Below are 57,671 nucleotides of genomic sequence, written 5' to 3'. Positions count from 1 at the left end.
GCCAAAGCAAAAATGATTGAAATCAATCGAACATAAATGAAGCCTGTATCTGGAATCATTTTGATCGTAGGAAAGAAATTTATGGATGGGAAACAATGGTAATAGAACTGCGGATATGTATTTTCGTTAAGATTCATCAAACGTCCCTCCAATCATAGGATACACTCCTTTTATTCTACTTTATATAAGTCATTTTATAGAGGAACTATAAAATAGACAAATTCGAAATTCATTAAAAATTCATATCAGTTATCGTTTATTTGATGAAAAAATATTACTAGCCATTTATGTGGACAAAACAAGTCTGTGGATATATAATATCGACAAAAGGAGGAGATTGTTTGAAATTATCATCGTCTTATGTCCAAGCAATAGGAATTTTAGTCATGTTGGCAGAATTGCCGGAAAATGAATCATTAAAGGCCAGTGAAATCAGCAAGCGAATGAATGTCTCCCACACGTATCTTCAAAAGATTGCATCAAAACTCAAGCATGCGGATTTAATCGAGTCCTATGCATCCAAGCAAGGTGGCTATAAGCTAAACAAACCAATGGAGGAAATTAATTTTCTCGATATTTTTTTAGCGGTGGAGGGTAAGAATCAGTTCTTATCACAGGTAAATTTGGAGCCAATCCATGCGATGTTTATGGATAAAGAACTCATTAAAGAAAAATCTGATGTAGTTAAGAAAATACATTCGAATGCACAGGAGATATATTTTGAACAATTACGTTCACATCGGTTAACGGAAATTTTGCCAAAAACAGCTGATGGTGATTTTTTGACGATTGATTGGAAAAAAATAGTAAATGAAGAATAGGAGAGATTAACATGTCATTTAAAGATGAAATCAATAACTTGAAAGAAAGCTTTCAACAAACAAAGGAACAAGGAGCTAAATTAGGAGAGAAATATAGCGAAGAAGGAAAAAAAGTCGGCGAGGAGTATGCAGAGAAAGGGAAAGCCGTAGGCAAACAATTTAAAGATCTTTCCTCTTCGATCAAAGATCGATTTAAGTAAGAATTTTTAAATAGAAGAAGTAGAACTTTTTTAGGCGAGAAACATAGGGGATGACTACTGCCAAAAAAATTTATATGCAGATTGAGAGGATTGCTTATGTGTACTAGTTTGACATTAACCACCAAATCAAAGGAACATTTTTTAGCAAGAACCATGGATTTTGGTTTTCAGCTTGAAGGAAGGCCTGTATACATTCCGAGAAATTATACTTGGAAGCAGCAAGTAGATGCAGATCAAAAAACGATTTTTGGATTTGTAGGTACTGGAAGAAATTTAGGAGAATATTTTTTAGCGGATGGTGTGAATGAACAAGGCCTCGCAGTTGCTGAACTCTATTTTTTGAACGAGGCGAAGTATTCTTCTGAAATAAAAAAGAACAAAATAAATTTGGCTCCTCACGAATTTATTATGTGGTTGCTAGGAAGTATCACGGATATTTCTGAACTAAGAGAAAAAATTGCTTCGATAAATTTAGTAGATGAAGCGGTTCCTGTACTAGGCTTTGTTCCACCCCTTCATTTTATCGTTACAGATAAGACAGGTGAAACGGTGGTCATCGAATCAGATAGCGGTGAATTGGTAATAAAAGAAAATCCAGTTGGTGTCATGACCAACAGTCCGGAATTCGGTTGGCACTTAAAAAATTTAAACAATTATCTAAGTCTTCAGCCAAACAATTTTCCAACGAAAAAAATTGATGCCTTCGAAGTGGCCCCCTTTGGGCAAGGTTCTGGAACATATGGGTTGCCTGGTGGGTATACTTCACCTGAACGATTTGTTCGAACAGCTTATCTCCGTTCGTTGACAGATTCAGGAAGTACCTTAGACGAGGCGCTAAATGCAATCACCAAGATTTTAGATAATGTAACCATTCCAAAAGGTGTAAACATTAAAAATGATGGTTCAGTGGATTACACACAATATCGCTCCATTTTCGATGTTACTGAGGGAACCTATTACTTTAATCCTTACGAAAATCAAGAAGTTTTTAAGCTTACTCTGAATGAGGAACTGTTAAGCAAAAAAGAACCAGTGGAATTTGAGTATAGCAAAGCATTTAAAACAACTAATCTAAACTAAAAAACAATCTATTTGGAAATACCTCTTCCAAATAGATTGTTTTTTTGATATCAAGCTTTAGTTTAAAAATTTATTTGCTAACTAATTTTCTTTAAGAAGTAAATAGAAAAACCAATGAGTGAAGTACCTAATACAATCCAGATAGCACTACTCTTTGTATCATTTGTTTGCGGGTAACGTTTCTTTGTTTCTGCTTTTGTGATTACTTGTTTCTTAGTAGATTCTGTTGTTGCAATTGCTGGTACGTTAGAGCTAGTCGACTCAGAAGACGCAGGTTGTGAGCTGCTAGGTTCGGTACTGCTAGGTGTAGTCTTTTTGTACGTATTGGTTAAGATAAAGTGATTATTTTCTTGGCTGGTAGACAACTCGAAATCACCTGGGATATTCACCTCATTGATACTATAGCTGATTGTGTCACCGGCATTATTGTACAATGGAAGGTCATTATTCACTCCGAGTGCAGGGATAGTTGTAATTGTTGCTTTAAAGTTCTTTTCCTTTTTCAGAGCCATGGTATCTGAAGTAGTCCAAGCAGTAGAGGTCACTAAAGGTGTACGACTCACTTGATAATCGATTTTTTCTGGAATCAAGGATTCTGGTGTGTTTTTCCACTTCTTTTCTAATTCCAGTGATACTTTTGGTGCTTTAATAGATGGAATTGGAAAATCTAAAAGGGTCCCATCGCTATTTGGATCTAAAGTAGTCCGCTGATTACATAAATACCAAAAGTCGCCTTTAAAGTCATTAGCTTCTGTATTCAATCGAATTTGATAAGTCAACGTGACACGATCATCTTCTCCTAAAGATAATTTGGAGAGAGTGATGACTTGATTTTGTTCCGACACACTCGGAAGATTTGTTTGTTGTTCCAATGCATTCCAAGTACCGCTGGCATCTCTTCTCCATGTAGTCAAAGTATAGTTTTCTGGTATGAAGTTTCCGCTTCCTTGTAGTAGGATATCTTTTCCCATAGGGTCAGTGACCGTTCCATTAGGGACTGTTTTTGCTACAGAAAGAATGATATCTTTCAAAGCTTCGCCTAAATCAACAAGATTTTCATCAATAGAGCGGTAATGACTTTCCTTATCCGCGATATTTTTGGCGATATACCCGCCTCTATCTGTAGGAGCTGTACCAATTGAGTAGGAGATGATGCCTGTTCTTTTTAATGATACGACTGTTCCCAATGTTGCATCCGTAACAACTGCTCTATCAACAAGCGTGCCATTGGTATCTGAAATGTTATCACTTGTATTGAACTTCTCCGAGCTTGTTTGGAAAGCTGTATAATAAGAGTTAGTATGCCATCCATTATAGTCAGTGATTTCTCCATTATTCACATATGACGCCGCATTATCAACTGGCAGATAGCTGCGATTGGCACTTCCGTCTCCGATGTGGATCAACATTTTTTCAGCATCAGCTCGACTATGGTTTACAAAAAGGTCTTGGGCAGCATATAACCCTTTTTGAATGAAGGTTCCCGTATGACTTTCCGCCGTATTGGTTAAAAAGTTCTCTAGTTCGGACATATCATTTGTAAATCCATTCGTACTGTACACGTTTCGATTATAAGCAACGATGCCGATTTTTACTACACCATTGGACAAAGAACTGCCTAATTCATTGCCGAATTCTTGAAGCCCTTTTAAGGCATTAGCCAACTTTTCTCCTTTCATCGAAGAAGAGTAGTCAATAACTAAAACAATATCTAATGGTGAATGGGAGACTTGATTTCCTTTAATGTCCAATGTTACATCAAAAAGACCTTGTTTTTGCGGATTAGCCTTAACGGTTTTCTTCACATAAGCTTGATCATCATAGTTGACAAAGCCTTCATTATCAATAGGAATATCTTGCGTCCCTTGATATCCATAATTGTAGGTATCGCCATTTGCAACTCCGTTAGTTATATAATTTCCTGTTTGCGTAGACTCATAATGAAATTTGTTTTCATCAGCCATTACTTTATTGGAATTAGCAATGAAAAAAACGAATAGTACTGAAAGTATTCCACCGATAAAAATAAAATATTTATTTTTCATAATATCCTCCAATGATATTTATAATAGCTAAAGTATAGCACCGTTTAAGTTATAAATCATGTGATATACTCCACGATTGAGAATTTATAATAATGAATTCATTCTAAAAATAATATTATTAAAATTCGAAAAAACATTTATTCTGCTGTTGTTAGATTTTTTAAATTCTTATTATTGTTAATAAGTAGTTTCTGGAAGCTATTGTAAACGCTATTATCCTGATAAAAATTCCTTATACTTAATGAAAGGAATTCTTAAAAAAAAATTATGTGAATAAAACAAAGTCCTTTTATTGAATTACAAAAATAGTTTCTCGTTTGAATAGTGTTATCACGAATTCAAAAAAGACCGCCCAGTAAAACTTTTTTGCTGGGCGGTCTCTATTTATAGTTATTAACTATAAAACAGTTTAAAATCAATATCCTGTTCATGATTTCCAAATTTTTTGCCATAGATTGTACAACCACCGACATTTTTCGCATCGGATTTGACCTCGATCCTTAACGTCCATAGCTGTGTGTCATTTGAGTTGAAATCAGTAATTTTTGTAGGCGATAGAGGTTCGCCCTCCATATAGGTTCCATGATCCATGATTCGAATAGTTTTTAATAGTCCATATTGGTTCAAGTTGTCAGGATACCATGCCGGATTATTTTTTCCACGAATATCTGAGAAATCACCAGGAGAAGTCCAGGTTCCTAAGTCTTTTCCATTCAATGAAAAAGAAATGTCAGAAGGCCAATTATTATTCGAAAAAGGAAACTCTGAAGCAATTTCCATAGAAATTTCCAGCATTTCAAGTTTTTGCTCTTTCTCTAATAGATTCGGAATTTGATATTCGATGTAGCCTTGGGTGAACCAAAGTATTTGTGCGTTCATTCGCGAAGGATCCATAAAATATTTTGGATGATCATTAATTCCGATGAAATCGTCAGACGTCGCCAATCCGCAAGGCGGAACAATGGAGAAGTTGGTGTATTGACCAATCGGAATAGAAGTATCCAAGGTATTGTAGGCGGTATAAATTTTTTTAGGAAAATTCACGGTAATCGAGTCAACCTTTAAGCTGGAAACTTTTGAACGACCAAGTCGATCTGTGGTAATTAGCCCAGCTGTTTCTAATTTTTTTACATGCATGGTAACAATTGCACTACTGAGTCCTAGTTCTGAGGCGAGTTCTTTCACGCTCATTTTCTTTTTGGAAAGCAGTTGGATGATTGTTAGCCGTACAGAGCTAGCCAATGCTTCGTATACTGGGAGAGAGTCTTGAGAAATATCTAGCTGCATAAAAATCTCCTTTGAATTAATGATTACCTTAATTATACTCTTGACAAGAGAAAAATCAACGGTTTAATGTTAATTAAAATGTTAATCTGTTATGTTTTTATGGTTAAAGATTAATAAATTTATGTTTGACACAGCGGTAATATTGATTTATGATGAAAAAGTAAAAGAAAAGCGCTTTCTATTTACTTTTTGGATTAATGTAAATGTTAAGGGAGATTATTATGGTAAACAATCAAAAAAAGCATTTTTGGAGTTTTGCTGGAAGTCACTTTGCGTATTTCTTCTCTTGGGCAGTTGTCTATGGCTACTTAACCTTATGGTTGGAGCAGGTTGCCGGATTAGGCGGGACAGCAGCAGGCTTACTGTTTTCGGTAATGGCAGGTATTTCGTTGATTTTTCAACCAATTTTTGGAATCGCTTCCGATCGATTGAAGTTCAAGAAGACGTTGTTAGCAGCTATCTCTGCTAGCGCTATATTTATAGGACCTTTCTTTCAGTGGCTTATGCTGCCGTTATTGGGAATTAATTTATATTTGGCGGTTTTAGTTGCGGGACTATATTTAAGTTTTGTTTTAAATGGCGGTGTCGGAGTCATTGAACAGTACATCGAGCGTGCGAGCTGGGTCAACAATTTTGAGTATGGTCATTCACGTATGGGTGGTTCGCTAGCAGGAATCGTCGCTACTTTAGTTGCAGGGAGATTATTCGTTTGGAATCCTACAGCGATTTTCTGGGCCTGCTCCATCGCGGGAACAATTTTGACTATTTTAGTTCTCTTCTTTGATAAGGTAGATGTTGATGAAGGTGATCTTGAACTTTCAACTGACGAAGAAGAGTCAAAGCTAGATCGAAAAACAATTTTCTCGATTTTTAAACTGAAAAATTTCTGGGCGCTGGCACTTTTTTATATTGGTGCTGCGGCTATCTATGATGTATTTGATCAGCAGTTCATTGTTTACTTCAAGAGCTTTTTTGAGAATGGAAATGATGGCACCATTATCTACAGTTACATGGCTTCAGCGCAAGTAGGTTTGGAATTATTGTTGATGATTCCGATGCCTTACATCATTAATAAGATTGGTGCGAAGCGAGGATTGATCATTTTCGGATTTATTACCTTTATACGTATATTTGGCAGCGCTCTCTCTCCAAGCTATCCATTCTTGATCTTTTTCCGAGTACTAGCCGGATTAGAAATGCCATTGCTGCTTGTATCCATCATGAAGTATATCTCACATACGTTTGATCGGAAATTATACGCGACAATCTATATGCTGGGCTCAAACTTTGCCAAGCAGGTTTCTGTTTTTATTTTTTCTACGATTTCTGGTAGCTTGTATGATGGTATCGGATTTCATAAAACCTATTTGTTGTTAGCAGGGTTAGTCCTGATTATCACGATTATTAGTATCTTCACCTTAGAAAACGACCAAAAAAATGAACACACACTTACTTCTGCCGAAGATGCAGTTGAAGTGAGGTAATGGAGGAAAATCATATGCAAAAACACTACAACAATCCAATTGTTTTAGAACGAGCAGATCCATGGGTATACAAACATCAGGATGGCTGGTATTACTTTATGGGCTCTGTACCTGGTTACCAAACACTGGAATTACGAAGAGCCAAATCACTGAATGAATTAGGAGAGGCAGAAGCAGTAACAATTTGGCATGCACATAAAACAGGAAATATGAGCCAATTAATTTGGGCGCCAGAAATTCATTTTATTCAAGGGAAATGGTACATCTATTTTGCTGCCAGCGATCATGCTGAAATTCGTGATCAGTACCATCACCATCGGATGTTCGTATTAGAAAATGAACACGCGGATCCGTTCGAGGGAGAATGGGTGGAAAAAGGGCAAGTTGTGACACAATTTGAGAGTTTCAGTTTAGATGCGACTACTTTTGAACATCAAGGGAAGCTTTATTATGTATGGGCACAGCTAGATCCTCGAATTCCTGGAAACTCGAATCTATACATTTCTGAAATGGAAAATCCATGGACGCTAAAAGGAAAACAAACGTTGTTGACGATTCCTGAATATGACTGGGAAAAAATTGGTTTTTGGGTCAATGAGGGTCCTGCGGTTATTCAACGCAACGGTAAAATCTTTATTACCTATTCTGGTAGTGCAACAGATGAAAACTATGCGATGGGATTGCTTTGGGCAGATGAAACGAGTGATCTATTGGACGGCTATTCTTGGCATAAGAGCCCGCAGCCAGTTTTTGTTTCTTCTGAAAAGAATCATCAATACGGTCCGGGACATAACTCCTTTACTAAGAGTGAGGATAATTCAGAGGATGTGCTGATCTTCCACGCTCGACCTGAGAAAAATAAAAAAGGAGATCCGTTAGATAACCCTAATCGTCACGCGAACGCCCAAGTTTTTTCTTGGGATGAAGCTGGCTTCCCACAATTTGGAGAGCCGGCTGCTTATAGAGAAAAAGAAACAGTCCGTTAGTTAAAGATATAAGTTCGAATTAGACTTGGCCATCCGCCAGGTCTTTTTTGATAGAAAAGAGAACAATGGTCTTTCTTTTGGAACCTAACTCCGTTTATGAACCGATAGTTAACTAACGTTTATTACTAAAGACACTTCCTCATATCTCTAGATATTTCCAATTCTAACCCTCCATTATAACACCACCCTTTAGAGCTTTGCTAAGATTAGGAAGAAAGGGGAGATTGGATGAAGACAATGACAGAGGAACGCTACCTAGCCGAGGTAACCTTGAAGCTTAAAAGCAAAATTTCTGAAGTTGAAGAAACCTTGGATAAGAATGAAGCGAATTACAAAGAATTGAAGCATTATACAATTGACTATAAAAATGAATTGGATAAATACGAAGTGTACAATCACCACCAAAATTTGAATTTTATCGATAGTCGAAGTGTTTTGGAAGCCAACATCCTAAAAAAATTAAACTATCAGAAGCAGACGCCTTATTTTAGTAAGATTACCTTTCAATTCGATGAAGAGGATGAATCGGAGGACTTTTATATTGGACGTTATGGTTTTGCGGATCGTTATGGGGAGCAGCTGATCTATGATTGGCGAGCACCAATCTCCTCTCTGTATTACGATTTTTCTCTTGGCGAGGCTTTTTATGAATCTCACAATCGAAAATTTTATGGGAAGTTGCAGTTAAAACGTCAATTTGAAATCAAAAATGGAACGATTAATTTTATCGTTGACACTAACGATGCGATTAACGATGAACTCCTCATGCGAGAACTTGGGAAAAGCACATCAAATGAAATGAAAACCATCATTCATACGATACAAAAAGAACAAAATGAGACAATTAGAGATACAAAGACAAAAAATCTGATTATTCAAGGTGCCGCTGGTTCAGGAAAGACCTCGATCGCGCTTCACCGCATGGCTTATTTGCTGTATCAAAAGAAAGAAGAATTATCCGCTTCAGATATTTTGATCCTTTCACCAAATCAAGTATTTGCGGATTACATTTCCACAGTGTTGCCGGAGTTAGGTGAAGATGAACTGCCTCAAGTTGACATAGTCAGTCTCGGGTCAATGTTCATCGAAGAAAAGTATCAAGTTACCGATCGCCAAGACGAATTGAAAGAAGTTATGGAGAACCCGCAATCAGCTCAAGCACAGGTATATCGCTACAAGCAGTCCAAAGAATTTTTTGAGGTGTTTTTGGATCACTATGAACAAATGAAAGCCAAGCTTTATTCAGCAGACATCGATATTGAAGGTCAACTGATTTCCACAAAGGACATTAAAAAGTATGTCACACAGCAGACCCGAAAAAGCTTATTTGAAATCATTCAAGAAATTTCTTATTTGCTTAGCAAACGTGTCTCAGAACACCGACGTGAAGCCTTTGTAAAGGAGCTAATGAAGCAGTTCAAAAAAAGAATCAACGTCATAGGCAGTTTGTCAGACTATTATCGCTTTTTATCAGCGATGAACATACCTTATTATATAGAAGAAAAAAATTTGATTGCTTACTCAGATTTGTACCCTTATTTATATTTTAAGAACATGATCGAGGGAATCAGACCAAACAATCAGATTAAGCATTTAGTGATCGATGAAATGCAGGATTATTCGTTGCTGCAGCTATCCTTGATTGAGCAATTGTTTCCTTGTCAAAAAACTATTTGCGGAGATGTTCATCAATCCCTTGTTTCCTATGAAGATGATTTTCTTTCAACGATCCGAGCGATCCTTCCTAATGTACGACTGGTAAAGTTTTTGACCAGTTATCGTTCTAGTTTCGAAATTATGACGTTTGCTAAACAATTTATCACTGAGAAGGAAGCAATCAAACCAGTGAAACGCCACGGAAAGGAAGTAGAGGTTCAAACCTATACCAAAGAAAAAATGGCTAAAAAAATTGTAGAATTTAATGAAAGCGACTATAGCTCTTGTGGTATAATTTGTCAGAATTGGCAGGAAGCTGCAGCGATCGAAGCGGATTTCCCGGAGGAAAACATGGTTCGTTTTGAGAAAGACACGAAGAAAATCTCTGAAGGAATTATTTTGACAACACCTCAATTCGCCAAGGGGTTAGAGTTTGATCAGGTGATCTTACCAGATATTCGTGCCGACCAGCTAGGAAAAAAAAGTAATAAGTTATACACTAGCTGTTCCCGTGCGCTGCATGAATTGACCCTTTTCATTAAAGAGTGAGGAAAGCAAAATGAAAACATATAAAACGTCTGAAGTTGCTAAGATAGTCGGCCTGCACCCGAATACGATTCGACGCTATGAGGAGTGGGAACTCATTCCCATTCCTCCAAGAGCGGAAAATGGGTATCGCGTTTTTACGGACTATCACATTGAGACAATAAAAATCGCCCAGATCGCTTTTCAAATCGAAGTATTGCAGTCAGGTTTACGGATGACTATGGTGGAGATGGTTAAGGCGGTGGCGCGGTATGATTTTGAAAAAGCGCAGTCACTGTTGGAGGATTATCTGGCTTCGGTGGATCAAGAAATTACTCGAGCAAACGAAGTGATTGTAGTGGTGGAGGAGCTACTTGTTGGTAAAACAGAGGAGCCGGCTCTTTTTCTGACTAGGAGCGAGGCAGCAGAGTATTTGGAGGTTACTTCAGAATCCTTGAGAAATTGGGAACGAAATGGACTGCTGGCTATCAAAAGAAGGAAGAATAATTATCGAACCTACGATACAGAGGATATCAAACGACTAAAAATTATTCGTACGTTACGATCAGCCAAGTATTCTCTGGCAGCTATTTTGCGCATGTTAAACGCAATTGACCAAGAAAAGCAGGATATCAAATCTTTACTCAACCCGGTCGATCCCGATGAGAGTATTCTTACTGCTTGTGACAATTTAATCGATTCACTGGAAAAGGCGAAGTCTAATGCCTATGAATTGAAAGAACTAGTTAAGAAATTACAGCAGCGCTTTTTTAAAAATAACTAAAAAAGCGTTTGCATTAATTGGATTTGTAGTGCTATACTTTTATAGAAATAAATACAAATGGATAGTGATTGCCAAAAGCAAGCTAAACCTATTGATAAATTAAGCGTGACGAGCGCTTTATTTGTTGATGGGTTTTTGTCGTTTTAATGGAACTATTCAAAAAATAATCAGAAGCGAGGATGAAGTGAATGACATTTCCTAAAGATTTTTTGTGGGGCGGCGCCACAGCTGCCAACCAATGTGAAGGGGCTTGGAATATAGATGGTAAAGGTGAAAGCATCCCGGATCATATGCGCGCAGGGGGACTTCACAAACATAGACTACTGACACCGACAATCGATCCAGATGGTTATTATCCAAATCATGATGGAATTGATTTCTATCATCGCTACAAAGAAGATATCGCACTGTTTGCGGAGATGGGATTTAAAGTTTTCCGGTTGAGTATTGCGTGGTCACGAATTTTTCCTAAAGGTGATGAGACCGAACCGAATGAAGCTGGTTTGGCTTTTTATGACAAAGTATTTGATGAATGTAAAAAATATGGCATCGAGCCGTTAGTAACCATCAGTCATTTTGAATTACCGTATGCACTTGCTGAGAATTATGGCGGATTTGCTAATCGTAAAACCATCGATTTCTTTGTGAACTATGCGACCACATTGTTTGAACGCTATAAGGACAAAGTAAAGTATTGGCTGACCTTCAATGAAATCAATTTTGGTACACTGCCGTTGGGCGGAAGAAATCTTTTGGGTATTTTAGCTGAAGAAGACAACGAAGAACAACGCTACCAAGCTTTGCACCACATGTTCGTCGCTAGTGCCAAAGCAGTAAAAATCGGTCATGAGATCAATCCCGACTTCAAAATTGGTTGTATGCTAGCCTATATGACTATGTATCCGCTGACCTGTAAACCGGAGGATGCGTTAGCAAATCAAGAACTGGTGAAGAAATTGAATTGGTTTTGCGGAGATGTCCAAGTCAAAGGAAAGTATCCGTATTATATGAACAATTATTTTGCGAAGCATAATATTCAGCTAGCATTTGAAGAGGGCGATGAAGAGATTTTAAAGGAAGGAACGGTGGATTACTATACCTTCTCTTATTATATGACCAGCTGTGTCACCGCAAATATTGACGAGAGCGGTGATCGTGTTGGCGGAAACCTATTTGGTGGGGTGAAAAATGACTATTTAGAAACGAGCGAATGGGGGTGGCAAATCGATCCGGTCGGTCTTCGCTTCACGCTGAACGAACTATATGATCGATATGAAATTCCATTAATGATCGTGGAAAATGGCTTAGGAGCCGTTGATAAAGTAGAAGCAGATGGCTCAATTCATGATGAGTATCGAATTGATTACGTCCGTCGCCATATTGAGGAAATGGCAAAAGCAATTGATGATGGGGTAGATCTAATTGGCTATACACCTTGGGGCTGTATTGATTTGGTTTCTGGCGGTACAGGAGAAATGTCAAAACGTTACGGCTTTATTTATGTCGATAAGGATGATGAAGGCAATGGAAGCTTCGATCGCAGCCGCAAAGACAGTTTCTACTGGTATAAAAAAGTCATTGCCTCTAATGGTAAAGACTTAGCTTCAGAATAACATGAACAAGGGAAGTCAGTGAATGTGACTTCCCTTGTTATTTAAACGTTCATTGCTGCTTCATAAGCCGCCCAAATGGCATCCATGACATTTGTTGGTTTTTTTGCATCTCCAATTAAGTGCACATGATCTGCTTCAATCGCATGATACAACGCGTCATCTGGAATGTAACCAACAGAAACGATAATATCATCCGCTGGGATTTCATGTAGTTTAGGCATTCCTTGTACACCTAGAGCAAACATATGTTGTGCACGATTGGCAACGTTTGGATAATTTTTAACTGTCTCCGTTACAAAAGCAGTCCCATCCGCAAATTTATCAACCACCGAATTCTTCAAGACCGTCACTTGATAATAATCTAAAAGCTCCATCATCATGTTGTAATTCGCTGCTGACAAACCAAAGGCATTTAAAATCGTCTCACTTGCTTCAACAATCGTTACTTTTTTCCCTTTCTTCGCTAGATCATAAGCGATTTCGCAGCCAGTTAGTCCGCCGCCGACAACGACCACGTTTTCGCCTTCAATTTCTTTATAGCGTAACGCATCAATTGCATAAGTTACACGCTCATTGTCAAAGCCAGGAGTGTCTAAACGGCGTTCATTTGCTCCTGTAGCAACAAAAATTTCATCATAACCTTTCGTTTGCGCCTCAGTAATTGCACTATTCATATGAATCGTCACGTCTAAGTCCTTCATTTGTTTTTTGTACCAGGCCAAAAGTTGACGATCATCCTCTTTAAAGTCGGGAGTAGACGCAGCTACAAATACACCTCCCAGCTGATCTGTCTTCTCAAACAAATCAACCTCATGTCCACGAATCGCTGCCACTCGAGCAGCCTCCATACCACCGATACCGCCGCCGACCACCATCACTTTTTTCTTCGTATCAGTAGGAGTCAACGCATAGCTCTTTTCGCGACCGCAGGCAGGATTCACTGCACAAGAAATGTCCTTGAATTGGAAAATACGACCTAAACAGCCCTGATGACAATAAATACATGGACGAACATCATCTAGACGACCTTCAGAAAACTTCTGTGGTGCATAGGGATCTGCTAACAGTGGACGCCCCATCCCCATAATATCTAGTTTTCCTTCCGCAATCACTTGATTGGCTAGGGCCGGATCATCGAATCTTCCGGCACAAGCGACAGGGATAGAAACAACTTCTTTCACTTTCATGACGTCTTCCAGATTGCAGGCTTTCGGCATATACATTGGCGGGTGCGCCCAGAACCATGAGTCATAGCTTCCATTATCGCAATTCAGCATATCATAGCCGAATCCCTCCAGTTTTTTGGCAACGATAAAGGATTCTTCGTAATCGCGTCCTTTTTCTTCAAACGTTTCTCCTGGAATGGCGCCACGATTAAAATCTTTCACATAGCTTTTAACACTATAGCGCATAGATACTGGGAAGTCTTGGCCACAGGCATCTTTGATCGCTTCCACAATTTCCTTAATGATTCGCAGACGATTTTCTAATGAACCGCCGTATTCATCCGTTCGACGATTAAAGAAGGAGATAGCGAATTGATCCAGTAGATAGCCTTCATGCACGGCATGAATTTCCACACCGTCACCGCCAGCTTCTTGAACAAGCTTCGCTCCTTTGGCAAAGTTTTGGATATATTCTTTGATTTCTTCTCTCGACATTCCGCGATCTGTTTTGGTCGGGTCCCAAACATTTTGAATCGGAGCAGGGGCAGGGCAGATGCCGACTAGTCCGTGATTCGCTCGACCAGTCAAAGCAGTTAATTGAACAAAAACTTTGCTGCCAGCTTCATGAACCCCATCCATCAAATACTTCATTTCTTTGACATAGCCTTCAGGATTATTCAGGATACAAAAGCCCATGTTGGCTACAACGGGCATCAAGCCAGTGATAATTAAGCCCGTGCCGCCTTTTGCTCTCTCAATATAATAATCGGCGCCTTCTTTTGTATAGGCAACAGTCTCAGTGCTTAGCAAGCGGGCGGAAAAGACACCCATTGGCATCATGGCAATACGATTGGGAATTTCAACGGAACCAATTTGTAAAGGGGAAAACAACTGCTCAAATTTTGCTGTCATACAATACTTCCTCCTTTGTTAAATAGTGTTGTGAAAATTTGATCAAATAGTATAATTTAAGTATAGAACCTCTGGTATCGCAAGCTATGATTTTAACGCACGTAGAGTATAACTATTGCGCGAGGGGAGCGGAAAAACGGATGGTAAAAGGAAAAATCCATTGTTCTCAGTTTTCTAAATCGCAGGATTATTCAAATGGTTTGTCTCAGTTAAACTATCAATACACGATTAACAGCCCCAGAGAAACATTGTCTGCTTCAAAAATCTACCAATTGGATCCTTTCATTATTACCCACAGTATTGTTGATTGTTCGCAGGGAGTTTTTACCCGAAGTATCAAAGACCGAAAAGAATATTTAGGTTTTCGTTTTGTTAAAAATGGTTTTGAACGACATTTTGATGGACATCACACAAGTATTTTAAAAGACTACACGATTGGGATTTTTGATTTACGAGCGACTAGTAACTATCAGCGTGAAAGAAGAACAGAAGGGATTAACTTATTCATTCCGAAGGATTGTCAAACAGAAAAACTTTTGGAGAGTCCTAAGAACAGTAGAATTATTAATGCAGAAAGAGGAATGGGGCGTAATTTATTAGAGATGATTTTTCAGATGACAGAACAATTTTCCTTTTGTTCCGAAGAGGAGAGTCGATTGTTACTCAAACATTTCCTGCAACTTTTTTGTGAGTGGCTATCAGATTCAGCACCATTTTTGGATAGTCAAAACTATAACAGGTTATTGGTACGAGCGACGGATTTCATGCGTCTGAATTTAAAGAATTCTCAATTGACCATTGAGCAAACTGCTCACTATTGTCAAACCTCCATTCGCACTTTGCAAAAAATATTTCAAACCGCTGAGTTATCGTTTAGTCATTATTTAAATGATCTACGATTGACTTCGGCCGCGATTTCTCTGTATCAGACCAATCGCTTGATTACGGAAATTGCCTTTGAGTGCGGCTTTAATAATTCTGCATACTTTAGTAAACGCTTCAAAGAAAAGTATCATCTGTCTCCAATGCAGTACCGCAAAAAGACGAAAGAAATGATGAAGATAGACGAAAGGTTAGAAACACAATGCCCACTATTAATGAACTTTAACCAAAAATGAGTGACAAAAGCAGAAGCCGCCTTTGTTTAGGCGGCTTCTGCTTTCATTTTTAGTTAATTAGGTCGCTTAATAAGACAGTATTCATCGTAAGAAACCCTCGAACTATGGTGAACCTCAACTAACTCAAAACCGAAATGCGGATAAATTGGCACATTTGTTTCTGTCATAGTCTATAAAATTCGCTAGAGAGAATTTCTATACTTACGTTGATGAAAAACAATTGCAGAGACGAAATGTATCAATATTATTCAGATTGCTTTTCTTATAATGGGAAAATTTATTTTCTTAAATACAACGATGTAGCTAATGAGATAAGAGGTTTTTCTAAGGGAATCAGAAAAATAGTTAATTAAAAAGGAATTCGTTCACTTTGTTACAAGCGCTTTCTTTGCTTTCGTCTCTTTTTTTTTGCATAATAAGTAAAAATTTAGAGGAGTGGACGACATGGCAACGATGGTATTTGTAAATTACCCAGTAAAAGATGTGCAGGCTTCGACGGAATTTTATGAAAAACTTGGTTTTAAGAAGAATGAAGAGTTTTCTAATGAGCGTTCTAGTTCAATGGTATGGGATGATCATTTTTGGATCATGCTGTTAGAATATGATTTTTATAATTTATTCCTTAAAAATAAAAAAATTGCAGATACAAAAAGTCAAAGTGGCACCTTAACAGCTTTTTCTGTAGAAAGTCCAGCGGCGGTTAAAAAAATTGCGGAAGCTGCAAAAGCGAATGGTGGAGACTATTTCAGTGTCGATATGGGGATTCCTGAAGAACAAATGTTTAGCTTAGAAGTAATGGATTTAGATGGGAATCAATTTGAACCAGTTTGGATGTCAATAAATTAATCATGGGTCACGGATTGCTCCGTGACCGTTTTTAATACCTAGAATGTTTCTCGAGCGTTAAATTATCCTTTTTCTCATTTTTTTACTATGATTTAGTAGTTAATGAAAAGAGAGAAGCTTTTGATTCACTAGAAAAGAGATGGGGAAATGGTTACAGCAGAAAAAGATTACTTTGAAGAACTGTTTGATCGCATAACATTCAATCAGCGTCGGATGGTTTTATTACTGAATGAAAAAGGTGGACGTTGGGTCACTCGTGAGTGGCTAAGTGAAAAATTAGGACTGAGTAAACGAATGACATTAAACATAATAAACAGTCTTTCAGAGAAAATTGAGAGTCTTCATTCAGAAAAATTTTCCTTCCAACAATCAAAAGGAAAAGGGGTTCGATTAATCGTTGGGCTAGATGCAGATGTGTATAATCTAGTGACAGAAATTGTCAAAGACTGTTCCACTGTAGTCCTTTTGAAAGCTTTAATTATGGATGAATTCACTAGTGTACGTGACTACGCATTAGAACACTTTATCAGTGAATCAACTGTTCGAAGAGATATGAGTAAGGTACAAAAATTGCTGGAGCATTATCATATCGAGATTGGAAGAGAAAATTTCCAATTACAGGGAGAAGAATATCAAATCCGCATGTGTATGGTTATTTTTTTCTGGAGCATTTTTCGAGGAAGCAGCTGGCCTTTTGACTATGTGAACGAGCAATTAATCGATTCTTATGTAGATGAAGTTTTGAATAGTAAATTTACTGTGTATCCTAAAATTCCCTACACTTACAAAAAACAACTATCATATATTTTTGCGGAGGCCGTCATTCGGACAAGAAAGGGCAATATACTTAAAATGTCTGAAGCTTTAGAGACTCAAATAACGACAAATCAGCTATATCCTAGATTTAAGGAGATCATTTGCCAGAAGCACGGGGCAATAAACACGAAACAATCGGAGATTCCTTTCTTTTTTCTAGTATGGGTGTCTATGTCTAAAACTATTGATATTTTTAAGGATCCTATCATTCACGAGTTGTATCAGCAACAAAAAAATCAGAACACTTTGATTTATAGCGCAACAGAATTAATGTTGAAACGATTTCAAGACGAGTTCTTTCCTATTAAAAAGGAAGAATATTTATGTTTTCGAAATTATATTTTGAGTAGTCACTTTTTTGCTATGTACTTTAAAGGCTTTAATACAGATATGACAGGAAATACGTATAAAGCGATTTTTTCTGAACGGTATCCGCAATTGGTGAAAAAGACACGTATCTTCGTGGAGTCTCTATATAAAGAATCTAAAAATCCAATATTTTTGGAGGAAGATTTTTTACTAATCCCTTATTTAAAAAATAGCTTATTTTTTTCTGATCCTTGTCAATTTGAGGTTCCATTAACGATGTTAGTTGAGAGCGATATGCCTAGCCTGATGACTAAAAATTTCATAAAACAACTTCGTGGATACTTCAGCTATTTATATAATGTGAAGATTACGGATATCTTTGAAACATCAAGCAAGCATGCGGACGTTTTATTGACGACCGGAAATCAAAAGGATATGAAAGCAGCATATCCTGATGCACAAATAGTTGTAGTGAGCAAAAAAATATCTATGACAGATATAACCAGGATCAATCAAGCACTAGAAGAGATTTCAGAAAATAAAAGGAAAATCTAGTTTTATGCCTTTCAAAAAGCGCTCCATACAGGAGCGCTTTTTGAAATTAATGAAAAGAATAATTTGATATAACTGAAACTAGCTGAAAAAAATAAGCGCGAGGTGTAAAAAAATGCGAAGAAAAAAAAGCTGCAATAAGTTCATTCATATTTTTATGACGGTCTTAATATTAGTTAACACATTAACTTCACTCACTGCTTTTGCAGAGTCAAATGATCAACCGTTTTTGAAACTTGAAAAAATAAGTAAAGGAAAAACGGATGACCAATTAGATTTGCAGGTTATGACAAGAAGTGGACAAGAAAATGAAAAAGTACAAGTATCACAACCTGTAATTCAACAGGCTGTCCTAGAGCAAGAGGATCAGCTCATACCACTAACAGTAGAGAATAAACAGTCAATTATTGTTCCTACTCAATCGACTGGAAGTGGTGTTATACATTTAACCCTAAAAGATACCAACGACCTGTCTTCTGTAGATATCAGTGTTCAAGATCAGAAGCTGACTTACACATTTGAACAAACAAGTATGTCACAAACCGAGGAATCTTCAGAAGAAACTACCGAAAATTCAGAGGCAATCAGTGAAGAAAGTACGACAGAAATTGATTCTTCAAAACAAGAAAGTGAGCGCTCAGAAGCGCAAGAGACTCTTCAAAGTACAGAAACATCAACTGCTGATACAAAAGAAAAAACAATAAAAGCAGATGGACCAACGGATATCCGCGATTATTTTCCAAATGGAAATGGAACGATCTTAACTGAATCCAAGCTTGTTTATTTAGACGAAAATGGAGATGTGGTTGAGCCGCCAGTAACTGCTAATACGACAGTACGCATTTTCTATTCTTGGAGTATTCCAGAAGACGTCCGCCAGCAAATTGAGCCAGGAGATTATTTTGATTTCAAGCTACCTGATGAATTGAAACCAAAACAGGCGCAGTCTGGAGAATTAAAAAATAGTGATGGTGAAGTGTATGCTAAATATACAATTGATGTTGATGGAAACATTCGCTTTGAATTTACCGATGAAGTCAAAAATCAAAGTGACATTAATGGAAGCTTCTTTTTTGATACAGAATTTAAAAAAGAGCACATTGATGGTCCAGGAGACATCACAATTCATTATCCAGTAGAGGATGATCTACCGCCTGTCAATATTGAGATTCGTCCCGATACCGACCAATCTATTGATAAAAAAGGGCATTTTGACCGTACGCCAAATCCAAGCACTGTTGTTTGGACTGTTGATTTTAACCAGGGAATGAACCATTTAGATGAACCAAGCATTACTGAAAATTGGCCGACAGGAATTGAGTACAAATCGGTGAAAGTAACGGAATTGGAAATGAATCTTGATGGGACTGTTAAAGAAGTTGGACGAGAACTGAGCCCTAGTGAGTATAAAGTAGACCAAAACGGAAATGTCACGATCTTAGGTGAAACAAATAAGGCGTACCGCTTAGTCTATCAAACAGACATCAGTGATTCTGCAAAACCAGAAAATGGTGGAAAAGTTAGTTTCACTAATAATGCTCAATTAACAGATAAGAACAATGATGATGGAATTGATGCAAAGGCAACCGTAACAAATAATTTTGGAAAACCTATTGAAAAGAATATGGTCGGCTATGATCCGAATAAACAGGAATTCGATTGGGCAATTAAATATAACTATAATGAAAAGAAAATTTCAAAGGATTCCGCGATAATTACCGATACGATAAGCAAAAACATGGATCTTGTCGATGACTCTGTAAAGCTTTATCCGATTACTTTTGATGAAAAAGGAAAAGAAGTTAAAGGGGATCCATTGATCGAAGGGAAAGATTATACGTTAGAACCCAATCCTGATGGCGAAGGTTTTGTCATAAAATTTCTTGACGATGTGGATGGTGCAATACGGGTCGAATACAAAACAAAAGTTAATGGACTTGTCACTGACCCAACGCAGGTAAGCAACAATGTTTCTACTGGAACTGGACAAACTGATGGAGACAAAGGAACCGCTCAACAACAAAATGTTATTAAAGACATTAAAGATGTAAACTATGCGGACAAGAAAGTCGGTTGGAAAATTGCGGTCAATAAAAATCATTACCATATGGAAAATCTAGTACTAACAGACACCTATGACCCTGTTCCCGGTTTGTCGATGGCAATCAAAGAAGATTTGACACCCGATTTTGAAATTCGCGATGTTACTACAAACAAAGTTTTAGTTCCTGGAAAGGACTATGATCTTGAATTGTTGACAGATAGTTCTGGAAAAAATGAAGTTGGATTCAAGGTTATTTTTAAAGGAGACTATAAATCAACAGAATCTGAACTAGAGATTACCTACCACACTAATTTCGATGTCAGTCTGCTAGATCCCACGAACCCATCTATGGACCGATTCAAAAATAATATGCAAGCCGATTGGGAAGATGAACATGGCAATAAGCAGCAGTCAGATGATGACAAAGATTTTAAGCCAGAAGATCCCTTTCAATTAAATGCTCAAAAAAGCGGGACATATAACGCACAATCAAAACATATTACTTGGACAATAGCAGTTAATCATAGCCGAAATATCTTGATTGATGCACAGTTAAAAGATGAAATAAAAGAAAATCAAGACTACATTGATGGTTCACTAAAAATCTATGAGGCTGAAGTGAATAAAGATGGTACGGTAGTGAAGAAGCAGCCGGAAAAAATAGTAAATGATGAGATGAAAAGCATTGATGAACATAACAGCTCAAACAACCAAACACTACAGATTAATTTTCCAAATAATGTAGATAAAACTTATTTAATTGAATTTGAGACGTCAGTTGAAGGAAAAATTATTGAAGGTTCAAATCAATATACGAACGTCGCAAATTATGTAAACAATGATGATGAACGAGATGTTATCGGCGAGGTTGGGATAAAAAACGGTGGGAAATATGTTCAAAAAACGGGCGCACAGGATAGTGAAGATCCGGATTATGTGAATTGGCAAGCGGTTATAAATCCTTCACAGTCAACGTTGGATCATGTCGTGATCAAGGATGAGCCTTCGGATAATCAAGTGATTGATCAGGACTCGATAAAATTATACGAGACCACTGTAGCAGAAGATGGAACCATTACCCCTAATTACGACAAGCCTTTAAAGCCAAAAACAGACTACACCGTAGAAGTAATAACGGATAACGAGACTGGAAAGCAAACATTAACAATCAAACTTACTAATAAAATTGAAACGGCCTATCAGTTAGAATATCGCAGTTACATTAATTCCTCTGCAAGTGGCAGCAAAGATACAGTTTCTAATAAAATAACTGTATCGGGAGATAATGAGCAAACTGTTTCAGGTGGTGATGGGCAAGACGTGACAGTAGAAATCAATCATAGTGGTGGTTCTGCGACTGGTAAAAAAGGGAAATTAGTTATCCAAAAAACAGAAGCAGATGGGAAGACGCCTTTGGCTGGTGCTAAGTTTGAACTTTGGAACACAACAAAGACCCAACTGCTGCGTGAAGGAAAAGTAGATGATAATGGACAAATTACCTTTGGAAATCTACCTTATGGTGAATATCTATTGTTTGAAACGGCTGCCCCTAAAGGCTTCACGATTTCAGATGATTTGGTAGATGGACGACGAATCGCTATTGATGATAAGACTTCAACGGAAAACGCGGCACCATTAACCATTCCAAATGAACGAAATAAGGTTATTTTACAAAAGACGGATGAACAAGGAAATCCAATTAAGTTTGATGACGATATCCAAACAGGAGCACGCTTTAAGCTAGAACACTTTAGTAATTTAATGCCTAATCATGCTCTTTGGGAACCTGTAGCGTTAGATCCTGATCGGTTAAACAGTGATGGAATTTTAGAAATCGATAGTTTACCCTTAGGATTGTATCGGATTACTGAGATTGAGGCGCCAACGGGTTATGTACTGAACAACACTCCAATTAATTTTGTTGTATATCGAAATAGCGATCATCAAATACCAACGATCCATTTAAATTATAAGAATTACAAAGGATCTGCAGAGCTTTTGAAAACGGACAGCACAGGAAATCCTTTAGCTGGAGCGATGTTCGATGTGATAGACAGTACTGGAAAAAAAGTGAATTCTGAACCTTTAGTTTCACAAAATGATGGAAAAGTAACGATTACGGGATTGGCTCCTGGCGATTATAAATTTGTAGAAACGAAAGCACCAGATGACTATATCATTAACAGTACAGAAATTCCCTTCACCATCGATGAGACGTCTCACGATAAACCTAAAACGGTCACGACTCAGGTGGATGGTTCACCACTGGAGTTGGTAAATCATAAAGGTTCAGTAGAATTTTTGAAGAAGGACAAATCCGGCAAAATATTAGAAGGTGCGGAATTTGACTTGTTAGACACTGAAGGGAAAAAGGTCAATCAAGAACCGATTACATCTGATAAAGACGGGAAAGTACATGTTGATAATTTAGCACCGGGTAACTATACTTTCGTGGAAACGAAAGCGCCAGATGGTTATTTATTGAATGAAATGAAACTCTCATTTACTATCGATGCTTCACATAAAGGAAAAGTATCAGTTGTTAAACTACCTGATTTCATCAATTATAAAGGTGCCTTCCAAATCGTCAAACGCAATACTGATGGCGATGGTTTAGCTGGAGCAGAATTTACTCTTTATCAAGAGGATAAAGTGACCATTGAACAAAAAGTAAAAAGTGATAAAGATGGGAAGGTCACATTTAATAACTTGGCACCAGGTACGTATTATTATCAAGAGACGAAAGCACCGACTGTCGCTGATGGGACAAACTATGTAATTAACCCAGCTTTGATTAAGGTTGAAATTTTAGATCGAGCTGAAGGTGCTCCTGAATTGGAGAAGTTGGGAGATTTCCAGAATTTCCGTGGAAAGGCTCAGATTACGAAAGTCGGTGAAGGCGATTCTATCGCTGGAGCGGAATTTGAACTATATCATATTGTAAATGGCGAGCAAAAATATGTAAGAACAACTGTGGCTCCTGAAAATGGTATTTTGGATATTTCAGGTTTAGGTGCAGGAGAGTATATGTTAAAGGAAACGAAACCGGCTCCTGGCTATATTCTAAATAAACAGCCGATTTATTTTGTCGTTCAGGAGAATAACGATCAAGATCCTACGATAGACAATCTAGATTTTGAGAATTATGAATCGGGTGTCATCGGTCGAAAAGTGAATGAGCAGAAGAAAGCCTTACAGGGGGCAGAATATCAGGTCTATAAAGCTGATGGTGACAAGCCGACGGGCGCTCCTGTGGTAGTTAAAGATCGTGATGGAAAAAATTACGAAAACAACACTATCATAACAAATGAAAAAGGCGAAATATATTTCCAAGGTTTGGATGAAGGTCAATATGTGCTTGTCGAAACGAAGGCACCTGAAGGCTATATCTTAGACACCAAACCTCATCCATTCGAAATTACAGGACAATTAGGCAAACCAGATAAAGTAAATTTAGGCGATTTTGTAAACTATAAAGGAGCTGTTTCAGGGACAAAGAAAAACGAAGATGGAAAAATATTAAGTGGTGCAGAATTCGAAATTCAAGACACTGAAGGTAAGGTACAAACAATCCTAAATTCAGTCGGAAAAGAAACCAAAAAGCTCATTTCAGACAAAGATGGGAAAATCTATGCTAATGGACTGAACCCCGGTAAGTATCAACTCGTTGAAACGAAAGCACCAACAAATTATTTATTAAATAAGCAAAAAGTTGCCTTTACTGTTTCCGATAAAGCTTCCGGAAAACCTGAGACGATCACCTTAGCTGATTTTATCAATTATCAAGGTTCGGTGAAATTACAAAAAGTCTCTCCTTTAAACAAGGAACTAAACGGTGCAGTATTTGGACTCTATCATTCTGATGGAGAACATATCGGAGACTACACATCTGATCAAAAAGGGCAGGTTGCAGTGAATATGCTTTCGCCAGGCGATTACTATTTTGCTGAGAAAAAAGCTCCGGATGGTTATAAGATTAGTAGTGAAAAACGGAAATTCACGATTACTTCTTCTAAGCAAGGTAGACCAGAAACGCTTGATTTAGGTAAATTTGTGAATGAAGAAGTTGCGAAGAAAACGAATATTCCAACATCTATGAACAAATCAAAACCTTCTAACAAAGATTCGGAAACAACAACAGGAAGTTATCCGAAAACGAATGACACACGCAATCCGTGGTTACTTATTGCAGGAATTGCCGTGATCATCATAGCGGGCACTATTTATTTCAGAAGAAGAAATAAGTAAACCTATTGATCTAGGCAGCAAATTTGCTGTCTAGGTCTTTTTTTCGTTGCTGATAGTAAAAAAATCATGGTATTATGTTTGTTGAACTGGAAAACTGGAGCTAGGGTTCCGCTTAAAGAGGACTGTGACCGAGGGCTTCATCTTTTGCCATATGCAGAAGGCACCTATTGATAAAAAAGATCTGAGGGGAAAGGTTCAGTGTATTTGTGATGCACTGACTTTTCCCCTTTTTTGTACGTGGAAAAGTCGATGTGTCCTTTAAATAATTATTTTTGGAGGAAGAGAAGTATGAAAAAAATGGTATTTTTTGATTTAGATGGCACCTTATGTTCAGATGGAAGTTTACAGGTAGGACAAGAAATAATAACCGCATTCAACGACCTCAAGAAAAATGATATCTTACCGATTATCGCGACAGGTCGAAGTCATTATGAAGTAAGGGAGCTACTAGATTTACTTCGAGTAGAGCATTACATTTTATCGAATGGCTGCTATGTACATTCTGCAGGAAGAACCATCCAGAATGTGACGTTTACCATTGAAGAAGTCGAAGCTATTTTAGCGATTGCAGAAAAATATCGATTGTCGGCAGGTTACTTTAATCAGCGGAGCTATGCAATAACTCCGCTTTCAGAAGTAGTTAAGGAACATGTTGCTTATATGGGAATTTCAGAAGTTCCGGTGGTTGCCGACTTTTATCAGTGGAATCCTGTCAATTTTATGAATCTCTATCTAAATGCCGAAATGGAAGAAAAAATTCGTAAAGAGCTGGGTGCTATCGCTGATCTCGTCCGTTTTGCGCCTTTGGCGATTGATGTATTGCCAAAGAATGTTTCAAAAGGAACGGCGATCAAAAGCTTATTGACTTCATTGAGAGATAGTCAAATTGAAACCTATGCTTTTGGTGATCAAAATAATGATATTAGTATGTTTCAACTCGTTGATTTTGGTGTCGCGATGTCCCATAGCACAGAGCAGTTGAAGATGCAGTCTTCTTATATCGCAACATCAACGAATGGTGTTATCGAGGGATTAAAATACTATGGTCTAATTTCATAAAATTATGAAAAAGGATTAGAAGAGAATGAGACTTTAGACGGATGCTGATAAATTAAGAATTCGTTAAGATAAATCTATCAACGAAAGAGAGTAGGAAAGAGTGTGAAGGGAAATAAAAAGAATATTAGCTATTTGATGTTGGGGCAGTTTATCTCTGTATTTGGTGGGGCAATCTTACGTTTTGCATTGTCATTATTTGTTTTAGATGTAACAGGAAGGGCCGATATTTTTGCTACGGTATTAGCCATTTCCAGTATTCCAGTCTTGTTTGCGCCAATTGGTGGGGCAATTGCGGATCGATTCGATCGAAAGCTCTTAATGGTTTTGATGGATGTTGCCAATGCGATTATTGCAGGGTTACTTTTTCTAGTGGTCGGAACAACTGAATCAATTTTAGGTATTGGTGTTTTAATCTTTATTTTAGCGATTGTTGGCAGTTTTGATACACCAGTAGTGGGTGCGAGCATCCCTTTATTGGTAGAAGAGGATGAACTGGAAAAAATCAATGGATTATCGAATGGTATTTTACAATTATCGAATGTTGTTGCACCGATTATTGGCGGTATTTTCTATGGGGTTATGGGAGCTAAACTGCTGGTTGCCAGTAGTATTCTCTTTTTCATAATAGCCGCGATTATCGAGAGCTTTTTAAAGATTCCATTTGAAAAACGCGAGCAGTCATCCGGTACCATTATGCAGATTTTAACAGCCGATTTAAAGGACGGATTCAAGGAAGTCAAAAACAATCAAGTGATTTTCAAATCAATCACTATTGCTGCGGCGATCAATTTTGTTTTAACGTCTTTCTTTATTGTTGGACTTCCAGTTATTTTACGAATGACGCTTCAGGTAAATGACACCATGTATGGAATCGGCATGGGAGTATTTAGTTTAGCTAGTATTATTGGAGCTATTTTTGCAGGGCAGTTAACGAAAAATATAAAATTCAATAATTTTTATCGGGTGTTTACGCTCTCAGGAATTCTATTGATACTCATGAATCTCTTATTGAGTATGACGAGTATTGGGGTTGGTTTTATGGTTGTGCTCGTCATGGAAATCATTATCGGAATGATGCTCAGCGCGATTTCAATTTATCTGATCACCATTGTGCAGCGAATTACTCCTAAGGAAAACTTGGGAAAAGTGATGGCGACAATTATCGCAGTTGCACAATGTGCGGTTCCTTTGGGCCAATTACTGATGGGACTAATCTTCAGAAATACGACAGACAGTGTTTTTGTTCCACTACTTTTAATCAGCGGACTGGTTTTGTTGATTTCAGGAGCTTGCTTTATGATGTTTAGAGAGACCAAAGAGAGTGACATTTATACGGCAAAAGATTAAAATTGATACACTCTTTCAAACATCAAGAGAAAAAAGGAGAAAAAAATGGAGTTTAGAGCAGAATGGACGAAACTGATTGAGACGCAGCCTTTTTGTTTGCTAGGATCGATTACAGAAAATGGCTACCCTATGATTCGGGCGATGCTGAAGCCGATAAAAATTGAAGATAATCATCTGTATCTTCATACCAATACTTCTTCCAATAAAGTCCATCAGTTTCTAGAAAACCCTAAAGCTTGCTTGTACTTTTATGATGGGGAGACTTTTACTGGAGTTAGTTTGATTGGAGAGATGGAAGTATTTAGTGAAGAAAAGGATAAAAGAGAGTTTTGGCAGGAAAGTTACGATATTTACTATGAAAAAGGCGGCGGATTACCGGATTTTACAATTTTGAAATTCACTATTGTTGAAGGAGAGTTTTACCAGAATTTCAACGTTCATACGTTTTAAAAGTCAAAAAAAGACCATATAAAGATAGTGTAAAGAAATGGACGAAAGTTTCACACTATCTTTAGGTCTTTTTTTTTATGCTTAAAAAGTAGTAAATAGCGGTCACAATGGTAGGCCGTTTTGAAAAGGAGAGAATTTAAATGACGATTATTTTAGGAATGATTGGGTTCTTACTAATGATCTATCTTTTCTGGTTTTTATTTAAGGGGGAAGAGTTATGAGTAGTATCATCTATCAAGGCCTATTTTTCTTGTTTATTCTATTAACCCTAGCTCTGCCGCTAGGGTGGTATATCAAAGAAATAATGCAAGGAAGAGTACCTAGAGGTGTGCGCTTTTTGCAGCCTGTAGAACGTTTATTTTATAAAGTCATTGGTCCTATTAGTAAAAAAGAAATGTCTGCAAAACGCTACGCATTAAATGTGATCGTACTGAGTATTTTCTCGGTTCTGTTACTTATTCTTATTTTAATGACACAGCATTTCTTGCCTGGAGGATCCGCAGTAAAAAATTTATCCTTTCCTCTGGCTTTAAATACAGCAGTTAGTTTTGTAACGAATACGAACTGGCAGGCATACGCGGGAGAAACAACTTTATCAAACGCTTCTCAAATGTTCGGTTTAACCGTTCAAAACTTTGTTTCTGCGGGTGTTGGGTTATCTGTATTAATCGCTTTGTTTCGAGGAATATCGCAAGTAAAACGAAAAGCACTTGGAAATTTTTGGCAAGATTTGACACGCAGCTTGGTGTATATTTTGCTTCCGCTAGCGTTTGTTTTTTCAATTGTCTTGATTTCACAAGGAACGATCCAATCGTTCAAATCAGGGATTGCTTATCAAGGATTAGAAGGGAAAAATCTATGGCTGTATTTAGGCCCTGTCGCTAGTCAAGTCGCAATAAAACAATTAGGAACAAACGGTGGTGGTTTCTTTGGTGCAAATTCGGCTTATCCTTTTGAAAACCCAACGCTCCTTTCAAATTTCATCGAGAATATTGCGATTTTATTGATTCCAGCCGCGTTGATTTTTGCTTTTGGATTTTGGGTCAGGGATTGGAAGCAAGGCCGAACAATTATGATAGTCTCCTTGTTCTTTCTTTTACTTGCCTTCATAGGTGTTGCTATCAGTGAATACTATGGTCCAGAAATAGCACGCGTTGTTGGCTCTGCGAATTTAGAGGGAAAAGAAGTTCGTTTCGGTGTCGGGTGGTCCAGCCTATGGTCAGTCTCAACTACTGCAGCATCAAATGGCTCTGTGAACGCGATGCTAGATAGCTTCACGCCGCTTGGTGGAGCTATCCCGATGTTTTTAATGCAATTAGGAGAAATTATTTTTGGCGGTGTCGGCAGTGGTCTTTATGGCATGTTGGCTTTTCTATTATTGGCAGTCTTTATCGCCGGTCTCCTAGTGGGACGAACACCAGAATACCTAGGTAAAAAAATTGAAGCTTTCGATATAAAGATGGCTAGTTTGGTCATCCTGACACCGCTAATGTTAACTCTTTTTGGCGCAATGGCTTTGGTTTTACATCCAGAGGTTGAGGCATGGTTAACTAATCGCGGTCCCCACGCCTTCAGCGAACTATTGTATGGGGCAACATCCTTAGCCAATAATAATGGAAGTGCTTTTGCCGGTCTACTGGCAGATCACTCGTTCATAAATATTTTGGGCAGTCTAATGATGGCTATTTCAAGATATTTACCAATTATCGCTATCTTACTTCTAGCTGAGAATATGGGAAGCAAGAAGAAAGCTGCATTAAGTTCAGGAACGTTGTCAACAGTTAGTCCAACTTTTGTATCTATGTTAATTATTGTTGTTTTAGTGATCGGAGCGCTAAGTTTTCTGCCAGTATTGGCACTTGGTCCAATCGCAGAATTCTTTACGATGAAATAGATGGAGTGAATAAAATGAAGAAAATCTATCAATGGGCAGCAGGACAATCTTTTAAAAAATTAGATCCTCGCCAGCAGATCAAAAATCCAGTTATGTTTGTTGTTTACTTGGGGGCAATTCTCACAACGCTCTTATGTTTTTATCCAACTGGAGTTCCAATATGGTTCAGTATCGCTGTCACTATTTTTCTTTGGCTGACCTTACTCTTTGCGAATTTTGCAGAGGCTGTTGCAGAAGGACGAGGAAAAGCGCAGGCAGATAGCTTGAAGCAAGCAAAAAAAGAAGTTATGACCTATAAAATAAACAGTCTGAAGGATATCAGAGAAGAGAACTTTATAGAATTGCGTTCATCAGATTTGAAACGCGGAGACTTGGTCTATGTCCGATCAGGAGAACAGATTCCTGCTGACGGAGATGTCATTGAGGGGGCTGCTTCCGTTGACGAGAGTGCAATTACTGGAGAATCTGCACCGGTTATTCGAGAGTCTGGTGGTGACCGTAGTGCCGTCACTGGTGGTACCACGGTTGTATCGGACTATTTAGTGATTCGTGTAACTTCGGAAAATGGCCAATCCTTCTTAGACAAAATGATTGCAATGGTTGAAGGAACACAACGAAAAAAAACACCGAACGAGATTGGGTTGCAGATTTTCTTGATAACCTTAACGATTATCTTTTTAACGGTCTCAATAACCCTAGTTCCATTTACAGATTTCAGTAGTCAGCTTTCAGGAAAAGGGGAAGCTCTCTCAATGATTATTGTGATAGCTTTGTTGATCTGTTTGGCGCCAACAACGATTGGTGCGTTGATCTCATCAATCGGAATTGCTGGTATGAGTCGTTTAACGAAAGAAAATGTGATCGCTATGAGTGGTCGTGCGATTGAGGCGGCTGGAGATGTCGATGTTCTCCTACTGGATAAAACAGGAACCATCACTTTGGGGAATCGCCGAGCGAGTGAATTTTTACCGGTGAATGGGGTCAGTGAAGAACAGCTTGCTGATGCCGCTCAATTGTCCTCACTAGCAGATGAGACAGCAGAAGGCAGAAGTATTGTCATTCTCGCAAAGGAACGCTTCAATTTACGTGAAAGAGCGTTTCAACAATCAGAAGTGAAGTTTATCGACTTTAGTGCGAAGACGCGAATGAGCGGAATTGATTATCGTGGAGATGAAATTCGTAAAGGCGCAGCAGACACGATGAAGAAATATGTACAATCAAAAGGAGAAAGTTACCCTCCTGAATGTGATGACCTTGTCGACAAAATTGCCCGCGCAGGTGGGACACCCTTAGTAGTAGTTAAAAATAATCGTGTTTTAGGGGTTGTCTATTTGAAGGATATTGTGAAAAACGGAGTGAAAGAAAAGTTTGCCGATATGCGAAAGATGGGTATCAAAACGATCATGATCACTGGGGACAATCCTTTAACCGCAGCGGCCATCGCAGCTGAAGCGGGGGTTGATGATTTTTTAGCGGAAGCTACACCTGAAAACAAAATGGATTTGATTCGTGAGTATCAAGAAAAAGGGCACCTCGTCGCAATGACAGGGGACGGTACAAATGATGCACCAGCTTTAGCACAGGCAGATGTGGCAATGGCAATGAATACTGGTACACAAGCCGCAAAAGAAGCTGGGAACATGATTGATTTAGATTCGAGTCCTACTAAATTGCTGCAGGTTGTCCAAATCGGTAAACAGTTATTAATGACTAGAGGAGCATTAACCACCTTCAGTATCGCCAATGATATCGCTAAATATTTCGCAGTAATACCTGTTTTATTCTATAGTATCTATCCACAACTAGATCGACTGAATCTCATGGGATTGGGCAGCCCGCTTACAGCGATCTTATCGGCTGTTATTTACAATGCGGTAGTTATCGTTGCTTTGATTCCGCTAGCATTAAAAGGAGTGAACTATCAAGAAAAACCTGCTAGTCAAATTTTGCGTCATAATTTATTGATTTATGGCCTGGGAGGGATCATCGCTCCCTTTATTTTCATTAAATTAATCGACATGGTTCTTTCATTAATCATTTTGTAGAATCTAAATGTATAGAAATGAGGAGGAGATAAACGTGAAAAAAAGCCTATTTGGTAGTTTGCGTTTTTTGATTTTAAGTCTAATTATTTTTGGCGGTGTCTATACTGTAGCTGTTACTGGTGTAGGGCAGCTATTCTTTTCAAATCAAGCTAATGGGAGTCAGGTAAAGGTAGAAAAACGTGTCGTCGGCTCATCATTGATTGGTCAAGAATTCAAACAGAAGAAATATTTCTCAGGACGAAGTGAAAAAATTAGCCAGCTTTCACCTGTTTCAAGCGAACAAAAGCAATTGGTTGAACAGCGAACCGAGATTGAATTGGCAAAGAATCCATCAGAAAAAAAAGTGCCTAATGACCTCGTTACTGCCTCTGCGAGCGGTGTTGATCCAGATATAAGTTTAGCCGCGGCCAAATTTCAAGTCGCTAGAATTTCTGAAGAGCGTGGGCTTTCTCAAGAAAAAATTTATGAATTAATTGATGATCATCGTCAAAAAGATTGGTTTTCTGATCGAAGTTATGTGAATGTTTTGCAGTTGAACCTCGCATTAGATAAACTAGAAGCATAATCAGTGAGAATTCTCTAGCTGTTTTTAGCAGCTAGAGAATTATTATGTATAAAAAAGGGGGTGTGGTGATGGAAAACAAAGAAGAGAAACAATTAGGTGATGGTCGACGTGGCAGGCTCCGAGTGTTTTTTGGTTTTGCAGCGGGGGTCGGAAAAACATACGGAATGCTGGCAGAAGCTCATGAATTGCAGTTAATGGGAAAAAATGTAGTGATTGGTTACATTGAACCGCATGATCGTCCGGATACCAATCGCTTGCTAGAAGGCTTGCCTCAAATTCCTCCCAAGAAGATCGCCTACAAACAAATGATCTTAACAGAGCCAGATATTGATCAAATCATCAAACAAAGACCAGAGATAGTTTTGATCGATGAGTTGGCCCACACTAATGCCGAAGGTTCTCGAAATCGAAAAAGGTACCAGGATGTAGATGAATTATTGAAGGCTGGAATCAACGTGTTTACTACTGTCAATGTTCAACATATTGAAAGCTTGAATGACATTGTTGAAGAAGTGACAGGTATCGAAGTCAAAGAGACAGTTCCCGATACCTTTTTACAACAAGCAACGATTAAGGTCATTGACGTTGAGCCAGATGAACTGATTGAGCGATTGGAGCAGGGAAAAATCTATGCGAATGAGAATGCAAGACGAGCGTTACAGAATTTCTTTATCCCACAAAAGCTCGATCAGCTTCGGGGATTGGCGATTCAACGAGCTTCAGACCATATCAATCGAATAAGTGGAAAAACAATCGGGATTCAAAGTAAACTGTTGGCAGTCGTGAATGACACCTTTCCTAAAATGACTGAAAAGTGCATACGCTGGACTGCCAGGTTGGCTCAAGGTTTAGGGGCTGAGTGGACAGTCATTCAAATTCGTACACAGGAAAATACGCCGACGAATATTCCTTTAGCCGAAAAGTTAGGCGCCGAGATGATCAGTATTGAGGAGGATGACAGCTTTGAAACCATTGTGGAATTTGCCAAAATGATTGGTGTTACTGACATCATCATGGGGAAAAATCTTCGTCAGCCGTGGTATGAAAAAATCTTCGTCGAAGCATTTGATGATCGATTGTTAAAACGATTAAATGATACCGAGCTTCACCTGATTCCATTCAGCGAAGAGAAGCAATCCTTGTTTTTCAAGACGCGAAAAGTAATCGAAGGAGGCGGAAAAGATTTAGCCATTGCGGTTGGCGGCGTATTTCTGGCCACAATCATCACAGAACTGATGCAATACATTCATGTTGGTGATCAAAACTTGATGCTGATGTATATCTTTTTTATTTTATTAGTTGCCCGAACGACCTCTGGCTATTTTTGGAGCGCCCTTTCTTCCATATTAAGTGTTCTATCCTTTAACTGGTTTTTTGTTGAACCATTATATTCATTAACCGTATACAAACAAGGCTACCCTATCACGTTACTGATTATGTTAGTGGTAGCGCTGATGATCAGTAATCTGATGGTTCGCTTGAAGAAGCAAGCAGATAGTTCTATGGAGAAAGAACATCAGATGGAAATTCTCTATGAATTGAACAAACAATATGTTTTAGCAGAAAGCCGCAAACAGATTCTCGATATCTCGGCCACCTATTTGTCAAGATTGCTAGAACGAGAAGTCATTATTTTTGATCGAAAGGGAACAGTAGAATGTGTTCATTGCGTTGCTGATAAAGCCTCTGTATTAAATAAAAAAGAGGAGGCAGCCGTTGCTTTTTGGTCAGCAAAAAATCAAAAAGAAGCAGGGAATGGGACAGATACTCTGGTAGGCGCTAAAGGATTTTACCTACCGATCGTCGCCAGCGGAAAAACATTGGCAGTATTAGGAATTGAACGACGGGCTAATCTGGAACTAGAAAATGATCAGCTCAATTATTTAAAGCTTGTATTGACTCAGATTGCGGTTATTTTAGAACAAACCGAACTGAAAGAAGAAAAAGAAAAAGTTGAACGAGAAAATGAACGAGAAAAGGTTCGCAGCAATCTCTTACGAGCAGTGTCTCATGATTTAAGGACACCTTTAACAGTCATTTCAGGAATTGCCGAAACCTTAGGTGCTGCTGAAGACTTAAAAGAAGAAACACGTCAGAAATTATTGAAGGATATTCAGGATGAATCACAATGGTTAATTCGAATGGTAGAAAATCTTCTTTCCATCACTCGAATCAATATGGATACTATGAAGGTGACAAAAACAGCCGAACCTGTCGAAGAAATTATTGAAGCGGTGTACAAGCATTTGAAGAAAGTCTATCCAGAGGGAGAAGTGACTATTCAATTGCCACAAGAGGTGGTATTCATTCAAGCTGATCCTATTTTGATTGAACAAGCATTGTTTAATTTAGTAGAGAATGCCTTCCGTCATGGGGAAAAAAATCACCCCGTTAAGCTGACAGTTCACCATGAGCAGGATGGCACTGTTTTCGAAATAGAAAATTATGGTGAAATACCGATGAAACAATTTCAACGAATTCAGTCCAATCTATCTAGTACCAACGAAGTTCCTGTAGATTCAAAAAATGGTTTAGGTATCGGTTTGAGTATTGTTAAAACAATAATCCACGCCCACAATGGAAGAATGGAAATGACCGTTGGTGAAGGCCGAACACTTGTAAGAATTTATTTGAAGTGAGGGAAAGTAAATGAAGCAATCCATATTATTAATTGAAGATGATCCAAATATCACGGATTTTATGGAAGTTGTTTTAGGTCAAGAGCGGTATCAATTGACAATCGCGCGAACAGGCATGGAGGCTTTAACTGCTTTCCAAACCACAACGATTGATCTGGTACTACTAGATTTAGGACTACCTGATATTGATGGTATTGATTTATTGAAAATTCTACGCAAACGCATGCACCTGCCAATTCTCATTATCTCTGCTAGAAATAATGAAGAAGAAAAAGTAATGGCGTTGGATTTAGGGGCCGATGATTATGTCACAAAGCCCTTTGGAACGAATGAATTGCTGGCTAGAATTCGGACAGCCCTGCGTCATCAAAACGTTCATCCAGAAAATTTGTCCATAGTAGAAAATAATGCATTGAAAATTGATTTTGATAAACAATTGGTCTATAAGGATGGAAGGGAAATTCACTTAACTAAAAATGAGTATCGCATTCTTGCTTTGATGTTTCGTGAATTAGGCAAAGTCGTCACCTATCAAACACTGATTACCGAGGTTTGGGGACCTTATAGCAATGATTCTCAAACTTTACGAGTAAATATGTCTAATATCAGAAAAAAAATTGAGACGGATACACTTAAGCCAGAATACTTAATTACTGAGATTGGAGTAGGGTATCGTCTCCGTGATCATCGCACAGACGATGAAGAATAGAAAATACTTTTCACGAAGTCCTTGCTATGCAAGGGCTTTTTATAATGGAATTTCCGGACAAAAATCACTTTTATTAGAAAAGAAACAGCGGATTTGAATAGACTATCTAAGTGTCTCAAGTTTTAGTAGACTAGAATAAATGGAGGTGCAACAATTGTTTATTTTTTTTAGTTTATTAATAGGAGCAATCGTCTTATTTTTAATCTTCAAACGCTTGATAGAACAGTCGAAGAATCCTACTGGTATTTTGGGTATGTGGATGATGAACATATGGAATCGGGCGTATTTGCCCATGGTCAAGTGGACATTTAAGTATATAACGGTTTATCCCCCAAAAAATGTATTAGATATTGGAATCGGGAATGGAGCCTCAACAAATCTCATTCGCAAACATTTTCCAACTAGTACGATTTATGGGATTGATTGTTCGAGCACTGCTGTAAAAGAAGCCCGAAAAAGAAATAGGGATGATGTAATCATTAAACAAGAAAAAATTGAAGAGACTGATCTTCCAACAAATTTTTTTGAATTGGTATTTGCTTTCCAAACGCATTTTCATTGGGAAAAATTGGATCAATCCTTTTCTGAAATAAAAAGAATCTTAGCACAAGAAGGAGAACTATGGATTGCTTGTGAGCAAACAAAAGTAAACTATTTTCTGCCAAATTTAGTAGAAGAGGAGTATCTTCGAGCTTACCTAAACGATTTAGGTCTAGAACTTGTTGACATTTATCAGACGACACCGTGGGTTTGTTACCGAATAATGAACTATACAAGTCAATAATTTAAAGCGCTTAATTATAATTATTATTGATTGATTACAATAGATCAACGATGTTAATGATTATCTTTCTCATTTAGGTGTTTCTGTTTTCAATTAGGATCTCCAAGTGCTATTCTCATATTGAAGATAAATGGAGGCGTTCGTATGAGTAATGTAAAGAAATTTTTGTTAACTGTAATGATCGGGATTGTAGCATTAATTTTAGAATTTGGTTTTCATCAAAATCAGCTGGCTTTTTGGTTAATTGCGATTGTTGGTGGTGTAATGACCATTTCTATGCTGATTGGAATGATCGAAACGCTTCGCTCTGGAAAATATGGAGTGGATATTTTGGCGATCACTGCCATTGTTGCTACGTTACTAGTGGGTGAATATTGGGCCAGCTTAATGGTTTTGATCATGTTGACTGGCGGAGATAGCTTAGAGGATTATGCTAGTCATCAAGCTAGTCGTGAATTACGTTCTCTTTTGGATAATTCTCCTCAAACGGCTCATCGAATCGACGGAGAGAGAATAAGCGATTTATCTGTTGAAGAAGTGCAAGTAGGGGACATCATCTTAGTCAAACCAGGGGAAGTGGTTCCAGTTGATGGTCGTGTGCTTTCAGGAGAATCTTTTGTTGATGAATCTTCATTAACAGGTGAATCCAAGCCAATAGAGAAGAAAATCAACGACGAGTTAATGTCAGGCTCTATTAATGGGGATGCTGCGTTGCGCTTTAAAGTAACAAAGGCAGCGAAGGACAGCCAATATCAGACACTGGTAAAACTAGTCAAAGAATCTGAGGCAAAACCAGCTCATTTTGTTCGCTTAGCGGATCGTTATGCTGTTCCTTTTACAATTATTGCCTATGTTATTGGCGGAGTTGCTTGGTTTGTATCAAAAGACCCTGTTCGTTTTGCAGAAGTCTTGGTCGTTGCTTCTCCATGTCCATTGATTTTAGCAGCACCGGTAGCACTAGTAGCGGGCATGAGTCGTTCAAGTCGTAATGGGATTGTCGTGAAAACAGGAACGACCATTGAAAAACTGGCACGAGCAAAAAGTATTGCGTTTGATAAAACGGGTACACTAACAGAAGGTAGATTATCTGTAGAAAAAATCAAAACAGTCACAGCCGAGGTTTCTCCAGAAGAATTGATGATCTATGCCGCGAGTGGCGAACAAGACTCTAGTCATATCTTAGCGAGATCGTTAGTTGCCTATGCAAAAGAAAACCATCTGTCTTTATTTCCAGTAACAAATTTGGAAGAAGTAACTGGTCAGGGAATCCAAGCTAAAGTTAACGGAAAAGAACTTCGTGTAGGAAAAGCTGTGTTCGCAGCCGCACCTGTAGAATTAAGCAATGAACAAACGGCAGTTTATGTTTCTATAAATAATATCTATGCGGGATACATCACCTTCACTGATATTGTGCGTGAAGAATCTGCTGAAACGATCACCTCATTGAACAGATTAGGTATTGAGAAAACCATTATGCTAACTGGGGATCATCAATCAATTGCAAATAAGATAGCTAGCGAGGTTGGCATTTCTGAAGTTCATGCGGAATGTTTGCCAGAAGAGAAAATCAATGTATTAAGAACGTTAAGTGGAGCTGAACGACCAAGTATCATGGTAGGTGACGGCGTCAATGATGCGCCAGCGTTAGCGATCGCTGATATTGGAATTGCGATGGGGGCACATGGTTCGACTGCTGCTAGTGAAAGTGCCGACGCAGTAATCTTAAAAGATGATTTAACTCGTGTCTCTGAAGCTGTTAGACTCTCACAAGATACGATGCGAATTGCTCGTCAATCTGTGTTGATCGGTATCGTGATTTGTGTGGTATTAATGCTGATTGCAAGCACAGGTGTAATACCCGCATTACTTGGTGCAGCATTGCAGGAAGTTATTGATACTGTTTCCATTTTATCTGCTCTGCGGGCACGAAAGGATCATTAAAAACAGCTCATCAATAAAAATCCGACCAACTATGCATAGGTGTAGTTGGTCGGATTTTACTCGTTTTTTAATAGCAATGTCCTGCGTTTCTTCCGCGTTGTCCACCAGAGCCTGAGCCATCACGCAACCCATGGTGGGAACCTGCTTGCCCTGAGTTGTTTGGTTGATCACTTGCTTGTGAGGGTGAAGTACTCGGCTGAGCTTGAGCGAGCGTACTCTCATTTGCTTGTTGCTGAACACTCGATGCATTACCTGTATAATTCGTTCCAGTGCTCTGCTGAGTATTATTTACAACCGTGTTTTGTTGTCCATATTGGTTTCCCGTACCATCCTGAGGCTGAACACCATAATTTGTCGTTTCTGATGCTGGAGTGGTGCTTGAGTCGGGAGTTGTCTGTATTTGCTTTTCTTCATAGTAAGGACAATCTGGGACTCTTGGCCCATCTGCTCTCCCTAATCCTGTACCATGCTGCTTTCCGTTACCGAGACGCGCACCAGAGCCGTCCTGAGGTCGAGCTGCTGTCTGATTAGTAGCGGCAGTATCTTGATTTAATTGATTAAGAATACGATCTTGACGTAGGGGACAATCAACCTGAGGCGCTTTATAAATGTTGTTAATCGTACAATATCGCAGCTCTTGGATCCCTTGTCTAGAAGTAGCAGCTCCATCGGCCTCTATACTAGTTAAACCGATTAGACCTACAAAAAGAAAAGCTGTAAGAACCTTTTTATTAATTTTGATCATGAGTGATCTCCTCCTTTCGACTATAGTATGGAAGGAAAATGTGTCAAAAGTATGGCAATTAATAAGAAGGTAGAACAATTTTTATTGTAAACTGTTGCGAATTAGACTCAGCAGTAATTTGTCCCTCATGTCGTCTAATCACTTGCTTGGCAATTGCGAGACCAAGCCCCGTTCCATGCTGATAGTTTTGTGGCTGCCGATGAAATGAATCAAATAGCTGATCTGTGTTTTCTAGTGGTGTGATAAGTTCATTAGAGAAGGTCAAGGTTATTTGAGAATCCTTATTTAAAACGGAAACTTCGATCAATGAGTTTGAAGGAGAATACTTAGTTGCGTTATCCAAAAGAATCTTGATTACCTGAGTAATACGCATATAATCACCAAGTATCAAACAAGGTTGATCTATCTGATTCGTTTTCTTTATCACTTGTCCTTTTTCCTTAAAGGCCAATCGATAGCTTCTCAAAGCGTCATCAAGGCAGTCTAAAGGATTAACCGCTTCCTTTTGAATTTGAAATTCTGTTGATTGTAATCGGCTTAATTCCAACAAGTCAGTTACGAGTCGTTCTAAATTGGCGCTTTCCTTTAGTAGCTGCGCTAGATATTCTTGCTTCTCGTTCGTGCTTAAGTATCCGTCGTTAATTGCTTCTAGAGAACTTTTTATCACCATTACAGGTGTGCGCAGCTCATGAGAAATTTGAGAAAGAAAGTCTTTTTCAGATTGTTCTTTACGATCACGTGCCGATTTGGCTTCTGCTAATCTTCGGCTTAACAAAGTCAGTTGATCAGCAAGTTCTTGCAATTCATCTTTTGATTGAATTGACAAGGATTCCCCATAATTTTCATTTGCTAGCTTATCAGTATAAACCCGCATAGATTCAATCGGCTTGACAAAGCGCTTAGACAGACGCCATGCTAGGAAAATTGCAACAATAACAGATCCAAGCAAACTTAAAAGCAAGATCAAATATCCAGAAATTTGATTCTTGTGAATGGCATCAACCTGCGAGTGCATTAGAACAATCCCTTGGACAGAACCACCAGATAGAATAGGGGTCGCAATCGTTAATTCCTGTAACTGAAAAAGCTTTCTCTTTTTTGAAACCTGCATTTTTTTTTGATTAAAAGCAGCACGTACTAGCGATTTCGCTTCAGTTGGAGGCGTGGTTTGATTAGTGGAATCTTCATGGTGATAGGAAATAATTGTGTTCATATTCGTATCAACTACCCATACATCTTCCCCGGCAATTTGATTAAGAAATCTCAAGAACGCACCATAGCCGCCCATGCCAGCTCCTTGTCCATTGCCCTCTCCTTGACTTTGATGAGTGGTAGATTGAAAGTAGCCTGAGAGCGTCTCGCTGATCAGTTCGCTGCGGTGAGTCATTTCCTCCTGATGCATATCTTCGGTTTGCTTTGCGAAAAGAATGCCAAAAAAGAAGGCAATCATAAGCGCAAAAACCAATAGCAACGCTGCAAATTGTTTAATTAGTCGAACGGTAATCTTCTTCATGAGGAAACCTCAATTCGATAGCCTTCACCCCAAACAGTTTCAATTTGACAATCCTCAACACCCGCTTTTTTCAATTTTGCACGAAGTCGTTTAATATGACTGTCGACGGTGCGACTATCCCCGTAATAGTCATACCCCCAAACGGTATCTAATAAATTATCACGGGTAAAAACTTTATGGGGATATTTTGCGAAAAGGAGAAGCAACTCAAATTCTTTTTTGGTCAGCTTAATTTCGTTATCATGAATCAATGCCTGTCGGCTTTCTATTAGTAAACGCATTGAGCCTAAGAGAATTTGTTTTTCTACTATTCCTTTTTCAAAATCGATTCGTCGCATAATCGCTTTGATTCGATAAAGAACTTCTTTTGCAGAAAAGGGCTTAATAATATAATCATCTGCGCCAATTTCTAAACCTAAGATACGATCTGCATCCTCTGATTTTGCGGTGATCATGATGATAGGGACGGTTGATTTCTTGCGAATCTGCTGACAAATTTCAAACCCGTTCACATGTGGCAGCATAATATCTAAAAGAATAAAATCAATAGCATGACTGTCGAAATAGGGGAGAGCATCTTTCCCATCATATACGACGAAGATTTCATATCCTTCTTCGTTTAAAAAACGGCTCAACACTTTGACGATTTGTTCATTGTCTTCAATAATTAGAATTCTCACGATTGCCTCCTTGAATGGTATTCATATTTAGTCATAAGAAAAAATGGATGATAGCTCATAAATAGTAAGAGACTTTATCACAAAAGAAAGTCTAAGGGTTTTATAATTTTACTGATCAGATCCAACAGCTTTTGTTTCGTTGGATGGACGATACGATGTTTAAGTTCACTTTTTTTATAAGTGGTTAAATTTTTGACCTGCAAACTTTCAGATTGATACTCCTGCATGATTTTTTCTAACTGATCATGAAAACCTGGGCTATCAATAAAGATCATATTCTCGCTGCTTAAAAAAGCGGAACGAGAGTCTAGATTGAATGAACCCACTGCACCAATCGTCTGATTTAACAAAATAGCTTTATGATGAAGAGAACCATCGCCCTGATATTCCCAAATGTCCATCTGCTTATTTAACTGCTCCTTTTGATGTAAATAACCAGCATAAGCAAATAAATTAGGTGAGGTCGCTGCAGAATTGGTAATCAAGGTCAAATCTTTAGGAAGCGGTTTCTTTCCGAACTGCTTCATTTTATCAGAAATGATTACATACGGGCTTTGAATGGTCGCTTTCTCAGATTCTTCTACATAACGAACAAGCTGCTTCCAGAGCAACGGTTTTTTGACTAATGTGCCGACAGGATTATGAAGTAACAACCCTGCGTTGATCCTATGAAAATCCAAGGTTGAAAGAATTTCTTGTCGCAATATTTTTTCGTGACGATTGTTCGCCTTTCTAATTTCATTTGTCAGGTTGTTCAAGGCTCTTCCAGTAAAAGGACGTGACGAATGAGAACGATCATAGTTATAGCGAGAAGTCCAAAGCTTGTTGAAGTATTTTCTTCCTTGAGCAATCAAAGAATTTTTTGATGAAGGACCATCCTTTTTAATAATTAGGTCATAGTCATAGGTCGCTTCGTAATCTTCGGATTTTAACATGAAACGATTGCCTATATTTTTTCCAGAGGATAGAAAATAATTATCATCCGCTAAAATTAGCTTATCGTGTAATACATTATTGATTTCCCAAGGCTTTAAAAGATTTAAACCACCCATGGTTTTTACTTCAATATTTTTTTCATCACGAAATATTTCAAAAGGGATTCTACTGGTGATACTCATCTCAGTGGCTAGACCGTTTAAAAGCAGTTTGATTTTAACACCGCGTTTTGCGGCCTCTAAAAGTTTTCCTACGAAGATTAGCCCACTATCATCATCAGAAATCGCATATTGCGATATATATAAGGTACTCTGTGCACTATCTATGAGCTGACAACGCAATGCCAAAGCTTGATCAAGCTTTGCCGTAACACAGACTGATTCATTTTGAATTTTTTTTGCGTAGAGGGCTTTTAAGGGTTCGGTCTCATCCTTTTCAGCTTCTTTAGCTACAGAATTTATTTGATGAAGATTATAAATACATACGCAAAGACCAAAATAAATGAAATAGATGAATAAAAAGATAATTATTTTTTTGAACAAAGAAAAGAACTTCATACTATGATCCCCCATTCGTATCCTCAGTCTCTATATAAACAGTTTATCATATAAAAACTAAGAGGGAATAATCTTGAAAAATCAATGTAAGCAAAATAAGACAGTCTTTCGGTCTAATTGAGCAATAATTTACAATCTAAATTTTTTGAAAGCGTTTTTCGTTATGATACACTGATTTTGTAAGTTTGAAATATAAAACATTTCGCTTTTTTAGAAGGGGATGGTGACATCAGAGTTCATCTATAAATTCATTTTATTTGGAGGTGTAAATTCATGTTTTCTTTTCAAGAGCGATCGAAAATGATTCAAAATTTAAGCGATCAAACATTTGATCTGGTAATCATTGGTGGCGGAATCACTGGAGCAGGTGTTGCTTTGCAAGCAGCAGCTTCTGGACTATCCGTCGCATTAGTAGAGATGCAGGACTTTGCAGAAGGAACATCTTCTCGTTCGACAAAACTCGTGCACGGAGGATTGCGTTATCTTAAAACCTTTGATGTCGAGGTAGTGGCGGATACGGTAAGTGAACGTGCAATTATTCAAGGAGTGGCACCGCATATTCCGAAAGCGGATCCAATGATTTTACCAATCTATGATGAACCGGGGTCTACCTTTAATTTATTTTCTGTAAAAGTAGCGATGGACCTTTATGATCACTTAGCAGGAATCACTGGCGGCAAGTACGCCAACTATATGTTGAGTAAAGAAGAAATTTTAAAAAGAGAACCACAGCTTGAGTCGAATGGCTTATTAGGAGGCGGCGTTTATTTAGATTATCGGAATAATGATGCTCGCTTAGTTATTGAGAACATCAAACGTGCCGTTGAGGATGGAGCAATTGCTGTTAGTCGATTAAAGGTCGAGGATATACTCCACGATGAACAAGGAAAAGTTTCTGGTGTGAAGGCGAACGATCTACTGAGCAATCAAGCCATCACCATCAACAGTAAGCTAGTAATCAATACTGCTGGGCCATGGTCAGATTTTGTAAATCAGTTAGATAAGGAAATTGATCATAAGCCGCATATGCGACCAACAAAGGGTGTGCATTTAGTTGTAGACGGTGAAAAACTCAAAGTGCCTCAACCAACTTATTTTGATACAGGGGAAAATGATGGTCGGATGGTTTTTGTAATTCCTAGAGAAAGCAAAACTTATTTTGGAACTACAGATACGGATTACCAAGGCGATTTCAATCATCCAACAGTAGAGCAAGAAGATGTCGATTATTTGTTAAAAATTGTCAATCGGCGCTACCCTGAGGCAAACTTAACCATTGAAGATATCGAGGCGTCGTGGGCAGGACTCCGGCCTTTAATTAGTGACGCTGGCGGTGATTATAATGGAACGGTGAAGGAAAAAATCAGCGATGAGAATTTTGAAAAAATCATCCGAGCGGCGGAAGATTATACTAACGGAAAACAGTCTCGTCCGGAAGTAGAAAAAACGATTACAGATGCCGCCAAAGAAGAACCAAAAGACAATCCTTCAGCCGTCTCTCGCGGCAGCGACTTGACCATCGCCAAAGATGGACTATTGATTTTATCTGGCGGGAAGTTGACGGATTATCGATTGATGGCTACTGGAGCAATGAAAAAAATTATTTCACTTTTGGCAGACGATGCTTTTCAATTAGTTGATTCTGAAAAGTATCCAGTTTCTGGTGGCGAAATCGATCCGAAAAATGTGGATGAAGAGCTGGAAAATATTGCGAAAAAGGGTGCGGGTATCGGCTTGAATGCTGAAGAAGCTAAGTTTTTGGCTGAGCTTTATGGGTCAAATACAGAAAAAGTGTTTGCACTGAAGGATGAAGGAACCTTTGACGGTCTTTCATTGGCAGAGTCAATGTCCTTGCGTTATGCAATGGAAGCGGAGATGACACTGACACCGGTCGATTACTTATTGCGTCGAACAAACTATATGCTGTTCATCAGTCATCGATTGATGGAAATCAAGGATGCTGTTGTTGAAGCTATGGCGGACTATTTCGAATGGTCATCGGCAACAAAAGAGGCCTACCAAGCAGAATTGGAGCAGCAAATCAAGGAAACTCAATTAACGGATTTAAAAAAGCACTAAATATTATATAAAAAGGAGTGGGAACATGGAGTCTTATATCATGTCAATCGATCAAGGAACAACGTCAAGCAGGGCAATCGTTTTCGACAAAGCAGGGAAAGAGGTAAGTTCTTCACAGAAAGAGTTTACGCAGCATTTTCCAAAACCTGGCTGGGTAGAACATGATGCAAATGAGATTTGGAACTCGGTCCAATCGGTTATTGCAGGTTCACTAATTGAAGGTGGGTTGAAACCCGATCAAATCGAAGGAATCGGGATCACCAACCAGCGTGAAACAACGGTCATTTGGGAGAAAGAAACAGGCCATCCAATTTATAATGCCATCGTGTGGCAATCGAAACAGACGAGTGATATTGCGGATGACTTGAAGGAACAAGGCCATTCAGAAATGATTCAAAAGAAAACCGGCTTATTGATTGATTCTTATTTTTCAGCAACAAAAGTAAAATGGATTTTAGACCATGTCGAAGGATCTCGCGAGCGGGCAAAAAATGGCGAACTGTTATTCGGAACAATCGACACTTGGCTTGTCTGGAAATTAACGGGTGGAGAAGTGCATGTATCTGACTATACCAATGCTAGCCGCACGATGATGTACAACATTTATGATTTGAAATGGGATCAAGAAATTCTAGATCTTTTGGATATTCCAAAAGAAATTCTACCAGAGGTAAAATCCAATTCAGAAATTTATGGCTACACAGCAGATTACCATTTCTATGGAAATAAAGTTCCAATTGCTGGTATGGCAGGGGACCAACAGGCAGCATTAGTCGGACAATTAGCCTTTGATAAAGGCATGGTGAAGAATACTTATGGAACAGGTGCCTTTATCGTCATGAATACTGGAGAAGAACCAATCCTTTCTGAAAGCGGATTATTAACGACAATTGGATATGGGATTGATGGCAAGGTAACCTATGCACTAGAAGGAAGTGTATTCGTTGCCGGTTCTGCCATTCAATGGCTGCGTGACGGGTTGCGGATGTTCCAAAAAGCACCGCAATCAGAAGATTATGCGAAACGTGTAGACAGCAGTGAAAATGTTTACGTTGTTCCTGCCTTTACTGGTCTTGGAGCACCATATTGGGATCAACAGGCTCGCGGGGCGATCTTTGGCTTGACTCGCGGAACAACAAAAGAGCATTTTATTCGTGCCACATTAGAATCTTTAGCATACCAAACAGCAGATGTTGTAAAAACAATGAATAAGGATTCTGGTACAGACATTAAATTATTGCGTGTAGATGGGGGCGCTTCGAAAAACGATCTACTCCTGCAATTCCAAGCAGATATCTTACAGACTCCAGTAGAACGGGCGCCTTACTTAGAAACCACCGCTTTAGGGGTTGCCTATTTAGCAGGTCTAGCTGTCGGCTATTGGGAAGATATTGATGATATCAAAAAATTCGCTTCAGAAGGTCAACGCTATGAACCAGTGATGGATAAAGAGATAACGGATGACCTTTACGAAGGCTGGCAAGAAGCCGTTCAAGCAACGATGCAATATAAACATCAACCAAAAGAAAAATAAGTAACTAAATCAGCTGTACAACGCGACAGATATTTAAGAGAGAAAATATAGTTGTACAGCTGTTATAGGAACAAAAAATAAGGGGATGAGTTTATGGACACGAGTATGTCAACGCAGGTAATCGGTGAAATTATTGGAACAATGGTTTTGGTTTTATTAGGTGATGGCGTCGTGGCTGGTGTAAGTTTACGTAAAACAAAAGCTGAAGGTGCAGGATGGATTGCGATCACTCTAGGCTGGGGGGCCGCAGTTACAATAGGTGCTTACGCGGCTGGCTATATGTCCTTTGCCCATTTGAATCCCGCAGTGACGATTGGAATGGCCATTGCTGGAAAAATTGGCTGGGAAATGGTTGTTCCTTATATCTTAGGGCAAATGGTCGGTGCAATTATCGGAGCAGTGTTAGTATACATTCATTACTATCCACACTGGAAAGAAACGAAAGATCAAGCGACTATTTTAGGTGTGTTCTCAACTGGGCCAGCCATTCGCAGTTTAGGCGCCAACTTAATTAGCGAAATTATCGGAACGTTTATACTAGTATTTGCGCTGCTAGCTTTTGGCATGAGCAAATTTGGCGATGGGTTGAATCCAATCGCTGTTGGTATTTTGATTTTAGTTATTGGACTTTCTTTAGGTGGAACGACTGGATATGCTATCAATCCAGCTCGAGACTTAGGTCCGCGGATTGCGCATGCCTTTTTGCCAATTCCAAATAAAGGAGAATCGGATTGGGGGTACTCTTGGGTCCCTGTTGTTGGTCCGATTATTGGTGGTATTTTAGCTGCATTATTGTTTATGATTTTACCAATGTAATTTTTGAGGGTAATAGAGGTTTTCTATTACCCTAACATGTTTATTTTTTGAACAATTTTTCATGAAAGGGACGGAGAAAACGATAAAAACACAACGACTGATCATTAGAAAATTTGTGCCCAGTGATTGGCGTGATTTGTTGGAGTATCTGTCAGATCCACGTGTTGTAAAATATGAACCTTATGAACCGATTAATAAGCAACAAAGCATAGAAATCGCAAAAAGTCATAGCGAATCGGATCAATTCTGGGCGGTATGCTTAAAAAACAAGGTAATCGGGAATATTTACCTTGAAGAAGTCTTAGAAGGAAGCTGGGAGATTGGTTTTGTTTTTCATTCTGACTATCAGCATCAAGGTTATGGTTACGAAGCGAGTTTAGGGATAATCAATCAAGTTTTCAACCAAGGAGCACATCGTGTATTTGCGGAGTGTCATCCGGAAAATCAAGCTTCCTGGAAGCTATTAGAAAAGTTGGGATTTAAAAAAGAAGGACATTTAAGAAAAAATATCTTCTTTAATAGAACCGAAGAAGGAAAACCTATATGGCAGGATACACTTGTTTATGGATTGCTTAAAGAAGATGGCGTTTTATAAAGGAAACACCTTAAACCAAGGAGGAAAAGCAAGTGAAAAAAATAATCAATGATCCGAAAAATGTCGTGGAAGAAATGGTCAGTGGTTTGGTTGGTGCGTATCCAGATTATGTCAAGCAAGTTCCAGAAACCTTAGTTGTTGCCAGAAGCGACGATTATGATCAAGTCGCATTAGTCAGCGGTGGTGGAAGCGGTCATGAGCCTTCTCATGCAGGCTTTGTAGGAGATGGGATGTTAAGTGCGGCGGTTTGTGGTCAAGTCTTTACCTCACCAACACCAGATCAGATTCATGAAGCAATCAAGGCAACAGATAAAGGAAAAGGGACATTAATGATCGTAAAGAATTATTCAGGCGATGTTATGAACTTTGATATGGCAAAAGATTTGGCTGAAATGGATGATATCGAGGTAGATTCTATCTTGGTTGATGATGATATCGCCGTTGAAGACAGCACGTATACTCAAGGACGTCGCGGCGTTGCTGGAACAGTCTTGGTTCATAAAATTATAGGCAGTATGGCACGTGAAGGAAAATCAGTATCCGAGCTAGCAAGCTACGGAAAAGAGCTTGTTAAAGACATAAAAACAGTCGGAATTGCTTTATCTGGTGCAACTGTTCCAGAGGTTGGTAAACCAGGTTTCGTGCTAGCAGACGATGAGATGGAGTTCGGGGTAGGAATCCACGGTGAACCAGGCTATCGTCGGGAAAAAATCAAAGATTCTTATGATATTGCGAAGGAAATTATCAGCAAGCTAAAAGCAGAATTCAACTGGCAGGCAGGCGACAGCTATGGATTATTTGTAAACGGAATGGGTGCTACACCATTGATGGAGTTATTTATCCTGTTCAATGATGCGAAGAAGATTCTCTCCGAAGAAGGGATTGAGCTTACGTTTAACAAAGTCGGCAACTATATGACTTCTCTTGAGATGGCAGGTGCCTCTATTACAATGATCAAATTAGACGACGAACGCCTACGTTTGTTGAATGAACCCGTTCATACAATCGCTTGGTAAAGAATCGATCACACTATCTGTCTAGCCGGCTGATAAAGACCCAATAATATTGGCAAAAATGAACAGAGTAACTAGTACGAATTAGGAGGTTCATCATGTTTACACCAGAAAATTTGCGCAAGACATTAGAATTATTCAATGAAAAGATTCAAATTAAAAAGGATTATTTGAGTGAACTAGACACACCGATCGGCGATGGCGACCATGGAAATAACATGGCTCGCGGGATGGACGCTGTAATGGCAGCAGATCTATCGGGAGAGCTGCCGGATATTTTCAAAGCAGCTGCCATGGCGTTGATCAGCAAAGTTGGTGGAGCATCAGGCCCTCTTTACGGCACAGCTATGATGGAAATGATGAAAGCCAGCAAAGATACAAGTGATCCAGAGCTTTTACTTAAAGCGGCTATCGCCGGAATAGAAAAACGAGGAAATTCGACTGTTGGAGAAAAGACTATGTTAGATTTATGGGTTCCTGCAGTAGAAAATTTAAATAACGGTACATTGAACCCGGCAACAATTGAAATTTTAGTAGAGAAAACAAAAAATATCAAAGCAACAAAGGGACGAGCATCTTATGTCGGTGAACGTTCGATTGGACACATTGATCCAGGTGCGATGTCATCAGCCTATTTCTTCGAATCTATGATTGAGGCAGGTGTTTTCAGTGAGTAGAGGTGTTCTATTGGTTTCTCACACAAAAGAAATTCCTGAAGGGTTAAAACGTCTCATTGGCGAAGTAGCCAAAAACGTTCCTGTAACAACTGCTGGCGGCCTAGAAGACGGCGGTATTGGAACTTCAATGGAACGAATTTCTCAAGCCATCGAGGAGAATACAGCTGACCAATTGTTAGCCTTTTACGATCTTGGCAGCGCAAAGATGAACTTAGAAATGGCTATTGAGATGACGGATAAAAAAGTTACTCTCTTTGATACAGCTTTAGTCGAAAGTGCATATACGGCATGTGCTTTATTAGCGGCAGATGCTGCCGAGGAAGAAATAGAAAAACAATTGGCGGAATTAAAAATAAAATAAAATCCAAAATACGTAGAGAAGTCAGAAAAACTGACTTCTCTTTTTTTATAAAATAACTAAGTAAGAAGAAACTATTGTTTTTTTGATGATTTGACATCAAAAAAAAGAAAATATTCGCTTTTGGAATATGCTATGATTTTTCCAAAAGGGGGAATAGAAATGGAAATCATTAAAGAAACAAAATTACTAGAAGAATTAATTAGTATTCGGCGACATCTACACCAAAATCCAGAGGTTGGAATGGCACTTCCCATTACTAAAAACTTTGTCTGGCAAAAATTGGTTGAATATGGCTATGAACCAAAAGCCTGCGGAAAAATGGGCATCACTTGTACGATCGGTCAAGGAGAGAACGTTTTTTTATTACGGGCGGATATGGATGCGCTACCATTAATGGAAGACACGGACTTATCTTTCCGGTCAAGAAATGGCGCGATGCATGCCTGCGGACACGACATGCATACAACGATGCTCTTAGGTGCTGCGAAAATATTGAAGGAGCGAGAAATGGAGTTGAAGGGGACAGTAAAATTACTTTTTCAACCAGGGGAGGAGATCCTTCAAGGGGCAAAGGATTGTTTAGAGGATGGCTTATTAGACAATCCTAAAGTTAACGCCGGTGCGATGATCCATGTTTTTCCGTTTAAGAATTTACCAGTAAAAAATGTGTTGGTTGCGCCAGTTGGAACATTCATGGCGAGTGCAGATTGGTTTGAAATTAAAGTAGCAGGAGTTGGTAGCCACGGCTCGATGCCAGAAGTATCCATTGATCCAATCAATGTTGCTACTAAAATCTATGATGCCCTACAAACCCTTTCAGCACGTGAAATAAGTTCAGCAGAACGCTTTGTTCTTACGATTGGTGAGTTTGTCGGAGGAACACCTGGTTCATCGAATGTAATACCAAACTCCGCCTATATGAAAGGAACATTACGCACCATAAAAGAAGAAGTTCGTCAACAGATCAAAAAACGAATGGTTGAAATTTCAGCGGCGATCGGACAGGCATTTGGGGCACAGGTCACGGTTGATTTTACGAATGGCTGCTGCAGTAACGAAGTAGATCAAGACGTGACAGCCACGGTAAAAACTAGGTTAGAAAAAGTCTTTCCTTCAAACATTCTTCAACAAGCACCACTGGCAGTCCCTATGATGGGAAGTGAAGACTTTGGTGAAATCAGTCATCGAATCCCAACAACCACATTATTTATCACCGCGGCTGATACAGAACTGATGCTGCATAATCCTAAAATCGTTTTAGATGAAAATATTTTGGAGTTTGGCGCAAATGTCTATGTAGAAGCTGCTTTGGCTTTTCTCGAAGGTGCATAAAATGATGGAAAAAAATAAAATAAATCGCTCTTTGCTTTTAATATTTCTAGGCTATACTTGTGTCTATCTCGATAAAAATATTATCAGCCTATCAATTATTCCCATCGCACAAGATTTAGGAATGAATGCTGGGCAAAAAGGGCTGGTTTTGAGTGCCTTTTTTCTAGGTTATACCTTATTTCAAATACCCTTTGGTTTTTTGGGCAATCGTTTAGGTACTCGTAAAGTCATGATTTTTGCGATTTTACTAATTGGTACTTTGATGATTTGTTTAGGTTTTGGCTTTTCCTTATTTTATCTGCTGTTTATCCGTTTTATTGCCGGATCATTTGCCCATGCAGGCTATCCGTCAGCTGTTAGCGGATTTGTAACGAAAGAAGTAGAACCGGCCAAACGGGGAGCTGTTCAGTCATCGATGATTGCTTCTTCTGGTTTCGCAGGGATTGTAGGGCCTTTACTCGTCGCTCCCTTGTTAACTTTTGTCGGCTGGAAAATGACCTACTTTATTTATGGTAGCATTGTCTTGGTCATTGGATTGATCATGGTACGTGGAATCCCAAAGACAGCCGGCGTGCCTCTTGTTACGGCTAATCAGTCGAATGTTTCTTTTATCAAGATGATCAAAGATCGAAATGTATGGGTCATGGTATTTGCTGCCTTTTTCATCAATGCCGCCGTTTACGGGATGACAGGATGGATTGCCTCGTACTTAGTGGATGAATTTCAATTAAGCATGAATAATATGGCGATGATGACTGCGTTAATTGGCCTTGTTATGATGATTAGCGCAATATTTGCCGGATCTGCAGTTAGTCGCTATTTTAAGAACCGAGAAAAACAAGTGATCTTAGTTGCTTCGATTGCAGGAGGATTAGTGTCTTTTCTGCTTTCAAAAAGTCAGTCACTAATTCTGAGTATGCTCTTTTTAGCGATTGCAGTAGCTGCTGCTAGTGTCGGTTTTGCGACATTGATGAGTTTGCCTGTAAAATTATTTGCAGAACGAGAAGTTTCTACAAAATATGCCATTATTAATGCAATAGGCGTTTCAGGTGGATTTTTTGCACCAATGATTATTGGGGCATTAGTTAATACTAGTGGTTCTTATGAAGGAGCCTTCACCTTCATTGCTTTAGTTTTTGTTTTAGCTGGCTTCGTTTCTCTTGCTATCCAATCAAACAGTGAGAAAGAAATAATTGGAGAGTTAGAACGCTAAAATTTAAATTTTTAGAGTCATCAGTTATTTTTCTGATGGCTTTTTTAATGTTCATTTGTTGAATGTTGTAAATAAAGAGAGACTTATGGCATCTGTAAAACTTAATAATAATTATTTGTATTATTGTTTAATAATTTGATAAAATACACTTGTGATAATAAATAATATTTATTTTATGTAGATAGAGGAAAAGTTGCATTGATTTGAATTTTGGTAGGGGGAAAATGAATGGAAAAGAAGCGCTTTAAAATGTACAAAAAAGGTAAGAATTGGTTAATCGCACCAATTGTTTTCTTAGGGATTTTAGGTGCTGTTGGTATTGGGATCGATAAAAATGATGTCTATGCCGATGAGATTGAAGCTGTATCCACTCAGCAAGCTGTTCCAGAAGAACCGATCAGCACAGAGGCCAATGAGATTGAAGCTAATGAGTCAAATCAAGCAACGACGCCAAATCCTGAAGAAACTGATACAGATGGAGTCATCGAACAGGCTGAAAATGACGCTGTTGAGCTAGATACTCCTGGAATAGCTCCTACTTCAAACGATAATATGGGAAATCATTCAATTGAACAAAAGAATGACGAAACAGAAAACGTTACCGTAGAAGAACCAGAACCTGAAAAAGAGATTGAAACGACAGATAACAGTGCTGAAGAAGTGCAGACGGAAACAACCGTGTCCTCAAATGCACTAGTAGAAGAACAAAAAGAGACTACAACTGTTCAATCTAGCCAACCCGTAGAAAAGCAGACTGCCTCTTCTGCGGCTAAAGCAGTGACGCAATCTTCTTCAGCTGCAGTTAGCAGAGCGGAAACAACTAAAGCGGCTGCCAGAGTCGCCATTTATCGTGTGTATAATCCAAACTCTGGGGAGCATCTCCATACTATGAACGCGGGTGAGCGTGATTATTTGGTTCGACTTGGTTGGCGCAATGAGGGAATCAGTATGTATGTGAATGGAACTGGAAATGATCTTTATCGCTTATATAACCCTAATTCTGGCGAACATTTCTACACCTTAACAGCTAAAGAAAGAGATAATCTGAAGAAGCACGGCTGGCGTTATGAGGGAATCGCCTGGAAAACACCAAAAACGGGACAACCGATGTATCGTGTTTTCAATCCAAATGCACGGGGCGCGGGTTCCCACCATTACACGATGCTTCTAAGTGAACGAAACGATTTAATTAAAAGAGGTTGGCGTAACGAAGGAATTTCTTGGTACACTCTTGGCGGATCACAAAGTGTCGCTTCCTATGCCTTGCTGAATGCTCCATACATCAATCAAAATAGTGCCGGTTATCCGATGGGCTGCGAAGCCGCATCATTATTGCAGGCCTTACAAAATAAAGGCTATGCTAAGAAATACAATTTGAAGAGCTTTATTAAGGAAATGCCTATGTCGCCAAATAACAATCCTAACAATGGCTTTTCGGGACGCCCTGATGTGATCAAGCCCAATATCTATCATTCAATTTATGCAAAACCGTTGGCACAATGGGGGAATAAATATGGGAAGGTCGCGGATATTTCCGGCTGTTCTGTCGAAACATTAAAGGATGAACTCCGTAAGGGGAACCCAGTTGTTGTCTATGTAACAGGAAACTATGCGAAGCCAGTCTATGGTAAGTACTGGTGGGGAACAGGGATTGACAATGCCCACGTCGTAACCCTGGATGGCTTCAATGAGTCGAACAATACGTATCATATCTCCGATCCAAATGCTGGCAAATACTGGGTATCCGCTAGTAAATTTGAAGCTAGCTACAATTTAAGAAGATCCGCTGTTGTTGTAAGATAAGCAGTGAGGAAAACAGCCAACCGCTTTGTCAAAGGGTTGGCTGTTTTATTTTATTTACGTTCGGGAAAACGGAAGTCTTGAAGCGCAGTATTCAAAAATTGATTGAATTCTTTCATTAATAGAAACTTCTCTGTGGTCTCTGTAACAAAATCATCGGCAGAAAGGATTTCTTCATCACTAATGGGTAGTTCTAAGTACATACTTTTATATTTCAAATAGTCTCCAATAGAGGTGTTAGCATAATCTTCATAGCCCCGCGGGATTCGCTTTAATTGATTTCCTTTCACCTGATAGTATTGTTTGAAGGCCGGCTTTTCAATAATCGAGAAAAATTGAGCTTCGTGTTCAATTAAAGCTTGACGAATACACTCTGTAGCGTCAGAAAACATATCCGCAAATAATCCTCCGCCTAAAAAAGACTGATTGTTTGGTTTCAAGAAAATGAAGTAACCACAGGGGATCGGTAGTTTTCCGTTTGGTCCGATATGAGCACGAAAAACAGGATTATAAGGTGATTTATCATGACTAAAGCGTGTATCGCGATTAAGCTTGAAAGTTAAATTTTTTGCTGGTATCAAAGGACTGTCAGGATCTTTTTCGTGAAGACTTTGAGAGAGGCTGTCTATCAATTGATTGAACGCTTCAGTCGCTTCCATCCTAGCTTGCTTTGTTTCGTGGAACCATTCACGGTTGTTGTTTTTCTCTAGTTCAGATAAGTAGTTAAAGATTTTTTTATAGGTCATAAAAGTCCATCCTCCTGGGTTAGTTCCGATAATTGTTGTGATCCAAGCAGTTCTTTGAGAAACTGTTGAGGATCAAAAGTAGATTGATAGTGAGACAAGGTTTCAAATAGAAGGGTTTGCTCATCTAAAAATTCCATATTTTGTTTTTGATGAAAAATTGTTCCTAGCTTTGATTTTTTTAAAGAAGAATAATCGAGCTGGGAAGGGTTGAGTCGCTTTTGTTGAATAGCAAAGGGGATTCTCTTTTTACACTCACAGCTGCCACCAGCTACTCCACAATGAGCACTCAAAAAACTTCCCATTCGTTTTCGTGTGCGAGATAGCTTCTTTCGATAGGCTTCCGGTGTCATTTTTAATAAGCCACCGGCTAGCTGACTATTCATTTTAAACATCGTTCCCAAAATAAAAACACAGCGATCTTGAGGACTTAAGCACTGCAACATAATATTTGTGCAGGAAAGTTTCAATTCCTCAGCAAGCTCGTCTTCTTCTAAGCCGAAATAATTCTCATCAGTTACTGGAATCGACTGTTCTAGATCTTCCGCCATAAGATTAAAGGTCAGTTTTTCTTTAAAGGACCGATTTTTTTGATTATTTATCAGATAATTGATGGCAATTCGATAAACCCAGGTGCTAAAGCGGCTATATTGCTTAAAAGAAGATAGGTTTGTCATTGCCTTAAGCAGAATTTCTTGCGTTGCATCCTCAGCATCAAAAACATTTCCCAACATCCTTAAAGAAAGATTGAATACACTGTCTTTAACTGAAGCTAATAATTCTGCTAAAGCATCGGAATTTCCTGCCAATGAGGCTTCAACGAGTAGTCTTTCTTGATCGTTTTCCATTATTTCCCTCCTTTAACCCATTAGACAAACGAAGAGGATAAGTGTGACATAAATTGTCCTGCTTTCTTCTATTTTGTCAGATTTTTCCTTTTCTTGCTATGAATAATTCAAGTCAAATAATCTTCAACACTCTATTCAACAGTTTCTGATTATTCATAAAGTGTTGAACTTTTTTTATTAATGTCCGACAGTTCTTCAAATAGAAGAGGAACAATAACTGGCATCGTGCTTGCTTAATGAAAAGTGAAAAATATGATTGACTTTGAATCAGCTTTTTTTAATATAAAGAGAAGGGGGAAAGTGTATGAAAGAGGAATTATTAAATTATTTAAAGAATCAAACAGCTTTTCTCAATTTAGAGGATCTAAGCGAATTGTTCACTGCATCCAAATTAGCTGAAATTTTCAACGTAAAACGAAACACCGTGAGTCAGTATTTAAACCAACTGACTGAAAGCGGAGAGCTTGTAAAAATAAATTCCAGACCGGTTTATTATTTTCACAAAGGAGCCTTTGAAAAGCAATTTTTTGGGTTACGCACGAATCATTATGAAAGCGTTCAAATGATTTTAGCTGAGCAGCCGATGTTTGGGAAAGAGCAGGACTTCTTTTCGCTTTTGATTGGCCATGATAAAAGTCTCAATCGGGTCATTGAACAAATCAAGGCGGCGCTTAATTATCCTGATGGTGGTCTGCCGGTGCTGATCAATGGGGAGAGCGGTACTGGGAAAAGCTATCTAGTCAAGCTGGTTCATCATTATTGCATTCAAAAAGAGCTGTTACCAGAAGACGCACCGTTCATCACCCTAAACTGTGCTCAATATGCGAACAATCCTGAATTGTTGACGAGTAATCTTTTTGGCAGTGTGAAGGGAGCCTATACAGGAGCAGAGACGGATCGGAAGGGAGCCTTTGAAGCCGCTGATGGCGGGATACTATTTTTGGACGAGGTACACCGCTTAAATGCGGAAGGTCAGGAAAAGCTCTTTACGTATTTAGATCAGGGAGAGATTTATCGGATGGGGGACACTAGTCACCCAATAAGTGTTCATACCAGATTGTTTTTTGCGACAACAGAGGATTTAACGAGTAATTTTTTGAATACCTTTATTCGGCGTATCCCAATTCAAGTGACGATTCCTTCTTTGCAGGAGCGAGCGAGAAATGAACGTTTAGAATTGATCTATTCTTTTTTGATCCATGAACAGACGAAAATCAAAAGGGAGCTGCTGATTACAGGGCAGACTTTGGAATTATTGGCTAGTGGAAACTTTAAGGGGAACATCGGTGAGCTAAAAAATATCATTAAAGTCATGACAGCTAAGGCGCTTTCTGAAGTAAGTCCTGACCAGCCAGTAAAGCTGACTATTTATCACTTGCCAGAATCTTTGCTTTCAATGAATAGTTCTAATTTGCAAAACTCACTGCCTGAGGAAGTTTTGATCAATAGTGAATCGCGTCTGGATACTTTAATGTTAGCAAATACCCAGAGCCAGAAACGAGTAGAGGATTCTTTTACTAAGATGATTTTGGAATATCAAAAGTCTCAAGGGCGATTAAGCGACTGTCAATTGAATTTAAAAGAAATCGTCGATCAGCTATTTGATTACCTGCTGTTTGAAACGGATCGTCAGCAAAAGCATGAGATGCTCTTGTATCTTACTCAATATGTTCGTGAAACTTTTCGACAAATGGAAAGTGCTTATCAGATTAAGTTTAACGGTAATAGTGTCTATGCTGTCGGGTACTACTTATTTCAGCGAGGCTCTAGTCGTTGGATGTCTGAGGACACTCAAATCATGGAGCTGATACGTCAGCTAGAAACACAAATCTCTGAAGCCTATCCAGCGAGCTATCATTATGTTCAGAGAATTCTTGAGCTGTGTAAGCCAAAGGTAGATATCGAAATATCAGCAATGGATCGCATTGTATTGACCCTATATTTGAAAAAGGCTGATTGGACGAAAGAGCAAGGAATGGCAAAAGCGGTAATCGTCGCTCATGGCTATGCGACGGCCAGCAGTATCGCCAATGTAGCCAATCGCTTTTTAGGAAAAGATGTTTTTGAATCCTTTGATATGCCTTTGGATGTGACACCGCAGCAAATCGCGGAAGAAATTTTGGATTATAGTGAAAACAATGATATCTCAAATGGGTTGGTTATTCTAGTAGATATGGGTAGTCTCAAGGAAATTTATCAATACTTTCCAAAACAAATCAATGTTCCGATCGTTATTATGAACAACGTAACTACGCCACTAGCGATCGCTGTGGGTGAAAATATCAAGTTTCAACGAACATTGAA

General features: G+C 38.7%; 43 protein-coding genes (2 of these 43 running past the window's edge). 33 read left to right on the top strand and 10 right to left on the bottom strand.

The features are described 5' to 3' along the window. Positions 1-137, bottom strand: the 5' portion of a protein-coding gene (locus J9537_RS15765) for a hypothetical protein (protein ID WP_070509469.1). It extends 49 nt beyond the left edge of the window; the window shows 137 of its 186 coding nt (coding positions 1-137); it begins with the start codon at positions 135-137; the stop codon falls past the left edge of the window. A 204-nt stretch (positions 138-341) separates the two neighbouring features. On the opposite strand from J9537_RS15765, the gene J9537_RS15760 reads away from it, so the two are divergent. The 3 genes from J9537_RS15760 (at position 342) to J9537_RS15750 (ending at position 2,101) form a co-directional block, all read left to right on the top strand. Continuing rightward, positions 342-821, top strand: a complete 480-nt coding sequence (locus J9537_RS15760) for an Rrf2 family transcriptional regulator (protein ID WP_176746299.1) — start codon at positions 342-344, stop codon at positions 819-821. Positions 822-832: 11 nt separating this feature from the next. Beyond that, complete coding sequence (locus J9537_RS15755; RefSeq protein WP_070509468.1) at positions 833-1,021, top strand: hypothetical protein; 189 nt, start codon at positions 833-835, stop codon at positions 1,019-1,021. 96 nt (positions 1,022-1,117) lie between these two features. Continuing rightward, positions 1,118-2,101, top strand: a complete 984-nt coding sequence (locus J9537_RS15750) for a choloylglycine hydrolase family protein (protein ID WP_070509467.1) — start codon at positions 1,118-1,120, stop codon at positions 2,099-2,101. A 77-nt stretch (positions 2,102-2,178) separates the two neighbouring features. On the opposite strand, the gene J9537_RS15745 is transcribed toward J9537_RS15750, so the two are convergent. Both J9537_RS15745 and J9537_RS15740 read right to left on the bottom strand, forming a co-directional pair. Continuing rightward, a complete protein-coding gene (locus J9537_RS15745) occupies positions 2,179-4,146 on the bottom strand; it encodes a VWA domain-containing protein (protein ID WP_070509466.1) in 1,968 nt (655 codons plus the stop codon). A gap of 393 nt (positions 4,147-4,539) precedes the next feature. Beyond that, a complete protein-coding gene (locus tag J9537_RS15740) occupies positions 4,540-5,433 on the bottom strand; it encodes an ArsR/SmtB family transcription factor (protein ID WP_070509465.1) in 894 nt (297 codons plus the stop codon). Between the two features lie 221 nt (positions 5,434-5,654). On the opposite strand from J9537_RS15740, the gene J9537_RS15735 reads away from it, so the two are divergent. From J9537_RS15735 to J9537_RS15715, 5 genes are all read left to right on the top strand, one after another. After that, positions 5,655-6,917: an oligosaccharide MFS transporter gene (locus tag J9537_RS15735; protein ID WP_010743404.1), complete on the top strand. Its 1,263-nt coding sequence runs from the start codon at positions 5,655-5,657 to the stop codon at positions 6,915-6,917. A gap of 14 nt (positions 6,918-6,931) precedes the next feature. Next, complete coding sequence (locus tag J9537_RS15730; RefSeq protein ID WP_070509464.1) at positions 6,932-7,903, top strand: glycoside hydrolase family 43 protein; 972 nt, start codon at positions 6,932-6,934, stop codon at positions 7,901-7,903. A gap of 228 nt (positions 7,904-8,131) precedes the next feature. After that, a complete protein-coding gene (locus tag J9537_RS15725) occupies positions 8,132-10,108 on the top strand; it encodes a HelD family protein (protein WP_070537700.1) in 1,977 nt (658 codons plus the stop codon). Between the two features lie 10 nt (positions 10,109-10,118). Further along, the gene (locus J9537_RS15720; RefSeq protein ID WP_070509463.1) at positions 10,119-10,868 is read left to right on the top strand and encodes a MerR family transcriptional regulator; all 750 of its coding nucleotides are present in this window, start codon (positions 10,119-10,121) and stop codon (positions 10,866-10,868) included. Positions 10,869-11,056: 188 nt separating this feature from the next. After that, a complete protein-coding gene (locus J9537_RS15715) occupies positions 11,057-12,481 on the top strand; it encodes a glycoside hydrolase family 1 protein (protein ID WP_070509462.1) in 1,425 nt (474 codons plus the stop codon). Positions 12,482-12,522: 41 nt separating this feature from the next. On the opposite strand, the gene J9537_RS15710 is transcribed toward J9537_RS15715, so the two are convergent. Beyond that, entirely contained in the window at positions 12,523-14,559 is a 2,037-nt protein-coding gene (locus tag J9537_RS15710) for an FAD-dependent oxidoreductase (protein WP_070509461.1), read from the bottom strand. Between the two features lie 140 nt (positions 14,560-14,699). Between J9537_RS15710 and J9537_RS15705 the strand changes: the two genes are divergently transcribed. From J9537_RS15705 to J9537_RS15640, 14 genes are all read left to right on the top strand, one after another. Continuing rightward, positions 14,700-15,677, top strand: a complete 978-nt coding sequence (locus J9537_RS15705; protein ID WP_176746298.1) for a helix-turn-helix transcriptional regulator — start codon at positions 14,700-14,702, stop codon at positions 15,675-15,677. Between the two features lie 444 nt (positions 15,678-16,121). Beyond that, positions 16,122-16,523 carry a VOC family protein gene (locus J9537_RS15700; protein ID WP_070509459.1) on the top strand — a complete coding sequence of 134 codons (402 nt, stop codon included), beginning with the start codon at positions 16,122-16,124 and terminating at the stop codon, positions 16,521-16,523. A gap of 147 nt (positions 16,524-16,670) precedes the next feature. Next, positions 16,671-18,203: an AcpB/EbpR/MafR family transcriptional regulator gene (locus J9537_RS15695; RefSeq protein WP_070509458.1), complete on the top strand. Its 1,533-nt coding sequence runs from the start codon at positions 16,671-16,673 to the stop codon at positions 18,201-18,203. Between the two features lie 112 nt (positions 18,204-18,315). Then, on the top strand, positions 18,316-24,492 hold the full coding sequence (locus J9537_RS15690) for a SpaA isopeptide-forming pilin-related protein (RefSeq protein WP_218257654.1): 6,177 nt from the start codon (positions 18,316-18,318) through the stop codon (positions 24,490-24,492). 288 nt (positions 24,493-24,780) lie between these two features. Continuing rightward, positions 24,781-25,551: a Cof-type HAD-IIB family hydrolase gene (locus J9537_RS15685; RefSeq protein ID WP_070509456.1), complete on the top strand. Its 771-nt coding sequence runs from the start codon at positions 24,781-24,783 to the stop codon at positions 25,549-25,551. Between the two features lie 102 nt (positions 25,552-25,653). Continuing rightward, complete coding sequence (locus J9537_RS15680; protein ID WP_070509455.1) at positions 25,654-26,898, top strand: MFS transporter; 1,245 nt, start codon at positions 25,654-25,656, stop codon at positions 26,896-26,898. Positions 26,899-26,943: 45 nt separating this feature from the next. Then, positions 26,944-27,348: a pyridoxamine 5'-phosphate oxidase family protein gene (locus J9537_RS15675; RefSeq protein ID WP_070509454.1), complete on the top strand. Its 405-nt coding sequence runs from the start codon at positions 26,944-26,946 to the stop codon at positions 27,346-27,348. Between the two features lie 217 nt (positions 27,349-27,565). Continuing rightward, positions 27,566-29,242, top strand: a complete 1,677-nt coding sequence (gene kdpA / locus J9537_RS15670; protein ID WP_070509453.1) for a potassium-transporting ATPase subunit KdpA — start codon at positions 27,566-27,568, stop codon at positions 29,240-29,242. 14 nt (positions 29,243-29,256) lie between these two features. Continuing rightward, entirely contained in the window at positions 29,257-31,287 is a 2,031-nt protein-coding gene (kdpB, locus tag J9537_RS15665; RefSeq protein WP_070509452.1) for a potassium-transporting ATPase subunit KdpB, read from the top strand. A 34-nt stretch (positions 31,288-31,321) separates the two neighbouring features. Next, entirely contained in the window at positions 31,322-31,852 is a 531-nt protein-coding gene (locus J9537_RS15660; RefSeq protein ID WP_070509451.1) for a potassium-transporting ATPase subunit C, read from the top strand. 68 nt (positions 31,853-31,920) lie between these two features. Next, on the top strand, positions 31,921-34,491 hold the full coding sequence (locus J9537_RS15655) for a sensor histidine kinase (RefSeq protein ID WP_070509450.1): 2,571 nt from the start codon (positions 31,921-31,923) through the stop codon (positions 34,489-34,491). A gap of 10 nt (positions 34,492-34,501) precedes the next feature. Beyond that, a complete protein-coding gene (locus tag J9537_RS15650) occupies positions 34,502-35,200 on the top strand; it encodes a response regulator transcription factor (RefSeq protein ID WP_070509449.1) in 699 nt (232 codons plus the stop codon). Between the two features lie 154 nt (positions 35,201-35,354). Further along, a complete protein-coding gene (locus tag J9537_RS15645; protein WP_245001349.1) occupies positions 35,355-35,984 on the top strand; it encodes a class I SAM-dependent methyltransferase in 630 nt (209 codons plus the stop codon). 144 nt (positions 35,985-36,128) lie between these two features. Further along, complete coding sequence (locus J9537_RS15640) at positions 36,129-37,925, top strand: heavy metal translocating P-type ATPase (protein ID WP_070509447.1); 1,797 nt, start codon at positions 36,129-36,131, stop codon at positions 37,923-37,925. Between the two features lie 67 nt (positions 37,926-37,992). Here J9537_RS15640 and J9537_RS15635 read toward each other — a convergent pair whose 3' ends face one another. The 4 genes from J9537_RS15635 to J9537_RS15620 form a co-directional block, all read right to left on the bottom strand. Then, positions 37,993-38,670 (bottom strand): hypothetical protein, encoded by a 678-nt coding sequence (locus tag J9537_RS15635; RefSeq protein ID WP_070537694.1) that lies wholly within the window; start codon positions 38,668-38,670, stop codon positions 37,993-37,995. A 58-nt stretch (positions 38,671-38,728) separates the two neighbouring features. Next, the gene (locus tag J9537_RS15630; protein WP_070509445.1) at positions 38,729-40,183 is read right to left on the bottom strand and encodes a sensor histidine kinase; all 1,455 of its coding nucleotides are present in this window, start codon (positions 40,181-40,183) and stop codon (positions 38,729-38,731) included. Beyond that, entirely contained in the window at positions 40,180-40,863 is a 684-nt protein-coding gene (locus tag J9537_RS15625) for a response regulator transcription factor (RefSeq protein WP_070509444.1), read from the bottom strand. Before J9537_RS15625 ends, J9537_RS15630 begins: the two co-directional genes overlap by 4 nt. 77 nt (positions 40,864-40,940) lie before the next feature. Then, on the bottom strand, positions 40,941-42,356 hold the full coding sequence (locus J9537_RS15620; protein WP_245001348.1) for a phospholipase D-like domain-containing protein: 1,416 nt from the start codon (positions 42,354-42,356) through the stop codon (positions 40,941-40,943). Positions 42,357-42,629: 273 nt separating this feature from the next. On the opposite strand from J9537_RS15620, the gene glpO reads away from it, so the two are divergent. The 10 genes from glpO (at position 42,630) to J9537_RS15570 (ending at position 53,779) form a co-directional block, all read left to right on the top strand. Then, positions 42,630-44,435: a type 1 glycerol-3-phosphate oxidase gene (glpO, locus tag J9537_RS15615; RefSeq protein ID WP_218257653.1), complete on the top strand. Its 1,806-nt coding sequence runs from the start codon at positions 42,630-42,632 to the stop codon at positions 44,433-44,435. 25 nt (positions 44,436-44,460) lie between these two features. Continuing rightward, a complete protein-coding gene (gene glpK / locus J9537_RS15610) occupies positions 44,461-45,969 on the top strand; it encodes a glycerol kinase GlpK (RefSeq protein WP_070509441.1) in 1,509 nt (502 codons plus the stop codon). 93 nt (positions 45,970-46,062) lie between these two features. Then, positions 46,063-46,785 carry an MIP/aquaporin family protein gene (locus J9537_RS15605; RefSeq protein WP_070509440.1) on the top strand — a complete coding sequence of 241 codons (723 nt, stop codon included), beginning with the start codon at positions 46,063-46,065 and terminating at the stop codon, positions 46,783-46,785. Between the two features lie 61 nt (positions 46,786-46,846). Beyond that, a complete protein-coding gene (locus J9537_RS15600) occupies positions 46,847-47,380 on the top strand; it encodes a GNAT family N-acetyltransferase (protein ID WP_070509439.1) in 534 nt (177 codons plus the stop codon). Positions 47,381-47,412: 32 nt separating this feature from the next. Further along, positions 47,413-48,396, top strand: coding sequence for a dihydroxyacetone kinase subunit DhaK (dhaK, locus tag J9537_RS15595; protein WP_070509438.1), 984 nt, complete (start codon positions 47,413-47,415; stop codon positions 48,394-48,396). Between the two features lie 95 nt (positions 48,397-48,491). Then, the gene (gene dhaL / locus J9537_RS15590) at positions 48,492-49,070 is read left to right on the top strand and encodes a dihydroxyacetone kinase subunit DhaL (protein ID WP_070509437.1); all 579 of its coding nucleotides are present in this window, start codon (positions 48,492-48,494) and stop codon (positions 49,068-49,070) included. Then, positions 49,063-49,431, top strand: coding sequence for a dihydroxyacetone kinase phosphoryl donor subunit DhaM (gene dhaM, locus J9537_RS15585; protein WP_070509436.1), 369 nt, complete (start codon positions 49,063-49,065; stop codon positions 49,429-49,431). Before dhaL ends, dhaM begins: the two co-directional genes overlap by 8 nt. Before the next feature lie 159 nt (positions 49,432-49,590). Then, positions 49,591-50,763, top strand: a complete 1,173-nt coding sequence (locus tag J9537_RS15580; RefSeq protein WP_070509435.1) for a M20 metallopeptidase family protein — start codon at positions 49,591-49,593, stop codon at positions 50,761-50,763. Between the two features lies 1 nt (position 50,764). Further along, the gene (locus J9537_RS15575; protein WP_245001347.1) at positions 50,765-51,976 is read left to right on the top strand and encodes an MFS transporter; all 1,212 of its coding nucleotides are present in this window, start codon (positions 50,765-50,767) and stop codon (positions 51,974-51,976) included. Between the two features lie 228 nt (positions 51,977-52,204). Beyond that, positions 52,205-53,779: a C39 family peptidase gene (locus tag J9537_RS15570; protein ID WP_083284977.1), complete on the top strand. Its 1,575-nt coding sequence runs from the start codon at positions 52,205-52,207 to the stop codon at positions 53,777-53,779. A gap of 50 nt (positions 53,780-53,829) precedes the next feature. Here the strand turns inward: J9537_RS15570 and J9537_RS15565 are convergent, their stop codons facing one another. Together J9537_RS15565 and J9537_RS15560 are read right to left on the bottom strand one after the other, a co-directional pair. Beyond that, on the bottom strand, positions 53,830-54,522 hold the full coding sequence (locus tag J9537_RS15565) for a DUF2461 domain-containing protein (protein ID WP_070509434.1): 693 nt from the start codon (positions 54,520-54,522) through the stop codon (positions 53,830-53,832). Further along, the gene (locus J9537_RS15560; RefSeq protein WP_070509433.1) at positions 54,519-55,367 is read right to left on the bottom strand and encodes an RNA polymerase sigma factor; all 849 of its coding nucleotides are present in this window, start codon (positions 55,365-55,367) and stop codon (positions 54,519-54,521) included. Before J9537_RS15560 ends, J9537_RS15565 begins: the two co-directional genes overlap by 4 nt. Before the next feature lie 304 nt (positions 55,368-55,671). Here J9537_RS15560 and J9537_RS15555 point away from each other — a divergent pair, with 304 nt between their 5' ends. Then, positions 55,672-57,671, top strand: partial view of a sigma-54-dependent transcriptional regulator gene (locus J9537_RS15555; protein WP_070509432.1) — the 5' portion only. 772 nt of this gene lie beyond the right edge of the window; only the first 2,000 of its 2,772 coding nucleotides appear in the window; it begins with the start codon at positions 55,672-55,674; its stop codon lies beyond the right edge, outside the window.

Origin of the sequence: Enterococcus raffinosus, from assembly GCF_019175485.1 — a bacterium.
In the GTDB taxonomy this organism is placed as follows: domain Bacteria; phylum Bacillota; class Bacilli; order Lactobacillales; family Enterococcaceae; genus Enterococcus_A; species Enterococcus_A raffinosus.
The sequence above is the reverse complement of the archived record's forward strand: the minus strand, read 5'-3'. Positions and strand labels throughout refer to the sequence as shown.

What these genes read in the sequence shown, in the direction of transcription:
- J9537_RS15755 (WP_070509468.1), top strand. Translation starts at nt 833, where the DNA reads ATGTCATTTAAAGATGAAATCAATAACTTGAAAGAAAGCTTTCAACAA.
- J9537_RS15750 (WP_070509467.1), top strand. Translation starts at nt 1,118, where the DNA reads ATGTGTACTAGTTTGACATTAACCACCAAATCAAAGGAACATTTTTTA.
- J9537_RS15745 (WP_070509466.1), bottom strand. Translation starts at nt 4,146, where the DNA reads ATGAAAAATAAATATTTTATTTTTATCGGTGGAATACTTTCAGTACTA.
- J9537_RS15740 (WP_070509465.1), bottom strand. Translation starts at nt 5,433, where the DNA reads ATGCAGCTAGATATTTCTCAAGACTCTCTCCCAGTATACGAAGCATTG.
- J9537_RS15735 (WP_010743404.1), top strand. Translation starts at nt 5,655, where the DNA reads ATGGTAAACAATCAAAAAAAGCATTTTTGGAGTTTTGCTGGAAGTCAC.
- J9537_RS15730 (WP_070509464.1), top strand. Translation starts at nt 6,932, where the DNA reads ATGCAAAAACACTACAACAATCCAATTGTTTTAGAACGAGCAGATCCA.
- J9537_RS15725 (WP_070537700.1), top strand. Translation starts at nt 8,132, where the DNA reads ATGAAGACAATGACAGAGGAACGCTACCTAGCCGAGGTAACCTTGAAG.
- J9537_RS15720 (WP_070509463.1), top strand. Translation starts at nt 10,119, where the DNA reads ATGAAAACATATAAAACGTCTGAAGTTGCTAAGATAGTCGGCCTGCAC.
- J9537_RS15715 (WP_070509462.1), top strand. Translation starts at nt 11,057, where the DNA reads ATGACATTTCCTAAAGATTTTTTGTGGGGCGGCGCCACAGCTGCCAAC.
- J9537_RS15710 (WP_070509461.1), bottom strand. Translation starts at nt 14,559, where the DNA reads ATGACAGCAAAATTTGAGCAGTTGTTTTCCCCTTTACAAATTGGTTCC.
- J9537_RS15705 (WP_176746298.1), top strand. Translation starts at nt 14,700, where the DNA reads ATGGTAAAAGGAAAAATCCATTGTTCTCAGTTTTCTAAATCGCAGGAT.
- J9537_RS15700 (WP_070509459.1), top strand. Translation starts at nt 16,122, where the DNA reads ATGGCAACGATGGTATTTGTAAATTACCCAGTAAAAGATGTGCAGGCT.
- J9537_RS15695 (WP_070509458.1), top strand. Translation starts at nt 16,671, where the DNA reads ATGGTTACAGCAGAAAAAGATTACTTTGAAGAACTGTTTGATCGCATA.
- J9537_RS15690 (WP_218257654.1), top strand. Translation starts at nt 18,316, where the DNA reads ATGCGAAGAAAAAAAAGCTGCAATAAGTTCATTCATATTTTTATGACG.
- J9537_RS15685 (WP_070509456.1), top strand. Translation starts at nt 24,781, where the DNA reads ATGAAAAAAATGGTATTTTTTGATTTAGATGGCACCTTATGTTCAGAT.
- J9537_RS15675 (WP_070509454.1), top strand. Translation starts at nt 26,944, where the DNA reads ATGGAGTTTAGAGCAGAATGGACGAAACTGATTGAGACGCAGCCTTTT.
- kdpA (WP_070509453.1), top strand. Translation starts at nt 27,566, where the DNA reads ATGAGTAGTATCATCTATCAAGGCCTATTTTTCTTGTTTATTCTATTA.
- kdpB (WP_070509452.1), top strand. Translation starts at nt 29,257, where the DNA reads ATGAAGAAAATCTATCAATGGGCAGCAGGACAATCTTTTAAAAAATTA.
- J9537_RS15655 (WP_070509450.1), top strand. Translation starts at nt 31,921, where the DNA reads ATGGAAAACAAAGAAGAGAAACAATTAGGTGATGGTCGACGTGGCAGG.
- J9537_RS15650 (WP_070509449.1), top strand. Translation starts at nt 34,502, where the DNA reads ATGAAGCAATCCATATTATTAATTGAAGATGATCCAAATATCACGGAT.
- J9537_RS15640 (WP_070509447.1), top strand. Translation starts at nt 36,129, where the DNA reads ATGAGTAATGTAAAGAAATTTTTGTTAACTGTAATGATCGGGATTGTA.
- J9537_RS15635 (WP_070537694.1), bottom strand. Translation starts at nt 38,670, where the DNA reads ATGATCAAAATTAATAAAAAGGTTCTTACAGCTTTTCTTTTTGTAGGT.
- J9537_RS15630 (WP_070509445.1), bottom strand. Translation starts at nt 40,183, where the DNA reads ATGAAGAAGATTACCGTTCGACTAATTAAACAATTTGCAGCGTTGCTA.
- J9537_RS15620 (WP_245001348.1), bottom strand. Translation starts at nt 42,356, where the DNA reads ATGAAGTTCTTTTCTTTGTTCAAAAAAATAATTATCTTTTTATTCATC.
- glpO (WP_218257653.1), top strand. Translation starts at nt 42,630, where the DNA reads ATGTTTTCTTTTCAAGAGCGATCGAAAATGATTCAAAATTTAAGCGAT.
- glpK (WP_070509441.1), top strand. Translation starts at nt 44,461, where the DNA reads ATGGAGTCTTATATCATGTCAATCGATCAAGGAACAACGTCAAGCAGG.
- J9537_RS15605 (WP_070509440.1), top strand. Translation starts at nt 46,063, where the DNA reads ATGGACACGAGTATGTCAACGCAGGTAATCGGTGAAATTATTGGAACA.
- J9537_RS15600 (WP_070509439.1), top strand. Translation starts at nt 46,847, where the DNA reads ATGAAAGGGACGGAGAAAACGATAAAAACACAACGACTGATCATTAGA.
- dhaL (WP_070509437.1), top strand. Translation starts at nt 48,492, where the DNA reads ATGTTTACACCAGAAAATTTGCGCAAGACATTAGAATTATTCAATGAA.
- J9537_RS15580 (WP_070509435.1), top strand. Translation starts at nt 49,591, where the DNA reads ATGGAAATCATTAAAGAAACAAAATTACTAGAAGAATTAATTAGTATT.
- J9537_RS15575 (WP_245001347.1), top strand. Translation starts at nt 50,765, where the DNA reads ATGATGGAAAAAAATAAAATAAATCGCTCTTTGCTTTTAATATTTCTA.
- J9537_RS15570 (WP_083284977.1), top strand. Translation starts at nt 52,205, where the DNA reads ATGGAAAAGAAGCGCTTTAAAATGTACAAAAAAGGTAAGAATTGGTTA.
- J9537_RS15565 (WP_070509434.1), bottom strand. Translation starts at nt 54,522, where the DNA reads ATGACCTATAAAAAAATCTTTAACTACTTATCTGAACTAGAGAAAAAC.
- J9537_RS15560 (WP_070509433.1), bottom strand. Translation starts at nt 55,367, where the DNA reads ATGGAAAACGATCAAGAAAGACTACTCGTTGAAGCCTCATTGGCAGGA.